A 56,822-nucleotide genomic window follows, 5' to 3' on the forward strand; every position below is an offset into this window, starting at 1 on the left:
GGACGGGGGACGGGGGACGGATAGGGCGCGCGGCCTCTGAAAAGTTCCGGTTGCCCCCACAGGCTGCACCCGATCCGGGGCGGACTCCCTCCGCCTCGGCGCCGAGGCGGAAAGGGGCGAGCGGACACGGCGTCGAACGGGTGTCATCCTGAGCGAGCGGAGCGAGTCGAAGGACCTCCGCCGAGCACACCGCGCGGGAGGGCGTCCGAACGAGGTGTTCGCCAGAATCCTTGGCTGCGCTGACGCTTCGCGGTCGACGCCGCCGTTGCCCGGCTCCGCTCGGGAGGGCACGGGAGCGCGGTGGTGCTCGCCGACGGAACCCGTGCGTCTGACTGGCGGTCGCCGTCCGCCAACTGCAGCTTCTTCCCCGAACCCCGAACTCCGTGGACTCCCTCACCCAGGCCGTACTCGGGGCCGCCGTCGGCGAGGCGGTGGCGGGGGAGCAGCTGGGGCGGCGGGCCGCGCTGTGGGGCGCCGTCGCCGGGACGATCCCGGACCTCGACGTGCTCGCCTACCCGTTCCTGACCGAAGCCGGCGCGCTCCGGGTCCACCGCGGCGTGACGCACGGGCTGCCGTTCGCGTTCGTCGCCGCACCCGTTCTCGGGTGGGCCGTGTGGCGGTGGTATCGGTGGCGAGCCGCGCGGAGCCCGTCTGCCTCGGCGTCGAGGCGGGCGGAGCCGGACGCGCGGTGGGCGTGGACGGCCGTGTTCTTCTGGGGCCTCCTCACCCACCCCGTCCTCGACGTGTTTACGGTCTACGGCACGCAGCTGCTGGCGCCGTTCTCAGACGTCCCGTTCGCGATCGGGAGCGCGTTCATCATCGACCCGCTCTACACGCTCCCCCTGCTCGGCTGCCTGGTCGTCGCGCTCGCGACACGGCGGAGCGGGTGGGCCGCCGCCGGGCTCGTGGTGAGCACGCTCGTGCTCGTGGCCGGCGTCGGGATGCAGATGCGGGCGACGGCGACGGTCGGGGCGGCGCTGGCGGAGCGGGGCGTCGAGCCGGAGCGGGTGCTCGTCGCGGCCGGGCCGTTCACGTCCGTCCTGTGGCGGGGCGTCGCCGAAAAGGGGGACGAGGCGGTCCCGTTCTCGCTCCACGTCGCCGACGCGCCCGAGGAGGTCGCCTTCGAGCCCGCCCTCCCTCTGGCGACGTTCCCGGCCGAGGGGGCCCCGCGGCCGGGCGCGGCGACGCTCGTCTGGTTCTCGCGCGGCTGGCTGACGCCACTCGACGGCCCGCCCGACGACCCCGAGACCGTGGCCGACCTCCGCTTCGGCCGCGCCGGGCTCCGCCCGGAGGCCCCGTTCGTATTTGCTTGGGACGTCCTCGACGATGGCGCGCGCATTCGCCAGCGCTCGCTCGGCATGGCCACCCGGATCGACGACATGACGATTCTGTGGCAACGCGTCTGGCGGACCGATTCGCCCGGACCCCGCCGAGTCCATCGCCGTACCATCCCCACACCTGATCCCGATTCCCCCTCGCCATGAAGTTCTTTATCGACACCGCCGTCCTCGACGAAATCCAGGAGGCCTACGACATGGGCGTCCTCGACGGCGTCACCACGAACCCCTCACTCATGAAGAAGGTGGGCGTGAAGGACTTCCACGGCCACATCGCCAAGATCTGTGAGATCGTCCCGGGCCCGGTCTCGGCGGAGGTCACGGCGACGGACTACCAGGGGATCCTCGACGAGGGCCGCGAGGTCGCCCAGATCGCCGACAACGTCGTGGTCAAGGTGCCGCTCATCCTCGACGGCATCAAGGCCATCAAGACGTTCACGGAGGAGGGCATCGACACGAACTGCACGCTGTGCTTCTCGTCGACGCAGGCGCTCGTGGCCGCGAAGGCCGGCGCGACCTACATCAGCCCGTTCATCGGCCGGCTGGACGACATCTCATCGAACGGGATGGACCTGATCCGCCAGATCGTCCAGATCTACGACACCTACGGGTATGAGACCGAGGTTCTGGCGGCCTCCATCCGCCACCCGATGCACGTGGTCGAGAGCGCGATGGCCGGCGCCGACGTCGGGACGATGCCGCTCGACGTGATCAAGAAGCTGATCGATCACCCGCTGACCGACGCGGGCCTCGCCAAATTTCTCTCGGACTGGGAGGCCCTCCAGGGGGCAGAGGAGCCGGCGAACGGGCAGGTCCACCGCGAGGCCTAGCCCGCCTCGGCGCCGCCCGCCTCGGCGCCGAGGCGGGCGGGACCGGCGGAGCGCCGGATCGGAACTCACCGAAAGCGCAGAACACCTCGTCCGGGGGCTCGGTAGCCTCCGGGGGACTCCTTGTTTCTGTTCGATGCGCTACCTCTCCCTCGGCGATACCGACGACATCGCCGCGTCGTGCCACCACCTCACGTTCGGCGGCACCGGGCTCGTCCTTGATGCGGGCATGGACCCGGACCAGGACGGCTACGCGGCGCTCCCACCGTTCGAGCTTCTCCGCGACCGGCCGGTCGACCACGTCGTGGTCACGCACGCCCACCACGACCACCTCGGCGCGCTGCCGGTCCTCTCGCGCGAGGTGCCGCACGCGCAGATCCACATGTCGCGGCCGACGGCCATGCTGGCCGAGATGCTGCTCCCGTCCTCGGCGCGGCTCCAGAAGCGGCGCGTGCGGGAGGGCTCGACGAGCGCGGCGCCGGTCTTCGACGTCGAGATGGCCGAGGCGCTGAGCTACGTCTACGAGACGCACCTCCTCGACGCGCCGTTCGACATCGCCGGGCTCAAGGCCGAGGGGCCGCTCGCGGGCACGTTCTACCACGCGAGCCACGTGCTCGGCGCGGTCGGCCTGCTCATCGAGGGCTACGAGGGCGGCACCCGGAAGCGCGTGTTCTACACGTCCGACACGAGCCTCCAGCCGCAGACGATCCTGCCCGAGGCCGACTACCCCGATGGCCCCGTCGACGTGCTCCTGCTCGAGTCGACGCTCGGCGCGGACCCCGAGGCGGAGACGACCAGCCGGAAGGCGGAGGAGAAGCGCCTCGGCAAGGCCATGGCCGACGTGCTCGAAGGCGGCGGCGTCGTGCTCCTGCCGGTCTTCGCGCTGGGGCGGAGCCAGGACATGCTCGCGCTCATCGACCGCTACAAGCGGCGCGGCGTCATCGACGAGGACGTCCCGGTGTACACGGCCGGCTCGATGCGCGGCGTGGCCGAGATCTACGACAAGACGCGGGAGTCGACGCCGCGGCTCGACCCCGAGTTCGAGGTCTACGGCGTCGATCAAGAGCGCTATCCGCGGACGAACAAGAAGAAGGCCGAGGCCCTCTCGCGGCCGGGCATCTTCGTCCTCACGTCGGGGATGCTCTTCGAGCGGACGCCGTCGTTCGACCTCGCCCAGCAGATCGTCGGCGACGAGCGGCACGGCATCTTCTTCGTCGGGTTCTCCAAGGAGGGCTCGCCGGGCGACCGGCTCCAGATCGCGGCGGCCTCCGGCGAGAAGATGACGTTCGACCCCGACGAGGGCCCGGTCGAGGTCAAGGCCCGCGTCGAGCGGTTCCGGTTCTCGGGCCACAGCCACCGCCGCGACCTAATCGAGGTCGTCGACCGCGTCAAGCCGCGGACGGTCGTCCTCGTCCACGGGGAGACGGCGGCGAAGGACTGGCTCAAGGACAACATCGAGTTCTTCCACCCGGACGTCCGCGTGATCATCCCGGAGCAGGGCCAGGAGATCGAGCTCTAATGGACCTCGCGCCCGAGCCCGGCTGGACGCCGCTGACGCCCTTCTGGGAGGCCCTCGGCACGCGGTCGTTCGTCTCGTCCGACGCCGACGGCGACCGGCTCCGCGTCCGCTACTTCTCGGACGAGGACGGCGGGACGTGGGCGCGGGCGGTCTTCGGGCCGGGCGCCGAGGGGCCGCCGGGCCACGTCCACGGCGGGGCCCTCGCGGCGCTCCTCGACGAGGCGATGGGGATGGCCGCCCTCTCCACCGGGCGCGTCTGCGTCGCCGGGCGGATCGAGGTCGACTTCCGGTCGATGGTCCGCCTCGGCGAGGTCGTCACCGTCGAGCTGGCGCTCGGCGAGGCGACGCCGAAGAAGGTGCCCGTCACGGCCACGCTCCGCCGGCCCGGCGGCGCGACGGCGTGCGAGGCGACCGGCCTGTTCGTCGACATCGGCACCGACCGCCTCGGGCGGGCCGCCGAGGCGGCCGGACTCTAGCGGCTCGGCTGCACGGAATCGTCGCCAGCGGGGCGGAGCGCCGCGCAGGGTGGGGCGTACAGGGCACCCGGCACACGCCGCGATCTCCCCCCGACCCCACCTCATGACCTCGCACTTCGACCCCGCCTCTGAGACCGCCCACCGTCAGGCCGACTGGGAGCGGGCCGCGCCGTACATCGACTGGCTCGACGCCGCCGACGAACTCGAAGACCTCTGGGCGTCGGCCACGGCTCGCGCCGTCGTCTCGGAGGACCTCGTGGCCCGCGCCGAGGCGGTCCCCGGCGAGTGGAAGCTGATCGTCCTCTCGGAGGACTGGTGCCTCGATGCCACGAGCACGATCCCGCCCGTCGCCGCGCTCGCCGCGGCGGCGTCGAACCTCGACCTCCGCGTGCTCGACCGGGACGACAACCTCGAGCTCATGGACGAGCACCTCACGAACGGCACGGCCCGGTCGATCCCGATCGTGATCGTCCTCGACGGCGGGGGCGTCGAGCGCGCGTGGTGGGGCCCCCGCCCGGCCGATCTCCAGGCGTGGTTCTACGGCGACGGCCAGGAGATGGAGAAGGAGGACCGTTACCGCGAGCTCCGCAAGTGGTACGCCCGCGACCGTGGCCAGACGACCGTCCGCGAGATCGTCGAGCTCTTGGAGGAGGTCAGCGGCGCCGGCGGCGTCGCGTGACGCGTGAGACGGTGCGCGGGGGCGGCCCTCGTCCCGAACCTACTCGACCTCTCGCCGCCTCGATCCCCTCTCCCTCTCCGATGCCCCTCGCCCCGCCCCTCTCCGACGCCGACCACGCCCGCGGCCCGGCCGACGCGCTCGTCACGCTCGTCCAGTACGGCGACTTCGAGTGCCCCTTCTCGAAGGACGTCCACGACCTCGTGCAGGACATCCGCCAGCACCACCCGGACGGCGTCCGGTTCGTGTTCCGACACTTCCCGCTGCGGCCGCACCCGAACGCTCTCGCCGCCGGGGTGGCGGCCGAGGAGGCCGCGCGCCAGGGCGGCTTCTGGGCGTTCCACGACCGGCTCTACGAGCACCAGCTGGCGCTCCGCCCGGCCCAGCTCGCCGAGCACGCCGAGGCCGTCGGGCTCGACGGCGACGCCGTCCGCCGCGCGATCGAGAGCGGGGACGACCAGGCCCAGATCCTCCGGCAAAAGCGGCAGGGCGTGAAGTCCGGCGTCCGCTCGACGCTCGGGCTGTGGATCGACGACGAGTGGGTGGAGGAGGACGCCCTCGAGGACGCCGTGATTGCGCGCGTCATCCGCCCGCTCCAGGCGGCCGAGCGCGCCTGACCCCGCCCGCCTCGGCGCCGAGGCGAGGGCATTCAACGAGAAGCGCCCGGCCCCCCATCGGGAGCCGGGCGCTGAAACCTGCGGCTGGCGGGGCGCCAGCGGGAGCCGAGTTACTCGGCGGCCGGGAGCTCGGCCACGACCGGCGTCTCGGCCGGGACGAGCTCGACCGCGTCGGCCTCGGGCTGCGCGGCGCCGAGGTCGGTCTCCTCGAGCTCGAGCGTCTCGTTGCCCTCGACGTCGAGGGTCGGGTCGCCCGTGCCCGCGATGAGCGGGGCGATGACGAGCGCGACGACCGAGATCAGCTTGACGAGGATGTTGAGCGACGGGCCCGACGTGTCCTTGAGCGGGTCGCCCACGGTGTCGCCGACGACGGCCGCCTTGTGGACGTCCGAGCCCTTCCCGTAGGTCACGCCGTCGAACTCGACGCCGCCCTCGATCCGCTTCTTCGCGTTGTCCCAGGCGCCGCCGGCGTTCGACTGGAAGATGGCCATGAGCACGCCCGTGACCGTCACGCCGACGAGCAGGCCGCCGAGCATGTTCTTGTCGTAGAACCCGATGGCGACGGGCACGGCGACGGCGAGCACGCCCGGGAGGATCATCTCCCGGAGCGCCGCCTTGGTCGAGATGTCGACGCACCGCGCGTGGTCGGCCTTGGCCGTGCCCTCGCGGAGGCCGGGGATCTCGTTGAACTGGCGGCCGACCTCCTTGATCATGTCGCCCGCGGCGCGGCCGACAGCGTTCATGGCCATGGCCGAGAACACGAACGGGAGCATGCCGCCCAGGAGGACGCCGCCGAGCACCGTCGGCTGCGAGACGTCGATCTGGAGGATGTCGGCCTGCTGCATGAACGCCGCGAAGAGCGCGAGCGCCGTGAGCGCCGCCGAGCCGATCGCGAAGCCCTTGCCGATGGCCGCCGTCGTGTTGCCGACCGCGTCGAGCAGGTCGGTCCGCTCGCGGACCTCCGGCGGGAGCTCGGCCATCTCGGCGATGCCGCCGGCGTTGTCCGAGATCGGGCCGTAAGCGTCGACGGCCAGTTGGATCCCCGTCACCGACAGCATGCCGACGGCCGCGATCGCAATGCCGTAGAGGCCCGCGAACGAGAACGCCCCGATGATGGCGAGCACGAGGACGATCGTCGGCAGGCCCGTCGAGTACATCCCGACGCCGAGGCCAGAGATGATGTTCGTGGCCGCGCCGGTCACCGAGGCCCGGGCGATGCCCGTCACCGGCGCCGTGTGCGTCGCCGTGTAGTACTCGGTGATGAGGCCGATGAGCGTCCCGGCCGCGAGCCCGATCAGGACCGCGAAGAAGACGCCCGTGTCGGTGTAGGTCGTGAAGCCGGAGACGTCGCCGCCGTCGAGCGTCCACGTGTCCGGCAGGAGGGCCGTGATGATGAAGTAGCTGAGGACGGCCATGACGCCGGCCGCCCCGAACTCGCCGATGTTGAGCGCCTTCTGCGGGTTGCCGCCCTCCTTCACGCGGACGAAGAACGACCCGAGGATGGAGACCACGATGCCGGCCGCCGCGAGGATGAGCGGGAGGATGATCGCGTTGAGCGCGGCCACGCCGGCCGCCGCGAAGGCGCCCGCGAACGCGGCGCCGAGCACCATCGCGCCGATGATGGCGCCGACGTAGGACTCGAACAGGTCGGCGCCCATGCCGGCCACGTCGCCCACGTTGTCGCCCACGTTGTCGGCGATCGTCGCCGGGTTGCGCGGGTCGTCCTCGGGGATCCCCTCGTAGACCTTGCCGGCGAGGTCGGCGCCGACGTCGGCCGCCTTCGTGTAGATGCCGCCGCCGACGCGCGCGAAGAGCGCGATCGAGCTCGCGCCGAGCGAGAACCCGGCCAGCACATTGAGCGCGCGCGTGACCTCAAGCCCGTCGAGCCCGGCGGTCGTGTTGGTGTCGAACAGGCCGGAGTAGACGAGGAACAGGCCGCCGAGGCCGAGCAGGCCGAGGCCGACGACCGAGAGGCCCATGACGAGGCCGCCGGAGAACGCCACGTTGAGGGCGTCGCCGAGCGAGGTCCGCGCCGCGTTCGTCGTCCGGACGTTGGCCTTCGTCGCGACGCGCATCCCGAAGAAGCCGGCGAGCGCCGAGCACACGGCGCCGACGACGAACGAGACGGCGATGATCGGGCTCGAGTCGGACCGGCCGAGGTTGGCCAGCAGCAGGAGCGCGGCCACGACGACGACGAAGACGGCGAGCACGCGGTATTCGCGGCGGAGGAAGGCGGCGGCGCCGTCCTGGATGTCTTTGGCGATCTCGGCCATCCGGTCCGTGCCGACCGGCTGGGCGTTGACCCAGCGCGTGCGCAAAAAGGCGTATCCCAGCGCGAGGACCCCGGCGATGGGGACGAGCAGGGCGAGAGTGGATTCCATGGTGTGCGGGTGAGCGAGTCGGAAGTCCTGTGGGTGAGAGGCCTCGCGTCGGAGGCGCTAGCGGCGGTTGTGCCGGTTCATGGCGGCGGTCAGCCCGTCCCGGGCGAAGGTCAGCGCGGCGTCGGCCGCCTCGTCGAGGCCGGCGTCGGCCGCCTCGCGCTCCGCGTCGTCGAACGGGGACAGGACGAAGTCGACCTGGCCGCCGGGCGGGAAACTATTCCCGACCCCTACACGCAACCGGGGAAACTCGGTGGAGCCCAGGGCCTCGATCACGCTCTGGACCCCGTTGTGGCCGCCCGCGGAGCCTTTTCCGCGGAGGCGGAGCGTTCCGAGCGGGATCGCGAGGTCGTCGTAGACGACGAGCAGGGCGTCGGGGCCCAGGCCGTAGCGGTCGAGGAGCGCGGCGACGGGCGGCCCGCTCCGGTTCATGAACGCGAGCGGCTTGGCGAGCGCGACGGCGGTCGGGCTTCCGTCGGCTCCGTCCGCCTCGGCGTCGAGGCGGGCGGGGTCGGCGTCCGGGTCGGGCGGGAGGACGGCCTCGCCGCAGAGCGCCCGCGCGGCCTCGGTCTCGAAGCCCACGCCGAGCCGGTCGGCCAGCCGGTCGAGCACCATGAACCCCGCGTTGTGCCGCGTGTCGACGTAGTCGGGCCCGGGGTTGCCGAGCCCGACGATCAGCCGGGACACGGGCCGCGACGGCGGCGGGGGCACGGTGCCGAACAGGCGGGACAGCCAGGACATGGCGGGCGCGGGGAGGGCGGAAACGACGCAGGGGCACGGCGGGTGGGCCGTGCCCCTGCGGGGACTACACGTCGGGCGGGGAGGGCTACGCCTCCTCGGCGGTCGCGGCGGCCTCCTCGTCGCCCTCGAGCGGGACGGCGCCTTCGAGGCCCTCGGCGGGCTCGAGCGCCTCCTCGTCCTCGTCGGCCGCGATGGCCTTCGGCGCGGTGACCGTGGCGATCGTCCGAGCGGGGTCGGTCAGGAGCTGGATCGAGCCGCCAAGGCCGAGCTCGTCGACGTGGAGCGACTCGCCGACCTCGAGGGTCGAGACGTCGATCGAGATGTGGCCCGGGATGTCCTTCGGGAGCGCGCGGATCTCGAGCGACGAGAGCGGCTGCGAGAGGATGCCGCCGGCCTTGACGCCGCGCGGGGTGCCCTCGAGCCGGATCGGGATCGTCATCGTCAGCGTCTCGCCGGCCGTCAGCGCCAGGAAGTCGGCGTGGAGCGGCTGGTCCGTGACCGGGTGGTAGTCGACCTGCTTGAGGATCGCGTCGTGGGTGTCGCCGTCGAGGGACAGCGCGACGCGGTAGGTCTCGGTCGTGAAGATGAGCGGGCGGAGCGCCAGCGTCTCGACGGCGAAGTGGACGGGGTCGGTGTGGACGCCGTAGAGGACGCACGGGACGAGGCCCTCGCGGCGGACGGCCTTCGTGGCGGCCTTGCCGGTCTCGCGCGGCTGGACGTCGAGCGTGATGGACTGCATGGTTCGGTCTGGTTCGGTCGGGGCTGCCAGCGATCGGGGACCCCGGTGGGGCGGCCGTCTCCTGTCGACGGCGTGTGGCGCGGGCCCGGAACCAGAAGCCTACGGACCGGCGGCCCCCTCAGACCGCGACGAATCCGCGAAGAGCCGGCCCACCCGCCGCGGACGGCCCTCTCCCCGCCTCGGCACCGGGAAATCTGAGACGGGAGGAGTCAGAGCAGAGCCCCTCTGCCATGTCGTCCTGAGCGCAGGCCGCAGGCCGGAGTCGACCGCGAAGCGACGGCGCAGCCAAGGATCTCTGGTGCGACTCCACCTCGAGCCGACGCCGAGAGCGCGCATCGAAGCCGTGCTCGCCAGAGATCCTTCGACCGCGCTTCGGTCTTCGCCCTTCACTTCGCTCAGGATGACAGGGTCGGGGCGAGGCCGACCGCCTTTGCCTCGGCGCCGAGGCGGACACAGCCAGTCGGATCCGCTCCTCGGACCCTAATCCACGAACAGCGTCGAGATCGACTCGTCGGAGCCGATCCGGTGGATCGACTCGGCGAAGAGGGGGGCGACCGAGATGACCTCGATCTTGTCGGACGCCCGGCGGAGCGGGACCGAGTCGGTCACGATGACGCGGCTGAGCGGGCTGGCCTCGATCCGGTCGACGGCGGGGCCCGAGAGCAGCGGGTGCGTGCAGAACGCCTGGACGTCGAGCGCGCCCGCGTCCGTGAGCGCCTTCGCGCCCGACGTGAGCGTCCCGGCCGTGTCGCAGAGGTCGTCGATGACGAGGCAGTTCTTCCCCTCGACGTCGCCGATGATGTTCATGACCTCGGCCACGTTCGCCTCCGGCCGCCGCTTGTCGATGAGCGCGAGGCCGGCCTGGAACCGCTTGGCGTAGGCCCGCGCGATCTTCGAGGCGCCGACGTCCGGGGCCACGACCACGAGGTTCCGGCGGAAGTCCTTGGGCGACTGGCCGTTGGAGGTCGCGAGGGCGAGCGTGTGCTCCTCGAGCCATTCCTCGAACACGGCCGAGCCGTAGAGGTGGTCGACCGGGATGTCGAAGAACCCCTGGATCTGGGCCGCGTGGAGGTCCATCGTCAGGACCCGGTCCACGCCGGCGTCCTGGAGCATCTTCGCGATCATCCGCGCCGCGATGCTCACGCGGGGCTGGTCCTTCCGGTCCTGCCGCGCGTAGCCGAAGTACGGGATGACGGCCGTGATCCGCGCCGCCGAGGCCCGCCGCGCGGCGTCGACCATCAGGAACAGCTCCATCCAGTTCTCGGCCGGCGGCGGCGTCGACTGGATGATGAACAGGTCGGTCCCGCGAATGGACTCCTCGTAGCGGACGTAGATCTCGCCGTCGGAGAAGTTCTTGAGCGTGACGGCGCCGAGCTCCTGGCCGTAGGCCTCGGCGATGCTCCGCGCGAGGGCGGGATTCGAGCGGCCGGCGAAGATCGAGACGGGGAGCGCAGGGGTCGACACGGCGGCGCGGGGAAGGAAGAGGCCCCGGCCAGACCGGGGCGGAGGACCACTCGCCTCAAAATAGGCCGGCCCTCGGAGGCGAGCGGATGGAGATCGAGGAAGAGTACGGGACCCTGCCGGCCGATTCAGACAAACCTCGCGGGGATGTGACGCGCCCGTCATCGGACCGGCGTAGCGTGGGGGCTGCGCCGCCCGAGCGTTCCGGGGCGAGCGCGACGCTCTCCGCCCGCCGGTTCGAACGGCCCCCGTCCGTTCCGGTCTTCCCACCACGCCCTTGCGTCACGTTCTCGTCGTCGCGGCTGTCGCCGCGCTGTCCCTCCCGGCCCTCGCCCAGGGCGTGTGCCCCGGCCTCGAAGGGTCCGCCGGGCTCGCGTGCGTCGTCGACGGCTACCGCCCGTCCTCGGTTCTCTCCCTCAACGACTCGAAGGACCGGCTCTACGACACCGTGGACCGAGGCGGTCAGGGCGGCCAGGACGGTGTCTTCGGCCTGTACACCGGCCACTTCGTCCCGTTCGACGGCGCCCCCAACGCCGACCCGTCCCAGGACGTTTACAACAACGACGGCTCAAACGGGATCAACCAGGAGCACGTGTTTCCCCGCTCGCGCGGGACCGACGGGAACGCCGCCGAGCGCGACCTCCACCACCTCTTCCCGACGCGGGGTGCCGTGAACTCGGCCCGCGGGAACGACCCGTTCGGGACGATCGACGACGGCGCCGCATCGAGCTGGTACCGCGGCGGTGAGCGGACGACGGCCCGGCCGTCGGATCCGGACGCGTGGAGCCAGTCGTCGGGCGGGCGGTTCGAGCCCCGGGCCGCCGTCCGCGGCGACGTCGCCCGGGCCATGTTCTACGTCGCCGCCATCTACTCGGGGACCGTTGACGGGGCGTGGTTCGACACCCAGCTCGACGACCTCCTCGCGTGGCACCAGGCCGACCCGGCCTCCGACGGCGAGCAGTTCCGGTCCCGTCGGGTGGCCCAGTTCCAGTCGGGGTGCGGGGTGGGCGAGTGCCTCAACCCGTTTGCCTTCGACCCAACGCTCGCTCAGCGGATCTTCGCGCCGGGGACGGGCGGTCCCGGTGAGCCGCCCGGGAACGGGGCGCCGGCGCTCGTGGCCGACGTGGTCGAGACGGACGAGGACGTGCCGCTCGTCGTCGCCGTTCTCGCCAACGACGGGGACCCCGACGGCGACGCGCTCACCGTCACGGTCGTCACGCGCCCCCAGGGCGGGACGACGACCACCGACGGCACGACCGTGACCTACACGCCGGCCCTCGACTTCTCCGGCACTGACCAGTTCGAGTACTCGGTCTCCGACGGCGAGGCGACCTCGACGGCCTCGGTCCGCGTGACCGTCCGGTCGGTCAACGACGCCCCGACCGCGCCCGAGATCACGGCGCCGGCCGACGGGGCCGTGCTCGTGGTGGAGGGCGACCCGGACACGCCGGTCGCGGTCGCGTGGACGGCGTCGACGGACGCCGAGGGCGACCAGTTCGCGTACCGGTGGGAGCTGGCCGAGACGGCGGTGTTCGACGCCGTCGTGCTTTCGGTGAGCGCCCAGGGGCCGAGCGTTCGCCTCACGGTCGGCGCGCTGGCCGACGCGCTCCCGGATCTCGGAGCCGGCGAGTCGGTCGAGCTCTGGCACCGGGCCGTCGCCGACGACGGCGAGGACGCGGCGGCGGGCCCGGCGTCGCGGGTCGTGGTCGAGCGCGGGGTGGTGACGGCCGGCGAGGGCGGCCCCGGCACGGCGCTGGCAGTCGCCGTGCGGCCGAACCCGGCGCGTAGCGTGGCCATCGTGTCCGTCAACCTCGGCGTGGCGGCCGACGTCCGCGTCGAGGTCGTCGACGCGCTCGGCAGGACGGTGGCCGTCCCGCTCGACGGCTGGCGGGCGGCGGGTGCGGTCCCCGTGACGGTCGACGCGGCTGCGCTCCCAGCGGGCCTCTACCTCGTCCGGGTCGTCACCGAGGCGGAGGTGGCCGTGGCGCGGTTGACCGTCGTCCGCTAGCGGACGAGAACGAGCCGCGCGCGAACGGAAACGGCCGCCTCCCCACGAGGCGGCCGTTCGTTGCCCGAGGAGGATTCGAACCTCCACAACCACTTCCAAAGAGTGGTGTGCTGCCATTACACCATCGGGCAATCGGCACCGGCGGCGGCTGGGCGCGTACCGAAGGCGCGCGGGCCCAGCCGGGCCGGCGTGCCGAGTATAGAGGGCCCGCCCCGAGCCGGTCAACGCGTCGGGCGCCGTTCGCGCCCGTTGTCCTCGTGCTCGGACTGCTCTTGCCCCCCTTTTCACGCCCGTGCCCGACGTCCCGCCGACCCGCCTCGACCCCGCTCTCTCCACCCTGAACGGCGCGCCCTCGCCCGATGAGCGGACCGCCATCGGCGTCCTCGGCGGGCTGGGGCCCTACGCCGGCCTCGACCTCGTCCGCTGCGTGTTCGACGAGACCGACGCGCGCACCGACCAGGAGCACCTGCCGGTCGCGCTCATGTCCTACCCCAACCGGATCCCCGACCGCGCGACGTGGCTGGAGGACGAGACGGCGCCGAGCCCGCTCCCAGGGATGATGGAGGTCCTCCGCCGGCTCGACGACGCGGGCTGCGCCGTCGCCGGCATCCCGTGCAACACGGCCCACGCCGCGCCCATCTACGACCGGCTCCTCGACGGCCTCGAGGCCGACGGCCGCGAACTCCGTCTCCTCCACATCGTGGACGCCATCGTGGAAAACGTCGGGGAGGTGGCCCCGGGTGCCACCCACGTCGGCGTGCTCGCGACCACGTCGTCGATTCGGAACCGGCTCCACCAGGTCGGCCTGGAGGCGGCCGGGTACCAGGCCGTGGTGCCGAGCCGGGAGGTCCAGCAGGCGGTCCAGGAGAGCATCTACGGGCCGTGGGGGCTCAAGGCCCAGAGCGCCCCGCCCGACCCGCGCGCGCGGGAGGTGCTCCTGGCGGCGACCGAGCACCTCGTCGAGCGCGGCGCCGACGCGGTCATCCTCGGTTGCACGGAGCTCCCGCTGGCGGTCCCCGAGCGCCGGCACGAGGGGGTCCCGTTCGTCAACTCGACGCGGGCGCTCGCGCGGGCGCTCATCCGGGCCACGCACCCCGACAAGCTCCGCTTCGCGCGGACGGCCGTCGCCTGATCCCCTCCGCCTCGGTGACGAGGCGGGCGCACTCGGCTAGAACGACGGCTCGCGGAGCGTCGTCCGGACCTCCACGAGCGCGTACGAGCCGAACACGCCGAGCCCGCCCTCCACGTTCGTCACGAGGTTGGGGATCTCGCCCGGCGACAGCGTCGAGCCCCCGCCCTGGACCGCCTGCGACTCGACGAACGCCTCCAGCGCCGCGTCCACCGAGATCAGTCGGACGGCGTACGGCCCGTAGAACGTGAACCCGATAAACGGGACCTGCACCAGGAGCGTCCCGTCGGCCCGCTCGATGTAGCTGGCCTCGTTGATGATGGGCGAGGTCCCGGTCGTGAAGTCGTCGTCGCTCGGGTCCTCGTCGCAGAGGAGCGTCCCGCCGGCCTCCTCCTCGCAGTCGAGGAAGCGGCGGACGATCGGCACCGGGAGGAACGTCTCGGGGTCGGGCACGCTCCGGTACAGCGTGTCGCCGTCGACGCCGACCGGCTCGAAGGCGGCCGGCGCGAGGGCGCGTGTCGAGGCGATGAACGCCGCCCGCCGCTCGGCCGTCGTCGACCGCGTGATGACGACCTCGGGTCCCTGACCGGCGCCGTAGACCACCTCGCCGGGCGGGCCCTGCACGAGCTCCACGGCCGGCGGCGTCGTGGTCGTGGCCGTGAGCCGGTCGCGGGCCTGCACGTCGAGCCGGTACGTCCGCTGCGGGAGGACCGTCACCGTGCCGTCGAGCGGGACGTAGGTGCCCGCCTCGGCCTCGGCGTAGGGGTAGACGGCCTCGTCGGAGCCGTCGGCCGCGAGGAGCGTGACGGTCACGGTCGCGCCCGAGACCGCCATGTCGGCCGGGTCGAACACGTCGAGGAGCGGGGCGACCTCGGAGAGCGCCACCGGTGGGAGCGCCTCGCCGACGCCGAGGGAGGCTGAGACCACGAGCTGCGGGTCGAGGTCGTCGTCGGTGGTCCCGTCGCAGCCGCCGACGAGCACGACCAGCGCGAGGAGGAGCAGGGGGAGGAGCGCGCGCATCAGGCGAGAGCCGAACGGCAAGGAGGTGTCATCCTGAGGGGCGGAGCGAGGAGGGGACTCGCCGGACTCGGCCGGAACGCCCATCGGCACGCCGAGGCGGACGACGCGAGATCCTCGGCTGCGCCGACCTTCCGGTTCGCTGCGCTCAAGATGACGGGGGAGGGAGGTCGTCGCCATCGTCCTAGAAGGCGAGCGAGAGGGACACGTTGGGGAGCACCGGGAGCTGGCGGACCTCCGTGACCTCGACCGGGTTCTCGTCGAAGTCGTACACGAAGAACCACAGGTTCCGGCGGTTGTAGACGTTGACGAGCTGGAGCTGGAGCTCGTAGTCGGCGAACGACCAGCGGCCCCGCTTCGTCGCGCCGATGTCGACGCGGTGGTAGGGCGGCAGGCGCGACGTGTTGAGCCCGTTGACGAACAGCCCGTTGAGCGTGCCGTCGCCGAACGGGAAGCCGGGGATCTCGTAGCGCCCGCTCGGGACGGTGTAGGCCTGGCCGGTCGCGTACGAGCCGGCGGCCGTGGCCTCCCAGCCGCGCCCGAGGTCGTACTGGAGGACGACCGTCAGGTCGTGGAGCCGGTCGTACTTCGGCGGGAAGGTTTCCCGGAACTGCTGGAGGTCCGGGTAGCGCCGCCGCGTCGCGCCGATGGTGTACGACGTGAGGCCCGTCAGCCGGCCCAGCCCTTTTTCCAGGAGGAACTCCGCGCCGTAGGCGTAGCCCTCGCCGAACCGGAACAGCTCGCGGTAGCTCAGCCCGGCCACGTCCTGGTTGTTCGGGTCGATGTCGAACAGGTCGCGGAGCGTCCGGCCGTAGACCTCGACGTCGAGCCGGTACGCCTCGCCCAGGTTCGTCTTGACGCCGAGCACGACCTGCTCGCTCGCCTGCGGCGGCACGCCGACGCCCGTCGTGACCCACGTGTCGAAGCCCGAGAACGACTCGTTCGAGATGAGCGAGAGGAACTGGTGGTAGCGCCCGGCCGCGGCCTGGACCACGACGTTCTCGCCGAACGTCCGCTCGACCTGGAGCTGGGGCGACACGCGGAGGTAGGCCGAGGGCTCCGGGTCAACGGCGTCCGTGAGGTCGTCGGTCACGCTCCGGAAGTACTCGGCCCGGAGGCCGCCGGTCACGATCCACCCACTCCCCGGCCGGAGCTTGCCCTGCACGTAGCCCGAGGCGTAGCGCGACGGGTTCGAGTAGTCGGTCTGGACGCTCTCGTTGAACGAGCTCTGGAGGCCGAGATTCAACACGCCGCCCCAGACGCCGGTCCGCGCCTCGAACGTCTGGTTGGGCAGCCACTCCACGTCGAGCCGGCCCGAGTAGTCGGTGAGCGTGTTGGGCCGCTCGAACTCGGTCTCGGCGAACGACCCGACCGGGTAACTGAAGTAGCGGCTGGCCGTGAGGCGGGCCTGCGCGAAGGCCGTCCCCGACAAGACCCGGTTGTAGGCCAGCGAGGCCGTCCGGTTGCCGTAGTCGAGATCGAACCGCGCGTCGTCGCCGAAGGGCACCACGACCTGGTCGCGGCCGGCGTAGGCCGCCAGCGAGATCCGGTCGTTCGGCCCCAGGTCCACGCCGACCTTGCCGTTGAGGTCGTAGAAGTAGAAGCTCTCCGGGATGCCGTCCTGGTCGAGGTTCTCGCGGAGGACGGCGAGGAGCGGCTCGAGCGTGCTCCGGCGGGCGTTCAGCGAGTACGACCCGTTCACGCCCGGGAGGGGGCCCTCGATGCCCACGCGGCTCGCCAGGAGGCCGGCCGTCAGCGATCCGTGCGTCTCGTTCCGGTTGCCGTCGCGGTTGTAGATGTCGACGACGCTCCCGAGGCGGCCGCCGTACGTGCTCGGGTAGGCCCCCTTGTAGAGGCGGACGTCCTTGATGGCCTCCGTGTTGAACGTCGAGAAGAAGCCGAAAAAGTGGGTCGGGTTGTAGACCGTCGTCCCGTCGAGCAGGATGAGCGTCTGGTCCGGCGAGCCGCCACGGATGTAGAGGGCCGACGAGAAGTCGGACGAGGCCTTGACGCCCGGGAGGAGCTGGATCGAGCGGAAGAGGTCCGCCTCGAAGACGGTCGGGAGGGCCTCGACGAGGTCGATCGACACGTTCTGCGTGCCCGGCGCGCGCTCTTCCTCGATCGGCTCCTCGGCCTCGACCACGACCTCGTCGGACGTGAGCCCCTCGGGCGGGAGATCGAGGTCGAGCCGTCGCGTCGCGCCGGGCGCCAGCGTCACGGTCTGGCGGGCCGTCTCGTAGCCGACGTAGCTGGCGACGACCGTGACCTCACCCGCGTCGAGCCCACCGAGCGTGTAGAACCCCTGGACGTTGGTGGCCGCCCCGCGCGTCGTGCCGTCGACACGGACGGTGGCCTGGATGAGCGTCTCGCCGGAGGCCGCGTCGCGGACGTAGCCGTTGAGCGTGGCCGGTTGGGCGCTGGCGCCGGCCGCGAGGGCGAGGGCCAGCAGCAGGAGCCGGGAAAGCGTCGGAAGGGGCATCCGGTCGGGGGGACGACGGGGAAGGGGGCCGGCCTCGGCAAGCTGGCCGACCGTGCGGCCGCAGCCCGTGGGAAACCAGCGAAATGCGACGGCCTCGCCGCGCAGGCGCCGAACGAAGCCACACGGTGCAGGGTTACGGTTCCGTGAGCCCGTCCCGCCTCGGGACACTCCCCGAGGTGGACGACCTCGCTAGCGGACGCGGTCGAGCCACGGGCGCTCGCCGAGGCAGAACGTCGAGGTGTCGGCCTCGAGGCGGCGCGGGGTGGGGCCGGCCGGGTAGCGCGAGGTGGCGCTGCCGAGGTTCCACCTCAAGAGGAGCGCGCCGTCCTCGACGGCCCACGAGTGGACCGAATCGACGCGGACCGAGTCGGGGTGCTCGTAGCTCCACGCCATGAGCCCGTCGGGGCGGAGACGGACGTAGGCCGTGGCGATCTCGGGGGCGGGGCAGACCTCGCGCCACGTGGTCCCGACGAGGTCGGCGCGGGAGAGGCGGGCGACGCCGGCGCAGGCGGCGAGCGCGAGGGCGGCGAGGAGGAGAGAGCAGCGCATGGGAGTCGAATCTACGATTCGAATAGTAGTCCGTCATCCCCTGGCGCGTGCCTCGCCGAATTGCGCGGGCGGGTCTAGCTTGGGCGGCCCATGCGCACCGCCGTCCTCGCCGCCCTTCTGGTTCTCGTCGCCGCGCCCGGTGTGGCCCAACCCGACGTGGTCCTGATCGTGGCCGACGACCTCGGCTTCGGCGACGTCGGGTACAACGGGTCCGACATCCAGACCCCGCACCTCGACCAGCTCGCGGCCGAGGGGCTCGTGCTCGACCGGTTCTACGTGTCGCCGCTGTGCTCGCCGTCGCGCGCCGGCCTCCTCACGGGCCGCTACGGCGTCCGCATGGGGATCAACGAGCCCGTCTCCCACTCCGACACGCTCGGGCTCCCACCGGCGGAGGTCACGCTCGCCGAGTACCTCGACGACGCGGGCTACGAGACGGCCATGGTCGGCAAGTGGCACCTCGGCGACGACTGCCCCTTCCACCCGCTCCAGCAGGGGTTCGACTCGTTCGTCGGCCTCCTCAGCGGCGGCGCGAGCTACTTCGACCGGCGCAACGTCGTCGGGCTCGACTGGTGGCGCGACGCGGCGCCGGTCGACACGGGGGGGTACACGACGGACCTCATCGCGGCCGAGGCCGTCGAGGTCCTGTCGAGGCCGCGCGACGGGCCTCTTTTCCTGTACCTCCCGTTCACGGCGCCCCACACGCCGCTCCACGCGCTTGAGGAGGACCTCGTGCTCTACCCCGGCGTCGCCGAACCGCATCGGACGTTCGCCGCCATGACCACGGCGCTCGACCGTGCGGTCGGGCGCGTCATGGCGTCCGTCCGCGCCTCGGGCCGCCCGACGCTCGTGTGGTTCCTGTCCGACAACGGGGCCGTCGAAGACTTCGGCGGGAGCAACGGGGGGCTCCGTGGCGGCAAGGGCCAGCATTGGGAGGGCGCCATCCGCGTGCCCTCCGTGGTGTGGTACCCCGAGTGGGGCGCGGGCGAGGTCTCGCACCCCGTGTGGTACCTCGACGTCCTCCCGACCGTCCTCGGGCTCCTCCCCCAGCCGCCCACCCCCGTGAACCCGCTCGATGGGACCGACCAGGGCGCGTTTCTCGCGGGCGCCCCGCCCGATGCCTCCGTGCTCGAACGGACGCTCTTCTCATACCGCCGGACGGGCACCGATGGCTACTGGCTCGCCGCCCAGAGCGCTCTCTGGAAGTACGCCGAGCACCGGACGCCCGACCGGACCGCGGTCGATCTGTTCCGCATCGACCTCGACCCGTACGAGCAGGCCGATAGCAGTCGGTCGTATCGAGGCCAGGTGGCCGCGATGCGCCAAGCCGCCATCGCCTTCACCGAGCTGACGCTCCCGGGTGCGGCCCACGACGAGACGCTTACGATCGACCGGCCGCCGGACCTCGCCGAGTGCTCCGGGATCCTCACGACGCCCCCCGGGCCGCCCCCTGGCGGGCTCTCGCTCCGCGTCGGGCCGAACCCGCTCCGCGACGACAGCGCGGTCCGCATCGAAACGGACCGGTACCGAGAGGTCCGGGTGGACCTGTTCGACCTGCTGGGCCGCCGCGTGCGGACCCTCTTCACAGGGACGGTCGAGGCCGGCGGGCGGCGAGCGGTTCCGCTCCGGCCGGGCGGCCTCCCGAGCGGCGTGTACATCGTCCGCGTGACGGCCTCGGGCGCCTCGATGTCGGCGCGGGTCGTGGTGGCGCGGTAGGGGCGTAGGGAGTCGCCCCCCGTCTTGATGGGTATCTAGGGAGGCGAGTCCACTTCGTTTGCGTGTCGACCGTTCGGACCGTCCTGCTCTGCCTGGTGGCCGCGGTGGCGGCCCGTGCCCAGCCGTTGAGCGGCGTCCTGCCGGACGTCGTGATCATCGTGGCCGACGACGTCGGGTTCGGTGACGTGGGGTACAACGGGTCCGACATCCGAACGCCCAACTGGGATCGGCTGGCGGCCGAGGGCGTCGTGCTCGACCGGTTCTACGCCGCCTCGCAGTGCTCGCCGTCGCGGGCCGCGCTCCTGACGGGCCGCTACGGGCTCCGCATGGGGATCAACGACCCGGTGAGTCCGGCCGACACGATCGGGATTCCGCTGTCGGAGGTCACCCTCGCTGAGGCGCTCGGGGCGGCCGGATACGAGACGGCGGCGGTGGGGAAGTGGCATCTCGGCGACGAGTGCCACCAGCACCCGACGCGCCACGGGTTCGACTCGTACGTCGGCGTTCTGGGTAGCGGGGCGCACTACTTCGACCGGAGCACGTACTGGGGCACGGACTGGTGGCGGAACCACGAGGTCGAACAGGTCGAGGGGTACACGACCGACCTCCTCGCCGTCGAGGCCGTCGAGGTCCTGTCGCGCCCTCGCGACGGCCCGGTCTTCCTGTACCTCCCATTCACGGCGTCGCACGGCCCCTTCGAAGCGCGCCCCGAGGACCTCGCCGACTACGCCCACCTCGGCGAGCCGCGCCGGACGTTCGCCGCCATGACGGCCCGCCTCGACTGGGCCATCGGCGAGGTCATGGACGCCATCCGGCGGACCGGCCGACCGACGCTCGTGTGGGTCCTCTCCGACAACGGCGGTCACGACCGCCAGGGCGCGAGCAACGGCCCGCTCCGCGGCCGGAAGGGCCTCACGCTTGAGGGGGGCATCCGCGTCCCGTCGGTGGTGTGGTACGCCCCGCTGGGAGCGGGCCGCGTCGAGCACCCGGTCTGGATCGCCGACGTGCTCCCGACGCTCCTGAGCCTGGTCGAGGTGGAGCGCCCGGCCGGCCCGCCGCTCGACGGCGCCGACCAGTCGGCGCAGCTGGCAGGCGCGCCGCCGACCGACGCGCTCCTCGACCGCGTCCTGTTCTCGTACCGCCGCGTCGACGCCGACACGCTGTACTGGCTCTCGGCCCAGACGGCCCGGTGGAAGTTCGTCCGCGAGCCGTCGCGCCGCGCGCCGCGCGAGGCGCTCTACCGGATCGACCTCGACCCGTTCGAGGCGGCCGACAGCCTCGACGTCTACCCGGAGCGGGCGGCGTGGCTCCGCGACCAGGCCCTCGCCTTCCGCGATCAGACGTGGCCGGGCGCCTCCCACGACCTGTCGCTCACCGACCTCGCCGTGCCCGACCTGTCCGCGTGCCCGCAGGCCCTCCCGAGTACGCCGAGGCCAACCGACTTCGACGTCTGGGTGGGCCCGAACCCGTTCGCCTCGCAGACCACGGTCCGGCTGCGGATGCCGGCGTCGGCGGCGGTCCGCGTCGACGTGCTCGACGCGCTGGGGCGCCGCGTGCGGACCCTCTTCGAGGGGGCGGTCACGGACCCCGAGGTGGCTGTGCCGTTCCGGGCCGGAGGGCTCCCGAGTGGGGTCTACCTCGTCCGCGTGTCGCGTGGCGGCCCGGCCGTCTCGGTCCCCGTCGTGCTCACGCGGTAGCCTCGGCCGCCTCGGGCGTCTCCATCGGGATCGCGCGGTCGGGCCCCTCGCCGGTCTCGAGGTAGCGCCGGACCTCGAGGAGCGCGACCTCCTTCTGCTTGGCCTCCAGCATCAGGTCGTACGGCGCGTCGGGCTCGCCGACGCCGGCCATCACCTCCACCAACTCGTCGACGTCGTCCATGTGGAGGTAGTCGGCGTGGCCGGTGCGGGTGCCGGGCTTGTGGGACGACAGGTGGAGCTTGGGCGCCCGCCCGACCCACGTCGCGACGGCCCGCTCCAGGAGCTCCCCGAGGCCGGCGTCCCACGTGTCACCGGACGGGTTGAGCTTGTGGTGGAACAGGTCAACGATGACGGGAAGGCCCGTCCGCTCCGCCAGCCCGACGGTTTCCTCGAGCGTGTACGTCGTGTCGTCGTTCTCGATCGCGAGCCGCCCGCGGGCCTCGTCGCCCAGCCGGTCCAGGTTGTGCGCGAACCGGTCCATCGCCGCCTCCTTGTCGCCGTAGGCCCCGCCGACGTGGAGCGTCATGGTGTCGCCGCCCATGAGCTTGAGGACCTGCGCCTGGAAGTCGAGCTCGTCGACTGAGTTCTGGACGACCTCCTCGCGCGGGCTGTTGAGGACGGTGTACTGCCCGGGGTGGCTCGTGAGGCGGATCCCCTCGGCCTTGACGAGCCGGCGGATGTCGCGGAACAGCCAGTCGAACGCCTCGGCCCAGTCGAACGGGAACGCCGGGAGCGGGCCGAAGGGGATCAGGTCCGACGAGATCCGGAAGAAGCGGAGGTCGTGCTCAGCGTTCCACCGGAGCGCGTCGCGGACGTCCTCCAGGTTCTGCGTGATGACGGGGATGACCGCCTCGGTGCGGAGGTTGGCGAGGCGGACGGTCCGGGACTTCGTGCCCAGCGTCGTGTTGATGCAGGCGTAGCCGAGGTGGCGGAGGCGCATGGCGCGGCGCGGGGAAGGAGGGTGGGCGTACGCGGGCGGCCCGGCGAGTGTCCCATACGTGCCGGGCGGTCGGGGGCTACGCGGTATCGTTCGGCGCTGCGCCCCGGTCCCATGATCATCCATACCACGCCGGCACCTCCCGAGCCGCCGCCCGAGCCCGCTCGAGACGCAGCGGGGCTCCTCCCGCCCGGCGCCGTTCCGCACGCCGAGCGGTACCAGACGCTCGGGCCGCTCGCGGTCGACCTCGCCCTCGCCGCGTATTGGAAACCCGGCCCGCTCCGCGCGGCGCTCGAGGCGGCCGGGGCCACCGACGTCCTCACGGTCCGGTCGGGGAGCCAGTTCGCCGTCGCGTGCCGAATCGGTCGCCGGGCCTGGGTCGCCTTCCGCGGGTCCGACGACCTCGACGACTGGATCGTCAACGTGACGTTGCGCGGGTCCGTGCCCGAGGCGCCGTGGGTCAAGCCCGATCCGGCGCTCACGGGGTGCCATCCCGGCTTTGGAACGGCGTGGAGCGGTCTCCGCCACGACCTCGCCGACTGGTTCGACCGGGTCGAGCCGGAGGCCGTCGTGCTCGCGGGCCACTCGTTGGGCGGGGCCCTCGCGACGCTGTCCGCGGCCTCACTCGCGCGGGCCGGCCGGTGGGTCGAGGCCGTGATCACGATCGGCGCCCCGCGGGTCGGACGTCCGGCGTTCGCGGCCGCCTACGCTGCGCTGACCACGGGGCCCGAAGCGATCTCCCTCCGCGCGGTCACCTGGCGGGTCGTCAACCCCGGCGACGCTGTGCCGGCCGTCCCCCCCACGCTCCTCGGGTTCGATCACGTGGGAGAGGAGGTCCTCCTCGAGCCTCGACACCCGCTGCTGGGAACGGGGGGGCCGACGCTCCAGACCTCGCCGCTCGGGGCGTTCTTCCAGTTTGTCGAGTCGGTCTGGATCGGCACGCCTGCTTGGGCGCTGTCCGCCGCGGGACGCTGGGGCGCGCGCCGGAAGGCCGATCATGCCAAGGGGCTCTATGGGGCCATCTTCCGTGCATCGGAGGCGCCGCTCGCGCCCCTCCGGGTCTCCGCCGAGGAGCATGCGGCGAACACGGACGACCCCACGCCGCCGAGCCCAGCCGCTCGGCGCCTCCGCCTGGGGGTGGTCGTCGCCCTCGTCGCCGTCGTGGCGGGCGCGCTGTGGGGGACGTACGTGCTGGCCCCGGAGCTGACCGCGGCGCTGGCGGTCGGCCTGGTGCTGTTCGGTTTCCTGGAGTGGGTCGTTCGGGCGGACGTCCTGTGACTCCGCCGGGTGTCCCCGCCTCGGCGCCGAGGCGGGAGGAGCCTCAGAGCCCGCCGAGCAGTCCCGAGAGCGCCTCGTCGTCGGCGGTGCCCGAGCGCGGACGGGCCGACGGCGGGGCGAAGGCCCCGCCCGACCGGATCGAGACGTCGACGGCCCGGAGCAGGTCGGACAGCGCGGCCTCCCCCTTCCGGAGCCCCGACGCGTAGGCGGCCCGGTAGCCGGCGTAGGTCAGCGCGCCCGTCCCGGTCGACCCGAGCCCGGCGCCCGTCGCCGCGATGAGGCCGCCGTCGCCGAGGGCGATTCCGAGAGCGAGCCCGAAGGCCCCGCCGAGGGCCGCGACCAGCCCCGTGAGCCAGCCGCCGACGGTGAAGTTGCGGGCCTTGCCGTGGCGGAGGTCGACGGTCACCGTCGCCTCGGTGCGCCCGTCGCCGAGCGGGTGGAGCGTGACGACGGCCCGCGTGAGGTCGGCGATCGTCATGGCATACGAGAACGGCGTGTAGCCGCCGGTCTGCGCGGCCATCGCCCCGACCTGCGGGACGTCGAAGATGAGGACGGAGTCGGTGAGGGCGTCGCTCTCGCCGACGACCTCGGCCAGCGTCAGGCGGTAGGGGTCGGCGGGGAAGACGCGCTCCATGGCGGCGAGGACCGCGTCGGGCGCGGCCCGGAAGGTCCGCGTGACGCTCAGCCGCTCGACGTCGGTGCCGAGGAACGCCGAGGCCCGGGCGTGCCGCGCGTCCGAGACCGGGGTCGTGGCCAGCCCCTCCGCGGCGACCTCGCGCCAGGCCAGCTCCAAGAAGCCGGAGTCGATCCCGGCGGCCTCGGCGATCTCGATCACCTCCGCTCGCGTGAACGCGGCCCGGTCGGGCTCATTCGGCGCGTGCGTTCGGGCGAGCGTCTCGGAGCGGGCGTCGAGCCGGCGGGCGGCCTCGGCCTGAAGCCGGGCCGCGGCCCGCCACACGCGCCGGGCGTCGGCCTCGGCGACGGTGTCTTCGGTCGGCGGCTCGGGGGGGCGGACGGCGTGGCGAGGCCGGCGGCGTCGGGCCAATCGACGGCGTCGTCCGACTCGGCGGAGACGTCCTCGGCGGAGCGGGCGGGACGGGGGCGTTCCATGAGGGTGGGCCGGCCTGGAGGGGGGGCAGCTTGGCAAGAGCAGCGCAAACGTCCGCCGGGTGTCCCCGCCTCGGCGCCGAGGCGGGGACACCCGGCTAATTCGAGGCCGACGTACCGTGCGGGAGCCGCTCCGGCATCTCGGCGGCGACGTAGATCAGGATCGCCGTCGCGGCCACGGCGCGCTGGACGTGCGCCGGGTCCAGCTTGTCGATCGTGTCGGCCGGCGTGTGGTGGTAGACGAAGTAGTCGCCGTTGTCGGTCCGCAGGCTGAGGCCGGGCACGCCGTCGCGCATCATCGGGCCGATGTCGGCACCGCCGCCGCCCTCGGTGATCCCCGCCGGGCCGGCGTCCGCGTCCGTCTTGAGGAGGCCCTCCAGGAGCGGCTCGACGCGCGCCGCCAGGAGCTCGCGTCCCCCCTCGCCGCCGGAGTAGCCGAACCCGACGGGGTCGAACAGGCCGCTGTCGCTCTCCAACGCGAGCTGGATGTGGGAGACGCGGTCGCCCAGCGAGTCGCGGAACGCCTGGGCCCCGCGGAGCCCGTTCTCCTCGTTCGTCCACAGCGCCACCTGGACGGTCCGGCGCGGGCGGAGGCCGAGATCGTGGAGCAGGCGGACGGCCTCCCACGTCACGACGCAGCCCGCGAGGTCGTCGTGGACGCCCTGCCCGACGTCCCACGAGTCGATGTGGCCGCCGAGGATCACCAGCTCGTCCGGACTCTCCCGGCCCGTGACCTGCGCGATCGCGTTGCGCGACATCCGGTCGGCCCGCGTCTCGGCGCCCATCGTGAGGCGGACGACCGGGCGCTCGCCTCGGGCCTGGATCCGGTGGAGCCACTCGGCGCCCTCGATCGTGAGCGCGGCGTGCGGGATTTCGGGGATACCCTCGCCGTAGCGCATCGTCCCGGTGTGCGGCGTGCTCAGGCCGCTCGGCCCGACCGACCGGACGAGGCTGGCGACGGCCCCGGCCTCGGCCGCCGCGGCGGCCCCCGCGGTCCGGTACTGGACCGTTTGCCCGTACGTCGTGAACGGCACGTCGAACAGGACGATGCGCCCGGCGGCCTCGTCGGCGCGCTCCGTCAGCTCCTCGAACGACGTCACGACGAGGACCTCGGCCTCGATGCCCTCGGGCGGCGTCGCGACGCTCCCGCCGAGGCCGAGCATCGGCAGGTCGAACTCGCCGTGCGGCGTCACGAGCGTGGCCGACTCCTCGCCGCGGACCCACGTCGGGACGAGCGCCGGCTGGCCGCGGACGCCCTCGAGCCCGTCGGCGCGCATGGCGTCGAGGATCCAGTCGAGGGCCGCCTCGAGCGCGTCGGAGCCCGAGAGGCGCGGGCCGAACGTCGTGGCGATGTGGGCGACGCGGTCGTAGGCCGCGCTGTCGGCCAGGGCCGCCTCGGTGATTCGGGCGGCGGCCTCGGCGTAGGGCGCCGACGGGTCGGGCTGGGCGTGGGCCCCGGGGGCGAGGGCCGACAGGCCGACGAGCGCGAGGAGGGCGGCGAGGCGCATGGTGCAATCGGACGGGGACGCCAAGCTAGCCCGCATCTAGCTTCGGGCCGTGCGCGTGCTCCGCTTCCTCCTCACGGCCCTGTTCGTCCTCGTCGCCCTGTGGGCCGCGGCGGAGACAAATGACGAGTCGGTTGCCGTGCTGGCGCTCGCCGTCGGCGTGCTCGTGGCGCTGCGGCTGGTCGACGGCGCTCGGCTCCGTGCGCTCCGGCAGCGCGTCGAGGCACTGGAGCGGGGCGCGGCCTCGGCCCCACTCGCCGCCTCGGCCCCGCCTGCCGCCGACGTGCCCGTTCTCGACGTGCCCGACGTCGGCACGCCTCCCGAGCCGGCGCGGCGGGTGCGCCCCCCGACCGACCGACCGAGGCGGGCGCGGCCGTCGCTCCCGTCGCTCTCGCTCGACGACCTCCCACCGCCGCTCCGCCGGGCGTGGGACTTCGCGACGGGCGGCAACCTGTTCGCGCGGATGGGCCTGCTCATCCTGTTCGTCGGCCTCGGGCTTTTGATCCGCTACGCCGTGGCGCAGGGCGTGATCTCGGTCGAGGTCCGGCTCGCGTTCGTGGCCGCGGTCGGGCTCGGGTTCGTCGCACTCGGCTGGCGGCTCCGAAGGGGCACGCCCGGGTTCGGCCTCACGCTCCAGGGCGGCGGCGTGGCGACGCTCTACCTCACGGTCTACGCTGCGTACGCGCTCTACGGGCTGCTCCCGTCGCTCCTGGCGATCGTGCTGATGGGCGTCGTGGCCGTCGCGTGCGGCGCGCTGGCGGTCGTCCAGAACGCGCCCGGGCTGGCGGTCCTCGGCGTGACCGGCGGGTTCGCGGCGCCGGTGCTGGCGGGGACGGCCGAGGGCAACCACGTCCTGCTCCTCAGCTACTACGCGCTCCTCAACCTCGGCGTGCTCGGCGCGGCGTGGGCGAAGGGCTGGCGGTCGGTCGCCGTCGTCGGGTTCCTGTCGACGTTCGTGACGGGGGGGCTGTGGGGCGGGCTGAGCTATCGGCCCGAGTGGTTCGCGTCGGTCCAGCCGTTCGTGGTCCTCAACTTCGCAATCTACCTCGCCCTGGCGGTTCGCTTCGCGCTGCGGACGGCGAAGACGGGCGCGACGCCGGAGCGGGCGCTCGCGGTCGACGGCGCGCTCGTGTTCGGCCTCCCGGCGGCGACGTTCGTGCTCCAGGCGGGCCTCGTCGAGGGCGTCGTCCCGTTCGGGCGGGCGTGGAGCGCGGCGGTGCTGGCCGTCGTGTACCTCGTCGGCGCCGGCCTCCTGCGCCAGCGCGCCGGCGTGCGGCTCCTCGCCGACGCGTTCCTCGCCATCGGCCTCGCGTTCGCGACGCTGGCGCTTCCGCTGGCCTTCCAGCGCGTCGTGTTCGGGGCGATGTGGGTGCTGGAGGGCGCCGGGCTCGTGTGGGTCGGCGGCCGGCAGGGCAAGCGGTGGATGCGCCTCGGCGGGCTCGCGCTCCAGGCCGTCGCCGCGACGTTCCTGTTCGTCGAGGGCGTCCTCGCGCCGTCCGGCACGTTCTTGCCCGAGACGCTCACCGGCTGGATCGTCGCCCTCGGCCTCGGCCTCTCGGCCTACGTGCTCCGCCCCCGGCCCGAGGCTGGGTCCGCCGACCTCGACGCCGAGGCGGAGGGGGGCGAGCCCGAGCACACCGCCGTCCTCGCCGGTCCGCGGTGGGACCGCGTCGAGCGCTTCGCCGCGCGCGCGTTCCTCGGCTTCGCCCTGTTCTGGTGGACCACGACGGCCGCGGTCCACGTGCTCGACCTCGCGGCCGAGCGGCACCAGCTGGCGGCGATGCTCGGCGCGGCGGCCCTCTCGGCGGCCCTCTTCCTCGGCCTCGGGCGCGCGCTCGGGTGGGCCGCGCTTCGGGCGTCGTCGTTCGGGCTCGTCGGCGCGGGGTGGGCGCTCTGGGGCGTCGCGCTCGTCACCGAGGCGGACGCGGTCGCCCAGTGGCGAGGCCTCGCGTGGCTCGCCGTGTTCGCCGTGGCGTGGCTCGCGCTCCGCGTCGAGCGGGCGCACCGGCTCCGAGCGCCGGCCTTCATGGGGACCGTCTGGCTGGCCGTCGCCGTCCTCGCCTGGGCGCTCGCCGACACCGTCGGCGCCGCGACCGCGGGCGGGTGGGCAACGGGCGCGGCCGGCGCCGTGATCGCGGTCGGGCTCCTCCTGGCCGTCCGGATCCCGGCCACGGCCGCCGCGGCGCGCACGTGGGAGTGGAGCGTCGCCGGGCTCGTGCTGGCGGCGACGCTATGGACGCTCGGGTCGTGGTCCAGCGCCGGCGCCGCCGATCCGCTCCCGACGCTCCCCGCCCTCAACCCGCTCGGCCTGCCGACGATCGCGATCCTCCTCGGGCTCCGGGCCGCGTGGCGTGTGCTCCCCGACTGGCGGCGCGCGCTGGACGTCCTCGTCGGCGCCCTCGGCTTCGGCGCTCTCACCGTCGAGGTGTTCCGCGGGGCTCACGCCCTCGGCGCCGCGCCGTGGACCGCCGACGGCCTGTACACGTCGTCGACGGCGCAGGCGGCGCTGGCCGTCACGTGGACCGTGCTGGCCCTCGTGCTGGCCGTCGCCGCCGTCCGCCGCGAGAGCCGCGGGCTGTGGTTCTTCGGCGCCGCGGTGTTCGGGGCCGTCGTCCTCAAGCTGTTCCTCGTGGACCTCTCGCAGGCCGAGGCGCTCGTCCGCATCGTCGCGTTCATCGCGGTCGGCGCGATCGGGCTGCTGATCGGATACCGCGCCCCGCTGCCGCCGCGCCGCGCCGAGGCCGTACGTTCCGAGGAGACCTCGTCACCACCGCCATGATCCGCCTCTTCGCCGCCGTCCTCCTCCTCACGGCGTCCGTCAGCGCCCAGACGCTCGAGCTCATCGGGACCGTCGACCTCCCCGCCATCGTCACCGACTCGCTCGAGACGGGCGGCTCCGACGTGTGGGGCTACGTCGCGCCCGACGGCGCCGAGTACGCCATCATGGGCGACATCGAGGGCGTCTCGGTCGTCGCCGTGCCCTCGCTCGAGGTCGTCGCCCGTGTGCCCGGTCCCACGAACGACGCCCGCTGGTACTGGCGCGACATCAAGACGTACGGGCGCTACGCCTACGTCGTGACCGAGGCCTACGGGCCGAGCGAGGGCCTCCAGATCCTCGACCTCAGCGGGCTCCCGGAGCGCGTCGAGGAGGTCGCCGTCGTCCGCGGCCCCGACGACGCGTTCGTCTCGTCGCACAACCTGTCGATCGACACGGCCACGGGCCACGCCTACGTGCTCGACTCCGACGGCGAGTCGGTCTACGTCCTCAGCCTGGCGGACCCCGTCGCTCCCGAGGTCGTCGCCCGGCTCGACGTCGGCGACGTCCACGACGTGTACGCCCACGAAGACCGGGCCTACGTCGCCGAGGGGCGGAACCCGACGTACTCGATCTGGGACCTGAGTGACAAGAGCGCGCCCCAGCTGGTCAGCCGCGTGACGGTCCCGAACGCCGGCTACGTCCACAACATCTGGCCGACCGACGACGGCCGGCACGTCCTCACGACGGAGGAGACGGCCGAGAAGACGGTCAAGGTGTGGAACGTGGAGGCCCCCGAGAACCCGGAGCTCGTGGGCGAGTGGCTCGGGGCGAACCGGATCGCCCACAACGTGCTCGTCCGCGGGCGCTACGCGTTCCTGTCGCACTACTCGGCCGGCGTCTACGTGCTGGATCTGGCCGACCTCGCGAACCCGGCCGTCGTCGCCCACCACGACACGTACCCGAAGAACGACGACGTGGCGATGGACGGCAACTGGGGCGCGACGCTGCCGTCGCCGGGCGGCTACGTCTACGGCAGCGACGGGACCGGCCAGCTCACCGTCCTCCGCTGGACGCCGCCAGCGGACTCGTAGGGGAAAGGCGAGGGGGACGAGGCAAGAGGCAGGGAGCCTCGGCCCGGCCTCCTCCGCCGCGGCGCCGAGGCGAGCAGGGAGGGCTTGTCATCCCGAACGCAGTGAAGGATCTCGCGCCGGCCGCCGTGGCGCTCCGAGGAGCGTGGCGGTCGCGTTCGATGAGATCCTTCGCATTCGCTCAGGATGAACGCATTCCTTGAGGGGACCGAATCTGGCTGGGCCCTCTCGGACCGTCGGCTTCGCCACGAGAGCCGCCGAGGCGGGCAGGGTCAGGAGAACCCGTGCCGCCAGCGGTGGCGTACCCCGCGGCCCCGGCCGTCCCCCCATGCCCCTCGCCCGCTCGAGCCGACGCTACCTGCTCCGGCACCCGCTGCTGACGGCGCTGTCCGTCCTCGGCGTGGCGCTCGGTGTGGCCGTGAGCGTGGCCGTCGACCTCGCCAACACGAGCGCGCTGCGAGCCTTCGAGCTGTCGGGCGAGGCCGTGACCGGGACGGCGACGCACCAGGTCGTCGGCGGGCCGGGCGGCGTGGACGGGGCGCTCGTGGCGCGGCTCGTGACCGAGGCCGGCGTGGCGCAGGTCGCGCCGGTCGTCGAGGGCGCCGCGCGCGTGGCCCGCCAGCCAGAGCGTGTCGTGTCGGTGCTGGGCGTCGACCCGTTCGCCGAGGCCGCGTTCCGGCCGTTCGTCGGCGGGCCGGGCAGCGGCCTCGACGCCGGCACGTTCCTGACCGTCCCCGGCGCCGTGCTCCTCTCCGAGGCGACGGCCGCCGAGCTCGGCGTCGCCGTCGGCGACACGCTGGGGCTCGCCGTCGACGGCCGCCCCGAGGTCGCCCACGTCGTCGGCCTCCTCCAGCCCGACGACGACCGCTCCGAGAGCGCGCTCCAGAACCTCCTTGTCGCCGACGTCGCGACGGCGCAGGAGTGGTTCGGGATGACGACGCGTGCAGAGGCCCCGTCAGGGTCCGCGCTGGACGCCGACCCTCGAGCTCCGAACGCGGGCACGCTCACCCGCATCGACCTGATCCTCCCGGCCGACGACCCCGCCCGCCTCGACGCCGAGGTGGACCGGGTCGCGGCGCTCCTGCCGGAGGGGACCGAGGTCCGCCCGGCGTCGACGCAGGCCGACGCCCTCGCGACGATGACGGCCGCGTTCCGCCTCAACCTGACCGCGCTGTCGCTGCTGGCGCTCGTCGTCGGCGTCTTCCTGATCTACAACACGGTCACGTTCGCCGTGGTGCAGCGGCGGCGCGTGCTCGGGACGTACCGCGCGCTCGGCGTCACGCGGGCCGAGGTGTTCCGCGCCATCCTCGGCGAGGCGCTCGTGATCGGCGCCGTGGGGACCGCGATCGGGCTCGCCCTCGGCGTGCTGCTCGGGACCGGCCTCGTCCGGCTCGTGACGCAGACGATCGGCGACCTGTACTTCGTGGTCCGCGTGCGGGAGCTGGCGCTGTCGCCCGTCGCGCTCCTGAAGGGCGTCGCGCTCGGGCTGGGGGCGACGGTGGTGGGCGCGCTCCGGCCCGGGTGGGAGGCCGCCTCGACCGCGCCCGCCTCGGCGCTGCGGCGGTCGACCCAGGAAGATCGGTTCGCCGAGGGCGCCGGACGGCTCGCGGTGTGGGGTCTCGGCGTGCTCGCGCTCGGGGGTCTGGTGCTCCTGGTCCCGGCCGGCGTGCCCGGCGCGTACGCCGGGATGCTCGGGATCCTGGCCGGGACCGCGCTCCTCGTCCCCTACCTCACGCGGGCCTGGGCCGCGCTCGCCCGGCCGGTCCTCGGGGCGCTGCTGGGGCCCGTCGGGCGGATGGCCGCGCGCGGCGTCTCGGCGTCCCTCAGTCGGACCTCCGTGGCCGTCGCCGCGCTCGCCGTGGCGGTCGCCGCGACGGTCGGCGTGGCGACGATGGTCTCGTCGTTCCGCACGACCGTGGCCGACTGGCTCGGGGCCGTCCTCCAGTCCGACGTCTACGTCCAGCCGCCGGCGACCGTCTTCCGCCGCGGCGGCGCCGTCCTCGACGACTCGCTCGCCCAAGCCCTCGCCGCGCTCCCCGGCGTCGCCCGCGCCGACGCCATCCGCGTGCGGACGATCGAGGACGACAGCGGCCCCTTCGACCTCGTCGTGGCGCGGCTCGATGAGGTCCGCGCCGGCGTAAACCGCTACAAGGAGGGCTCGGCCGAGGCCGTTGCCCAGAGCGCCGCCGCGGGAGCGGTCGCCGTCAGCGAGCCGTTCGCGTTCCGCTTCGGCGTCGGCGTCGGCGACACGCTCCGCCTCCCGACCGATCGGGGGACGCGGACCTACCCGATCGCCGGCGTCTACTACGACTACGGCAACGACCTCGGCGTCGTGCTCATGGACGAGCGGCCGTTCCTCGCCGCCTTCCGCGACCCCGGCTACACCGGCATCGCCCTTACCGCCGCGTCCGGCGTCGACCCCCCCGACCTCGTCCAGCGCGCCCGGCGGCTCGCCGAGGCCTCCGCCCAGGACGTCACGGTCCGCTCCAACCGGGACCTCCGGGAGGCGAGCCTCGAGATCTTCGATCAGACGTTCGTCGTGACGAGCGTGCTCCGGCTTCTGGCCGTCGCCGTCGCGTTCGTCGGCGTCCTGTCGGCGCTGATGGCGCTCCAGCTCGAGCGGCGTCGCGAGCTGGCGATGCTCCGAGCGCAGGGCATGACGCCGGGCGAGGTCCGCAAGATGGTGTTCGCCGAGACCGGGCTGATGGGGCTCTGGGCCGGGCTGCTGGCGGTCCCGCTGGGGCTGGCGCTGGCGGCCGTCCTCGTGTTCGTCGTCAACGTCCGGTCGTTCGGGTGGACGCTGGCGTTCACGGTCTCATCGGGCGTGCTGGTCCAGGCCGTGGCGCTGGCGGTCGGTGCGGCGCTCCTGGCCGGCGTGTACCCCGCGTGGCGGATGGCGCGGACGAGCCCGGCGCTCGCGATGCGGGAGGCGTAGCCCCGCCCGCCTCGGCGCCGAGGTGGGGGAGGCGGGTGCGAGAAGGGGCCATTTGCGCGGTGAGAAGAGACGCCGGATTGCCCCGGCTCGGGGCTCTGCCGAGGGGTCAATGTGGATATGATCCCCACATGACCCGATCGATCGGTTTCTTCGCCGCCCTCTGGTTGGCCGTCGCAGCGGCCCACGCGCAGGGGTTCTACCTCGAGCCGCTCACGGAGGACGGCGCGTTCCTCTTCCCGACCGACGTCGCCGTCCGCCCCGACGGCGGCTACTACGTGGTCGACAAGCGCGGTTACGTGTTCGGCGTCGAGCCCGACGGGACGGTCCGCAGTGAGGTCGTCCTCGACCTGCACACGGAGGTCGTCTCGAGCGGCGACCGGGGGCTTCTCGGGATCGCGCTCCATCCCGACTTCCCGGAGCGGCCCGACGTCTACCTCTACTACACGGCGTACGACCGGACGACGCTCGATCGCGAGACGCCGTTCGGGGTCGGGCGCGTGACGCGCTACACGATGGCGGGGCCGGGACTCTGGCAGGCCGACTCCGCGAGTCGGACGATCCTCCTCGGTGAGAGCTACGACGACGGGGTCCCGGTCTGCCTCCCGTTCCACGCGGGCGGGACGATTCTCTTCGCGCCCGACCGCTCGCTCGTCCTCAGCTTCGGCGACGCGGGCCACGCCGCCTATGCCGACGTCGGCGGCAACGAGCCCGACTGCTTCGCCGAGGGCCGGGCGGACCCGGCCGTCGACGTCGGGGCCTTCCGGTCCCAGATGCTCTCGAGCCCGAACGGGAAGATCGTCCGGATCGACCCCGAGACCGGCCTCGGCCTGCCCGACAACCCGTTCTACACGGGCGACCCGGCAGACTGGGCCTCGCGGGTGTGGGCGCTCGGGCTCCGCAACCCGTTCCGGTTCGCCATCGACCCCGAGGCGGACGGCCTCCGCCTGGTCATCGGCGACGTGGGGTGGGGGACGTGGGAGGAAGTCGACGTTTCGGAGGGGGGCGAGAACTACGGGTGGCCGTGCTACGAAGGGGCGGCCCTGGTCCCTGCCTTCGCCGCCACCGCGCCCGCCGGCTTCGACTGCGAGGGGCCGTGGACGGGCGCGTTCACGCTCCCGGCGGCCGTCTGGAACCACTACTACCCAGAGCGCTCGGCGCCCCCCGGCGTCACGGCCAACTCCATCACGGGCGGCGCGTTCTACACCGGGGCGGCCTACCCAGAGGCGTACCGCGGCGCCTTCGTCTTCGCCGACTTCGCCATCGGCTGGCTGTCGGCAGGCCGGTTCGCCGAGGGCCAGCTCGAGGGGGCCGAGCGGATCATCGAGGGCGCGGCGGGGATCGTCGACGTCGAAATGGATCCGGCCCAGGACGCGCTGGTCCTCGCCGACCTCTACAACGGCCGGCTCCTGCACCTCCGCCACGCCGGCGGCGGCCCGACGGCCCCGGTCGCCCGCGCGACGGCCGACGCCCGGACGGGCGCGGCGCCCTTCGCCGTCCAGTTCCGCGGCGCCGACTCGCTCGATCCGGAGGGCGGGGCGCTGAGCTATGGCTGGAGCTTCGGCGATGGCGCTGTCTCGAGCGACCCCGACCCCGTGCACGTCTACGAGGAGCCCGGTGCCTACGTGGCCACGCTGACCGTGACGTCCGAGGCGGGCCGCGAGTCGCAGGCCACAGTGCCGGTCCGTGTGGGCCGCGCGGCGCCGACGCTCACGGTCGTCGAGCCCTCCGCGCGCGTCGTGTACGGCAACGAGCTCGTCCCGCTGCACGCCGAGGTGACGGACCCCTATGAGCCCGCCGAGGCGCTCGAGGTCGAGTGGGAGGTCCGGCTGGTCCACAACGTCCACGAGCACCCAGGCTTCTTCCGGGCCGAGGGCGCACGGGCCTCGTTCGTCGCGCTCCCGCACGGGGAAGATGGGGAGGTCGCGTTCTATGAGGCGACGGCCCGCGTGACCGATGGCGAGGGGATTCGGGTGTCGACGTCGGTCGCGCTTCTGCTGGCGGCGCCCGGGGCCGTCCTCGCTGCGACCACGCCGATCTGGACCGACGGGGTCGCCCGGTTTGGCCGGCGGCTCCGCGTGCGGAGCGTTCTCCTCCCCGGCCTCGACGCCATCCCGGAGGGAGTCACGGTCGAGGTCTTGATCGACGGCGTGTGGCAGCCGGTCGTCTACCCCCGCGTGCTCATGGAGCCGGGCGGCGTCCGCGTCGTGTTCGTGGCCGTCGAGGCCGACGGGCTCCGGGTGACGAACGGCCTCGTCGAGCCGCAGGTCCGCGTGGACCTCGGGACCACCGCCGGCTCCCCCGAAGGCACGGTCGCGGGCCGGATCGGCGACGGCCCCGAGTTCGACCCCGCGACGTCGAGAGACGGCGCGCTCGTGCTCTATGGACCGGCCTCGCTCGGCGACGTCGACGCGGCCCCGTTCGTCTACGGCCCGCTGGCGGAGGGCGGCGCCGTCTCGGCCACGGTCGACGGCACCATCGACGCGACGGCGGGCGTGATGGTCCGCACGTCGCTCGACCCCGCCGCGCCGGCCGCCGCGCTCCTCGTGGCCCCCGACGGTCAGGTCACGCTCCGCGTGCGCACCGAGGCCGGCATTCGCCTCGACTCCCTCGGCAGGGCGGAGCTCCCGACGCGGCTGCAGCTCTACGCCGGGCCGGTCGGCCTTCAGGCCGCCGTCGCGAAGGAGGACGCGTGGACGGTGCGGGCCACGGTCGCCGGGTGGCCCCGGACGGGCCAGCTCGCCGGCCTCGTGCTCGGGTCGGGCGGGTTCGCCTGGACGCGCGACCTCCGCCTCGACACCGAAGACGAAGTCCGCGGGATGACGCCGCCGGGGACGCTCGGCATCGCCTCCATCGCTCCGAACCCGACCTCGGGTACGACCACCGTCGTCGTCGAGACGGGGCGCGAGGGGCGCCACACGGTAGACGTGTTCGACGTGCTCGGCCGCCTCGTCTCCACGCGCGAGCTCACGGCCGACCGGCCGGGGCTGCTTCCCGTCCGGCTGGACCTCTCGGGCCAGGGGCCGGGCGTGTATGCCGTGCGCGTCCGGCACCCGGACAGCGGGACCGCCGTCACGCAGACGCTGACGGTGGCCCGCTAGCCCAGTCCACCGGAAACCGGTCCGCCGGAGGGGCTTCGAAGGGGCATGCCCCCCGGTGCCCTCTCGCCGTTCGACGCCGCCGTGGCTCGCTGGGTCGGCCTTGGGCCGGCCCCGCGCGCGGCGTTGCGCTCCGCGTTGCGCTCCGCGTTCGAGCGGCGCAGCGCCGTATCACCTGGCCAGCTACCTGGGCGTGACCGACGTCCACCTCTCAAGGATCCGCCGCCGGGCCGCCGTTTCTGAATCAAGGTTCAGGCGCGAGCGCCGGCCTCCTCCCGACCCTCGGGTCTCACTCACGACCCCTCCCATGCAGATCGCCTTTCTCGGCCTCGGCGCCATGGGCGCCCGGATGGCCGCCCACCTCCTCGACGACCACGACCTCACCGTCTGGAACCGATCCGACGGCCCGGCCGACGCCTTCCGCGAGCGCGCCGCCGTCGCCGCGACGCCCCGCGAGGCGGCCGAGGCGGCCGACCTCGTGATCGCGATGGTCACTGACGACCGGGCGAGCCGCGACGTCTGGACCGGCCCCGACGGGGCGCTCGCCGGAATGAAGAGCGGCGCCGTGGCGGCCGAGATGAGCACGGTGTCGCCGGGCTGGGTCCGCGAGTGGGCCGGCCTCGTGACCGAGGCGGGCGGGCGGCCGCTCGACGCGCCGGTCTCGGGGTCCCGCCCGCAGGCCGAGGGCGCCACGCTCGTCGTCCTCGTCGGCGGCGCCGCCGACGCGCTGGAGACGGCGCGGCCGGCGTTCGAGGCGATGGGCAAGAGCGTCCAGCACGTCGGGGGGACCGGGACCGGCGCGCTCGTCAAGCTGGCCGTCAACGCACTGATGGGCGTCGGCGTGGCGGCGGCGGCCGAGCTGCTCGCCGTCCTCCGGCGCTCGGGGGTCGACGAGGCCACCGCCGCCGAGGTCCTCGGCGCGACGCCCGCCGCCGCGCCCGTCGTGGCGACGGCGATGCGGCTGATGGCGGACGGCCGGCACGACCCGCTCTTCCCGGTCGACCTCCTCGACAAGGACCTCCGCTACGCGCTCCACGTCGCCGCCGAGGCCGAGTCGGCTGCCCCGCTGGTATCGGCCGCGCGCGCCCAGTTCGAGCGGGCCGCCGAGGCCGGTCTCGGCGGGAAGAACATGACGGCCGTCGCGATGCTCTACGACGACTGACCCCGCCTCGGCGCCGAGGCGGACGGGGCTACTGCTCGGGCGGGTACGGCACGCCGATCCGCCGTGCGTACTCGCGGATCGGGTCGAGCCCGACCGCCGCGCGCCGCGCGTCCACTGCGGCCGGGTCTTCGATCGGGTAGAACGCCCGCTGGCCGGTGTCGGGGTCGGTCCGCTGCTCGGAGCCGTAGCGCTGCGGGAGGCCCTGGCGCACGAGGATCCGGTCGGTGAGGTAGGCCAGCCAGACGGGCTCGGCCTCGCCGGCCTCGACGGCGTCGGCGATCGTGGGTTCGTAGCGCAACTGGACGTCGAGCGGCGCGTGCTGGACGACGAGCCACGCGGCCCCGGCCGCCCACGTCCCGACCTCGCTCGCGAGCGGCCACCCGCGCTCGTCGACGAGCGCCTCCAGCCGGATCAGATTGACGGAGTCGGCCGCCTGGACCTCGCGGGCGAGCGGGCGGTAGAGCGAGTCGGGCGGCGCGCGGTCGTACCGCTCCAGGAGATCGACGAGGCGGGTCCGGGGGGCCTGGTCGGCCTCGCGGAGGTCGAGGAGCGCGGCCCGGTAGGCGGCGGCCTCGGGCGTCGCCGGGGCGAAGGCCGACGAGCCCCCGCACGCGGCGAGCCCGAGCGAGAGGGTGAGGAGGACGAACGGGCGCATCGGCGGACGGGGTGGACCCGTCAAAGGTCGCGCGTGCCGCCTCTCCGGTCACGCGCCTACCCCGTAGAGGCGCTGGACCTTCTCCCGTGCGTAGGTCAGCCACGGCCCGGCGTCGAGGTCGCTTCCGGTCGCGTCACGGAGGATCTGCCCGGCGGTCTTCGCGCGGCCCCAGCGGTGGACGTGCTCGCGGAGCCACCCGAGGAGCGGATCGAACTCGCCTCGCTCCATCTGTGCGTCGAGGCCGCCGAGGTCGGCGTCGGCGGCCGTCCAGAGTTGGGCGCTCATGAGCGTGCCGAGCGTGTAGGTCGGGAAGTAGCCGACGGCGCCGAGCGACCAGTGGATGTCCTGGAGGCACCCGTCGGCGTCGGTCGGTGGGGCGATCCCGAAGGACTCGGTCATCCGCTCGTTCCAGGCGCCGGGAAGGTCGCTCACGGCGAGGTCGCCCGAGAGCATCGCCCGCTCCAATTCGAACCGGAGGAGCACGTGGAGGTGGTACGTCAGCTCGTCGGCCTCGACGCGGATGAGCGACGGCTCGACGCGGTTGACGGCGCGGACGAAGGCGTCGCGCGGCACGTCCTGGAGATGCGGGAATCGAGCCTCCAGCATGGGATAGGCCCACGTCCAGAACGGCGCGCTCCGGGCGACGAGGTTCTCGTACAGCCGCGACTGGCTCTCGTGGACGCCGAGCGACGCGCCGTCCGCCAGCGGCGTGCCGGCCAACTCCGGCGCGAAGCCCTGCTCGTAGATCCCGTGCCCGGCCTCGTGGATCGTGCTGAAGAACGCCGTCGGGAAGAAATCGGGGTCGACGCGCGTGGTGATCCGGACGTCGGTGGCGCCGAAGGCGGTCGTGAACGGGTGGGCCGAGCGGTCCTGGCGGCCGTGGTCGAGGCTGTAGCCGAGCTGTTGGGCCACGTCGAGCCCGAAGGCCCACTGGGCGTCGGCGTCGAACGGCTGGCGGAGACACGCGTCGTCGGGTGGCTCGGTCCCGGCGACGGCGGCCACGAGCGGCACGAGGCCCTCGCGGAGCTCGGCGAACACAGCGGCCACTCCCGAGGCGGAGGCCCCGGGCTCGAAGGCGTCGAGCAGCGCGTCGTAGCGAGCGTCAGCACCGGACGGCGCGTAGCCCGGCCCCCGCTCCTCGGCCACGAGCGGGCGGACGAGGTCGGCCTCCTCCCGCGCCAACGCCAGGATCCGCTCGAGGTGCGGCGCGAAGAGTTCGAAGGAATCGGCCTCGCGGGCCGCCTTCCACGCCCCCTTCGCCCGGGCCGACGCCTCGGCCTTCTCCGACACGAGCCGCGACGGCAGGAGCGTCGCCCGCCGCCAGTCGCGCGCCGTCACGCGCAGGAGCGCCGCGTCGAGGTCGCTCTCGGCCGTGCCCGCCTCGATCCACTCGCCGACCCGCTCGTCGACGAACCGCTCGTGGGCGAACCGCCGGAGCGTGGCGACCTGCCGGCCCCGGGCCTCGGCGCCTCCCGGGGGCATGTACGTCTCCTGGTCCCACTCGAGGACGGCGGCGGCGTGGGCGAGGTCGGCCACCTCGGCGAGGCGCTGGAGGAGGGCGTCAGGGACGGGCATGGGGGAAGGGGGAGGGGGCGATCTGGAATGGTCCCGCCGACGGATTGAGTTCCCTTCCGTCGCCTCTCGCTGTCATCGCCCGGGAGCGGGCGCGCCCTAGAGCCGGAGGCCCCTCGGAATCAGGACCCGGCCGAGGAGCGAGAATAGGCCTTGGGCGAGGAGCGCGAGGACGGCGGCCGGGACGGCCCCTTCCAGAATCAGCCCGAGGTCGTCGAGGCGGATGCCCGTGAGGATCGGCTGGCCGTAGCCGCCGGCGCCGACGAGCGCGCCCAGCGTCGCCGTCCCGATGTTGATGACGGCGCTCGTCTGGATGCCGGCTAGGATCGACGGGGCCGCGAGCGGAAGTTCGATCCTCCACAGGCGCACCGAGGCGGGCAGGCCCAGCGCCGCCGCGCTCTCCTGCAGACCGGGCGCGATCCCCGTGAGCCCCGCGTGCGTGTTGCGGACGATGGGGAGGAGGCTGTACAGGAACAGCGCCGCGAGGGCCGGCGCCGCACCGATGCCCACGAGCGGGAGCATGAACACGAGGAGCGCCAGCGACGGGATCGTGTACGCCACGCCGACGGCCCCGAGCACGGGCGCCTCCAGCCCCCGCACCTTCGCCGCCGCGATGCCCAGCGGGACGGCGACAAGGATCGCCGCCAGCAGGGAGAGGCCGACGAGCGCGAGGTGCTCCTTCGTCCGCCGCCAGACGCGCTCGGCCCGGCCGGCCACCTCCACCTCGGCGTCGAGGCCGACGGACCCGCGGAGGAAGTCGGCGGCGACGACGGCCTCCGGCTGGCCGTCGAGCTTGACGCGGGCGTTGAGCGCGGCCATCGAGTCGGCGGAGAGGGTGCCGGCCAGACGCTGCCAGGCGGCGACGGCGTCGGGCGCGCGGTCCTCGAGATCGGCGCGGTAGAGGAGGACGGCGTCGTAGCGTGGGAAGAATGCGCGGTCGTCGTCCAGGACGCGGAGGCCGTAGTACGGGATCTCGGCGTCGGTCGAGTAGAGGTCGACGGCGTCGAGGTCGCCGGCCGCGAGGGCGCGGTAGGCGAGGTCGTGGTCGAGCCCGCGGACGTCGCGCTGGGGGAGGCCGTAGGCGTCGCGGAGGCCGGGCCAGCCGTCGGCGCGGTCGAGGAACTCGTTCGAGAAGCCCAGCCGGAGGTCGGGGTGCGTGCGGAGGTCGGAGACCGCCTCGATGCCGAGCGCCTCGGCCCGGTCCTCAGCCATCCCGATCGCGTACGTGTTGTTGAATCCGAGCGGCGGCGTCATCCGGATCCCCTCGCGGGCGAGCGCCTCCGCCAGCGCGTCGTCGGTCGCCACGTCCTCCCCCGAGAAGATCTCCTGGGCGAGCGTACCGGTGTACTCGGGGTAGGCGTCGAGGTCGCCGCGGAGCAGCGCGCTCCACAGCACGCGCGTTCCGCCGACCTCCCGTCGGTGCGTCGCCTCGACGCCCGCGCCCCGCGCCGCCTGTGCCGCGACCTCGCCCAGCACGACGCCCTCGGTGAACGTCTTTGACCCGACGACGACCTCGGTGTCCTGGGCCCCCGCGACGCCGGTGATCAGCAGAGAGAGAAGGACGGCCCGGATCACGGCAGCGCGTACCGCTGGGCCTCGACGAACGCCTCCACGAACGGCGTCGCGGGCGCGTCTGCGATCTCGGACAGCGTCCCGCGCTGGACGATCCGCCCGCCGTCCATGACCCCCACGCGGTCGGCGAGGACGGCGGCCTCGCGGAGGTCGTGGGTGACCAAAAGAACCGTCGCGCCGAGGTCGGTGATGAGGCGCCGGAGGTCGGATTGGAGCGCCTCGCGGGTGACGGGGTCGAGCGCGCCAAGCGGCTCGTCGAGCAAGAGCAGGTCGGGCCCGAGGACGAGCGCGCGGAGGAGCGCGACCCGCTGGCGCTGGCCGCCCGAGAGCTCGGCGGGGAAGCGGTCGAGGAGGGCCCGGTCGAGACGGACGAGCTCGGCGAGCTCCTCCAGCCGGCCGCCGAGGCGGGCGGCGTCCCAGCCGAGGTGGCGCGGGACGAGCGCGGCGTTCTCGCGGCCCGTGAGGTGCGGGAACAGGCCGCCGCCCTGGATCACGTAGCCCGCCCGCCGACGGACCGCCCCGACCGTCGCCGCCGTCACTTCGGTCCCGTCGACCGTGACGGTCCCGGCGTCGGGGACGATGAGGCGCAGCACCGACCGCACCAGCGTCGACTTCCCGCCGCCGCTCGTGCCAAGGAGGGCGACCGTCTCGCCCCGCGCCACGTCGAGGTCGGTGGGGTGGAGCGCGACGGCGGCCCCGTACCGTTTGGCGACGCCGCGGAGCCGGATCACGAGGGGAGAGGGGGACGAGAGAGCGAAGGTACGCGGGCCGTCGCGGGGACCCGACGGCCGCGTCGGACGTTTGCCTGTCGGAACAACCAATTGCACGATGGAGCTCGGCCTCTTCTCTTTTGCGGAGGTGCCGCCCGACGGCACCGACACGACCCGCCTCCGCGACCTCCTCGAGGAGATCGCCCTCGCCGATCAGGTCGGCCTCGACGTGTTCGGGGTCGGGGAGCACCACCGGAAGGACTACGCGGCGTCGGCCCCGGCCGTGGTCCTCGCCGCCGCCGCGGCCCGCACGGAGCGGATACGCCTGACGAGCGCCGTGACGGTCCTCTCGTCCGACGACCCGGTCCGCGTGTTCCAGGACTTCGCGACGCTCGACCAGCTCTCGAACGGGCGCGCCGAGATCCTCGTCGGCCGCGGGTCCTTTACCGAGTCGTTCCCGCTCTTCGGCTACGACCTCCGCGACTACGACACCCTCTTCTCCGAGAAGCTCGACCTGCTCCTCAAGCTCCGCGAGTCGGAGCGCGTGACGTGGAAGGGCCGGCTCCGCGCGCCGCTGAACGACCAGGCCGTGTACCCGCGGCCGGTCCAGACCCCGCTGCCCGTGTGGATCGCCGTCGGCGGCACGCCCGCCTCGGTGGCGCGCGCGGGGCGGCTGGGGCTGAACCTCGCCATCGCCATCATCGGCGGGCAGCCGGCCCGGTTCCGCCAACTCGTCGACCTCTACCGCCAGTCGGCCGCCGAGGCGGGGCACGACGCGGACGCGCTGAAGGTGTCGATCAACGGCCACGGCTTCATCGGCGAGACGGCCGGCGAGGCGGCCGAGGTCGCGCTCGGCCCGTTCACGGAGCGGATGGCCCAGATCGGCCGCGAGCGCGGGTGGCCCCCGCCGTCGGCCGCGCAGATGGCGGCGGAGCTCCGCCTCGAAGGCGCGCTCGTGCTGGGGAGCCCGCAGGAGGTGATCGACAAGATCCTGTACCAGCACGAGATCTTCGGACACGACCGGCACCTGCTCCAGCTGACGGTCGGCCCGCTGCACCACAAGGACGTGCTGCGGGCGATCGAGCGGTTCGGGACCGAGGTGGCCCCGGTCGTTCGGAAGGAGGTCGGGGTCCCGGCGTAGCGGACGAGGGCGGTCGGTCGGAACGCTCCGCTAGATTCGGGGCCGACCTGCCGTCCTCCCCGACCGACTCGCCATGCTCCGTCTCGCTTCTTCGGCCGTCCTCGCGCTCGTCCTCCTGACGGCTGCGCCCGCCTCGGCGCAGCACTTCCCCACCGACGACCCGGTGATCCGCGAGATCTGGACGGAGGGGATGGAGCGCTCGCAGACCGAGGCTCTCGCTCACCACCTCGTCGACGTGATCGGGCCGCGGCTGGCCGGCTCGCCCGGGCTGGTGCAGGCGCAGGACTGGCTCGTCGAGACCTACGAGGCGTGGGGCGTCCCGGTCCGGAAGGAAGAGTACGGGACGTGGAACGCGTGGCAGCCCGGCGCCCTCCACGTCGAGATGATCGCGCCCCGCGTGCAGCCGCTCGTGGCCGAGCTCCTGGCGTGGAGCCCGGGGACCGACGGCCCGGTCGAGGGCCCGGTGGTGATGCCGCCCGCGGACCTCACTGAGGAGACGGTGGAGGCGTGGCTCGCGACGGTCGAGGGCGCGTTCGTGCTCCTCGACGCGCCGGAGCCGATGTGCCGGGCCCCCCAGGAGCTCGAGGCGAACGCCCGCCCCGAGACGGTCGCTCGCCTCGACTCGCTCCGCGACGCCGCCCGGGCCGACTGGGCCGGGCGATACGCCGCGCTCGGCGGGGCCCAGGAGCGGACCCAGGCGCTCGAAGACGCGGGCATCGCCGGCACGCTGAGCTCGCGCTGGTCGGGCGGATGGGGCGCCAACAAGGTGTTCAGCACGGACAACCAGCGCGCCGTGGGCCTCGACGTGTCGTGCGAGGACTACGGGCTGCTCGCCCGGCTCGCGTCCTCGGGCCACGCCCCGCACCTCCGCGTCGACGCCGAGGCCGAGGACCTGGGCGTCGTCCCCCAGTTCAACGTGATCGCCGAGGTGCGCGGGACCGAGCTCCCCGACGAGTACGTGCTCCTCAGCGCGCACCTCGACTCGTGGCACGCCGCGACGGGCGCGACCGACAACGGGACCGGCACCATCACCATGCTCGAGGCCATGCGCATCCTCCGGGAGACGTACCCCGCCCCGCGGCGGACCATCCTCGTCGGCCACTGGGGCGCCGAGGAGATGGGGCTGATCGGGTCCGGCGCGTTCCGGGAGGACCACCCGGAGGTCGTGGCGGGGCTCCAGGTCGGGTTCAACCAGGACAACGGGACGTGGCGGTTCGAGCGGATCGAGGGCCAGGGGTTCCTCGACACGGCGAAGCACCTCCCGGCGTGGATGGCCGCCGTCCCGACCGAGATCCAGGCCCAGGTGACCGTCGAGGTGCCGGGCGAGCAGAACAACCGGGGCAGCGACCACACGTCGTTCGTGTGCACCGGGGCGCCCGTCCTCCGCCTCCAGTCGCCGTACGACGAGTACCGCCAGTACACCTGGCACACGAACCTCGACACCTACGACAAGATCGTGTTCGACGACCTGAAGCAGAACGCGACGCTCGCGGCCATGCTGGTGTACCAGGCGTCCGAGGACCCCGAGCGGATGACGCGCGAGATGGCCCTCCTCCCGGACGACCCGCGGACCGGCGAGCCGCGGACGTCCGGCCCCTGCGTTCCGCCCCGCCGCGAGCCGCGCGACTAGGGCGGGGAGACGCGGTGAGGACGGCGCCGCGCCGCGCCGCCGTCGGTGGGGGAGGGCTAGCATCGGGCGTCCCTCCACCCCCTCCATGTCCGACGACTCGGCGGCGCCCCTCGGGGCGGTCCTCGCGGCCTTCGCCGCGCTCTACGTCATCTGGGGCTCGACGTACCTCGGCATCCGGTTCGCCATCGAGACGATGCCGCCGTTCACGATGGCCGGCGTCCGGTTCCTCTGCGCGGGCACGCTGATCTACGGGTGGGCGCGGGCCCGCGGCGCCGGGCCGGGGACGCGGCCCCAGTGGCAGACGGCCGCCATCGTCGGGGCGCTGCTGCTCCTGGGGGGCAACGGCGGCGTGACGTGGGCGGAGCAGCGGATCCCGTCCGGGATCGCGGCGCTCCTCGTGGCCTCGACGCCGATGTGGATGGTGGTCCTCGACGCGCTCCGGCCCGGCGGCGAGCGCCCCGGCCCGTCCGTGGTCGCCGGTCTGGCGGTCGGGGTGGCGGGGATCGTCCTGCTCGTGGGGCCGAGCGACCTGGGCGGGGAGCCGGTCGACACGGTGGGCGCGCTGGCGGTCGCGGCGGCGGCGTTCTGCTGGGCCGTCGGCTCGGTCTATCAGCGGGGCGCCCCGAAGGCCGACTCAACGCTCCTCAACGTGGGGATGCAGATGCTGGCCGGGGGCACGCTGCTGCTGCTCGTCGGGGTCGGGCTGGGCGAGCGGCTGGACGTGAGCGCCGTCTCGGCCCGGTCGGCGCTCGCGCTGGCGTACCTCGTCCTCGTCGGCGCGATCGTGGGCTACTCGGCGTACGTGTGGCTCTTGAAGGTGTCCTCGCCGGCGAAGGTCTCGACCTACGCCTACGTCAACCCGGTCGTGGCGGTCCTGCTCGGGTGGGCGCTGGCCGACGAGCCGATGGGGCCACGTGTGATCGCCGCGGGCGCGGCCGTCGTGGCCGCCGTCGCGCTCATCACGACCGCCCGGACGGCCCCGGCGCGGCCGCCGTCGGCCGACGGGACGGTCCGCTAGGCCCGCTCGGCGAGCTCGGCCCAGCGGTCGACGTCGGCCTCGAGCTGGCGGCCCAGCTCGGCGAGCTCTTTCGAGAGGGCGACGACCGTGTCCGCCTCGGTCGCGTGCTCGGCCAGCTCGGCCTCGAGCTCCGGCTGGCGGGCCTCGGCCGCGGCGATCCGTTCTTCGAGCATCGCCAGCTCGCGCTTCTCGTTGTACGAGAGCTTCTTTTTGGCAGGCCCGGGCGTCGACTCCTCCCGCGGAGGGGCCGAGGCGGGCGCCGGCGCCGGGGTGCGGGCGGCCGCCTTCGCCTCGCGCGCGACCGCCTCGCGCGTCTGGATCTCGGCCCACGCCGAGTAGTCGCCCGGGATCTCGCGGACGCCGCCGTCCCCGTCCAGCCGCAGCAGGTGCCCGACGGTGCGATCCAAAAAGTAGCGGTCGTGCGAGACCGTGACGACGGCGCCGGCGAACGTGTCGAGGTAGTCCTCGAGCGCCTGGAGCGTCGGGATGTCGAGGTCGTTCGTCGGCTCGTCGAGGAGGAGCACGTTCGGCGCGCCGAGGAGGACGCGGAGGAGGTACAGCCGCCGCCGCTCGCCGCCGGAGAGGAGGCCGACGGGCGTGTAGTGCTGGCTGCGCGGGAAGAGGAACCGCTCCAGCATCTGCGCCGCCGTGATCACCGCCCCGTCCGAGAGCCGGACGTTGTCGGCGATCTCCTCGACGTAGTCGATCATCCGCTGGTCGCCGCCCTCGCTCTGGGCCGCCGCGAGCGCGCGGCTCTCCTGGTCGTAGTAGCCGACCGACACCGTCGGGCCGACCTCGACGGTGCCGGCGTCGGGCGCCAGCCGCCCGGCGAGGATCTCGAGGAGCGTCGTCTTGCCCGACCCGTTGGGGCCGATCAGCCCGAGCCGGTCGTCGCGGGCGACCTCGTAGGTCAGGCCCGAGAAGAGCGGCTCGCCGTCCCAGCCCTTCGCCACGCCCTTGAGCTGGATGACCTTCTTGCCGAGCCGCGTGGCGACCGAGTCGATCTCGATGTCGCCCGGCCCCGCCTCGGGCTTGGCGTCGAGGAGCGCGTGGGCCCGGTCGATCCGCGCCTTCGACTTCGAGGTGCGGGCCTTGGCGCCGCGCCTCAGCCACGCGAGCTCGCGCGTGGCGAGGTTCTGGCGCTTGGCCTCCTCCGCCGCCTCGACCTCGGCCTGCGCCTCCTTCTGCTCGAGGTAGTCGGAGTAGGAGCCGACGTACCGCGCGACGTCGCCGCCGCCGACCTCCAGCATCCGGTTCGTGACGCGGTCGAGGAAGTACCGGTCGTGCGTGACGAGGAGGAGCGCGCCGGTCCACGACCGGAGGAGGCCCTCCAGCCACTCGATGGTCTCGGTGTCGAGGTGGTTCGTCGGCTCGTCGAGGACGAGGAGGTCGGGCCGCTCGACGATCGCCCGCGCCAGGGCCACGCGCTTCTTCTGCCCGCCGCTCAGGGTGTCGACGACGGCGTCGGGGTCTTCGAGGCCGAGGCGGTCGAGCGTGGCGCGGGCCTGCGCCTCGAGGTCCCACCCGCCGACGGCGTCGAGGCGGGCGGAGAGGCGCGTGACCGCCGCGACGGCGTCGGCGTCGTCCGGCTGGCGGTCGAGGCGGGCGAGCGCGTGCTCGTAGTCCCGGACGGCCTGCGCCGCGGGCCCGTCGCCGGCCACGACGGCGTCGAGGACGGTCGCCCCCGGCGCGAGGTCCGGCCGCTGCTCCAGCACGCCGATGCGGGCCCCCGGCGTCACGATCACGCGCCCGGCGTCCGGAGGCTCGGCGCCCGTCGCCAGCCGCAGCAGCGTCGACTTGCCGGCCCCGTTCGCGCCGATCACGCCGACCTTCTCGTCGGCCTCGACGACGAACGAGACGTCGTCGAGGAGCGGCTTGGTGCCGTAGTCCTTGCGGACGCGGTCGAAGGAGAGGAGGGCCATCGGTCAGAGCGGGGTCGGGTCAAGATCCCGCCGGCCGGGGCGCTCGGCAGCGAAGAGCGAGCGGAACCGGTGGCCGGGTCGCCCGCCTCGGCGCCGAGGCGGGCGGGGCTAGAAGCCGGTGGGGGAGGGCCGCCAGTCGCGGGCGACCTCGGCGTAGAACCGCTGGAGCACGCCGAACGCCAGCTTCCGCTCGCCGCGCTCGGACAGCAGGCCCTTCCGGTTCCAGAACTCCTGGATCGTCGGGAGCGGACGGCGCGGGCTCCGGAAGTCCATGAGGATCCACGGGCTCAGGCCGCGCAGGAACGGGACGTCCCGGAGCATGGCGAGCTGCTCCTCGTAGAGGTAGGCCTGGTAGTCCTCGCTCCAGCGCGTGAGCGAGTCGCCGCGGAGGCCGTAGAGCGCGCCGGCCCCGAACTCCGAGAGCACGAGCGGCTTCCCGACCGTGTCCTCCCAGCGGATCGTCCCGATCTTGTCGGGCAGCCCGTCGTACCACCCCACGTACTCGTTCACGCCGACGACGTCGAGGTGCTCGGCCAGCGGGTCCTCGACGCGGAAGACGGTCGAGCCGTCGGGCTGGCGCTCGTGGTCGGCGAAGACGGCGGCCGTGATGAGGCGGGTGGGGTCGAGGGCGCGCGCGGTCTCCGTGAGGCGCGTGAGGAAGTCGGTGCGGGCGGGCGAGACGGGCGTCTCGTTGGCCACCGACCACAGGACGACGGCCGCCCGGTTCTTGTCGCGCGTGATCATCTCGCGGAGCTGCTGGTCGGCGCTGGCGAACGTGGCCGGGTCGTCCCAGGCGAGGGCCCAGTAGGCCGGGATCTCGCTCCACACAAGGAGCCCCATCTCGTCGGCCGCGCGGACCATGGCCTCGTTGTGCGGGTAGTGCGCGAGGCGGACGTAGTTGCACCCGAGCTCCGTCGCCCACTCCAAGAGCTGGCGGTCCTCGTCGGGCGTGAGCCCACGTCCGCCCCGAAACGGCGCCTCCTCGTGGATCGAGATGCCGCGCAGAAACACGGGCTCGCCGTTGACGAGCACGTCGACCCCGTCGACCTCGACCGTCCGGAACCCGATCCGGTCCTCGACGCGGTCGGTCTCGGCTTCGACCACGACGTCGTAGAGGCGCGGGTCGAGGGGCGCCCACCGCTCGCCGCGGAACGGGAGGCGGAGGCGCGCGACGCCGTCGGCGTCGGTCTGCGCGCTCGCCTCGGCGCCGAGTTCGGGGATGGCCACCCTCACGCGCTGCCCGAGGCGGGCACCGTCGAGGGCGACCCAGGCGACGATCTCCTCCGGCGCCTCGGGGTCGAGCTGGACGCTGTAGTCGCGGACGTAGGTCGCGGGCAGGCGGAGGAGCCGCACCGAGCGCGTGATGCCGCCGTAGTTCCACCAGTCCATGTTGTCCATCGGCACGCCCGCCTTGCTCCGCGTGTCGTTGGCCATGACGACGAGGGAATGGTCCTCCGCCTCGGCGCCGACGTGGTCGGTGATCTCGACGTCGAACGGCGTGTAGCCGCCCTCGTGCTCGGCGAGGAGGTCGCCGTCGAAAAACACACGGGCGCGGGCGTTGACGGCGCCGAACCGGAGGATCAGCCGTTCGTCCTCGGCACGGGCCAGCCGGACGCGGCGGCGGTACCAGACCGTCCCCTCGTAGAGGAAGAGCTCGGGCCGCTGGCTGTTCCAGTCGCCCGGGACGTGGAGCGCGTCGGCCGCGTCGAAGTCGTACTCGAGGCGGTCCCACCGTTCGGTCTCCTGGGCGTCGTGAGCGAACCAGCTGGTGGTCAGCGGCTCGTCGAAGATGTTGCGGTAGCCGACGTCGTACGGGTCGACGACGACGCGCCAGGCGCCGTCGAGGACCTCGTGGGCACGGCCGTCGGCGTGCTGGACGAGCGGGACGTGGCCGGTCTGCGTGGCGGCGGGGAGGGCGGCCGTCACAAGGAGGGCGAGGGCGATCGAGCGGGGGGACATGGGCGGCGGTTCACGGTGTTTTCGGCCAGGGGCGGGTTGGCGGGCCCGGCGGGGCGTCGTAGGTTTCGCACCCGCTGGCGCCCGCCGCCGGCCACGCCAACGTAGCTCAGGGGTAGAGCAGCTCACTCGTAATGAGCAGGTCGTCGGTTCAAATCCGACCGTTGGCTCCCGAGACCGGCCTCCAGACCCCTGGAAAGCCGGTCTCTTCGCTTCGGGCTCCCACGCCGACCGCCGTCCCGGCCACCGCCGGGCCCCCGAACGGTCAACATGTGGTCAACGGCCGCCGCCGGTCGCACGGGGTTCCAAGCGCTGCGACAGCCCCGCAGCCCCATGGCACGGCTCCACCGCTCGAAGGGCAGCTACTACGCCCGGTTCCACGACAAGACGAAGTCGCCCGCCCGGAAGACGGTCCCTCTCCGGACCCGCGACGAGGCCGCCGCCCGCGCGGCGCTCCGCCGGCTCGAGGTCCACTACGCCGAGGGCCGGTTCGACCCCTGGGCCCCTCCCGAGGCCCCGCCCACCCGCCTGTCCGAGGCCGTCGCGGTCTTCTTCGAGGCCAAGGCCCACCGGGCCCCGGCGACGCTCCGGCTCTACCACACGGTCCTCGACGGGCTCGTCGCGCACGTCGGCGACCCGCTCCTGAGGGACGTCCGGCCCCGCGACGTCCTCGCCTTCCTCGGCGCCCGCGACCTCAACGACACGGGCCGCGACGCGTACTTCACCCGGCTCAAGGCGTTCTTCCGGTGGTGCCGCCGGCAGGGCCTCGCCGACGACGTGGTGACCGACCGGGTCGACGTCCCGCGCGGCCCGCAGGTGTTCCCGCACTGGCTGACTCGGGACGAGTTCGGCCGGCTCGTCGGCGCGATCCGGTCGGCGGCCGGCGAGGCCAACGAGGGCGAGGTCGCGTGGCTCATCCCGTTCGTCACCGTCGCCGTGTACACCGGGCTCCGGCTCGGGGAGCTCGTCGGGCTCCGCTGGGCCGACGTGGACCTCGAGTCCCGGCGCCTCGTCGTCCGGAACCGGGCGGCGGCCCGGACCAAGAGCAGGAGGGACCGGTCGGTCCCGCTCGCGGGCCCGGCCGTCCGGGCGTTCGAGTCGGTGGGGAGAGGGGACCGCGAGGCGCTCGTGTTCGTCGGCGCTGGCGGGGGGCGGGTCAACAAGGAGTACGCGTCGAAGGCGTTCCTCCGGTACCGCCGGGCGGCCGGCCTCGCCGAGGAGATCCACTTCCACTCGCTCCGCCACACGTGTGCCTCGTGGCTCGTCCAGGGGGGCGTCTCGCTCGTCCGGGTCAAGGAGGTCCTCGGGCACGCGTCGATCCAGACGGTCATGCGCTACGCCCACCTCGCGCCGAGCACCGCGCTCGACGAGGTGGAGCGGGCGCTCGGGTGAGCCCGCGCGGCCCGTGTACTACAGGACGTCGGGGTGGAGGACGACGAAGGCGACCCGGTCGGTGGCCACGACGTTCCTCTCCCCGTCGTCGTCGGTGAACGCGAAGAACGGGGCGAAGAGGAAGCCCTCGGGGACCGTGTCCGGCAACGTATCGGCGGTCTCGCGTGTCTGGTCGTGGAGGTCGAGCACGCCGACGCCCTCGATCCCGATCGTCACGACGGGCGGGGCCCACTCGTGCTCCTCGGCGACCCGCTCCGGGACGGCGACCCCGTAGACGCCGGGCGGGGGAGGCCCCTCGGCCAGCCCGTACTCGTACGAGTGGGTGACGAGCGTGAGGTGCTCGCGGTCGAGGAGGGCGAGGGAGCCGTCGGCGAGCGGGACGCGGACCCAGAGCGGGGGCTCGTCCGCCGGCTCCCCGTCGTCGTCGACGGGGAACGTGAGCGCGGCGAGCGTCGCCTCGGCCGCGGCGGCGGACACGCCGAAGGTGACGGGCTCCGGCAGTCCCTCGAACGTGACGAGGAGGTAGTTCTCGGCGAGCGAGTACGGCCGGAACTCCATGGGTCGGGCGGGGCGATGGGTGTTGGGACGGCAGAGCGTTACTCCCGGCGGGCTCCACGGGCGCTCGTCTTGGCCGCCGCGGCCTGGAGACACGCGTGGCGCATGAACTCCGCGTACCACTCGGGCTCGTCGTCGTGGGTCCGGCCGTCTAGCTCACGGCCGGCCCGCTTGGTCCCGACGAGGTCGCCCTCGGCGTCGTGTGCGCCCCACTGCTTGAAGTGGAACGCGACGCCCTGCTCGGCGCACGCGTCGCGGATCTCGCGGGCCCACTCCGGCCGCATGGGCCGGGCGCCCGCCTCGCCCGGCGTGTGCGAGTCGCTCTCGCCGCCCACGATGGCGTAGTCGATGCCGGTGAGGTCGACGTGGCCGTCGGCGTCGAGGACCGAGCCGAGGAGGGGCTCGAAGCTCACGAACGTCCGGCGGGCCCCGCATTCGCGGAGCGCGTCGAGGCGGTACGAGCGCTCGGCGTCCTCGACCGACACGCCGGCCATGACGTGGTCGCCCCATGGGAGGTGGGGCCCGAGTTCGGCCAGCCGGCGCTCCCGTTTCGTCAGGACCATGTAGAGGTGCCAGGGCGCCCGGCCCATCGCCTCGAACACCTCGTACACGAACTCGTCCGGGATCGCCTCGTGGAGGAGGTCGCTCATCGAGTTGACGAACACCTTCGAGGGAGTGAGCACGCTGGCCGTCGCGTCGAGCGTCCGGGGGTGGAGCGTGACGGCCGTCCCCGCTGCGTACTTGCCGGGGACGTTGTACTGGAGCCGGCTCTCGACCTCCGAGAACATGTAGCACCGGTCGCAGCCGGGAGAGACCCGCGTGCACCCGGTCGTCGGGTTCCACGTCTCCTCGGCCCACTCAATCTTCGTCGCGGCCATCCCGACGGCCGCCACGAGCGCGGCGGCGAGTGCGAGCGGGAGGGGGGCGGCGGTGACGACGGTGACGAGGACGATCATTGACGGGAGGACGGGCGGGGGAGGTCGGCTGTGACCGGCGCGGGGGCCCGCTCTGGGGTCTGTTCTGGATCATCGGCGACGCCTGACAGGCCGTCCCACGGGCGGTGCGGGACGTCGGCCGCCGCGACGAACGCGAGGCCGCGCGGTCTCATCCCGAGGAAGGAGTCGTAGGCCCCGCGGCTCGTCCTCTTGCCGCGGAGGATGACGGCCGACGCTGAGGCGGGGAGACGGCCGAGCAACTCGTCGGGCAGGGGAGAGGGCCAGCTATCGAGCACCAAGATGCCACGGACCCCCGCTCTGTCGAACGCGTCGAGCGCGCGACGGGCGGCCTCCACTCCGTCGTCGTCCGCGCCGTCGATGCCGATGGCCGGGTGGACATTGGGTGGCCACGCGACCGCGTCGAGCCGGTCGGCGTGCCGTGTGGCGGCGAGGAACGCGAGGTGTTCTCCGGCCCCCGCACGTCGTAAGATCTCGGAGACGACCTCGTCGGGGAGGTCGGACCGGAGAAGGTCGACGCCCGGGGCTAGGAGGACCGCTCGGGCAGTCGGGAGTCTGAGGTCGAGGGCGTGCGGCCGCGTGTTCGCCGGTTGTGTGAGCCGCGCCGGGACGTAGCACGGCGGGGCGGCGTCGGAGGCGGGGAACCACGAGGTCGCGCTCCGGAACGGGCCGGGGAGGAGGACGGGCCACGTCCAGGCGGCCACCTCGGGCTCGAGTCGGCAGCGGGCCATCGACCGTCGTCCCCTGACGTCGCGTCTCTCGATCGGGTCGAGGTCGTCGGTGTCGTCCTCGTCCAGCGCCCCGACGAGCGGCGAGACGAGGCCGCTCGTCGGCGCGTACGCTGCGAGGTACGAGCCGCCGACCACGCTGAGCGCGGCCGTGGCGTCCGGGCTGGTGTCCGACCGGTCGAGGAGGTGCCTCTCCAGCAGGACCGTGAGGCCTCCGGGGACGTCGGTGCGTCGTGGAGCCGGTGCGCCCCGTTCGGTGGCGAGCGCTCGGACGGCCCCGCGGAGCGCGGCTCGGTCGACCGACTTGAGCCGTCCCTCCGCGTCGTACGACGTGTCCGCGTCGGCCTCGTGGGTCGCCCGTCGCCAGACCTCCGCTTCGTCGCCCGGGTCGAGCAGCCCGAGGGCCCACCTCGTCTCCCGGTGGAGGTCGTCGGACGGGGCCGGGTTCCCGTCGAGCTCGCGTTCGAGCGCGGCCAAGCCGAGCCGTGAGGGGAGCGGCTCGGCCCCCGTGCCGAGGACCCCCGCCACGGCGTTGGCGGCGAGCTCGACATCCTCCTGTGTGAGCCGCGCCTCGTCGCCTCCCGTCGTCTCTAACGCTCGCTCCCATGCCCGGCGGCGGTCGGCGGCTTTGTCGAGCCCCGTGAGCGGCCGGAGCTGGGCCTCGCTGCGCGGGAGGGGGGCGACGCCCGCCTCCTCGAACTCGGCGTACACGCGGCCCGCCTTCGCGAGCTGGTAAGCTCGTCGGCGCCGGATCCCGAACGTCGCGAGGGCGAACTCGGCGAACGTGCCGGTCTCTACGTAGAGCTCATCGTCCATGATCGCAGCGAGGGCCCTCGCTGCTTCCACGCTCTTGGCCTGGTACTCCCGCACGGTGGCGACGTGGGCGTCGAGGGCGATCCGGTCGGCGTCTGCCAGGCGGCGTTGGACACGGACCTCCGCCGTGGGTATGGGATCGGGCATGGGCGGCCGGTGGGTGGACGTGGGCGTAGACGAGCACACGGATGCTACGGAAGCTGATGCGATCTCGGGCTCGTACCATCGGCCTGCTTCACGATGTCCTCTATGCCGGCTCTGCTCCGGCGCGAACGGCGGCTCCGCTCGGCCGGCCCATGCCGACCGGTTCCGGGGCCGCGCTTTGGCGCCGGGAGTTACGGCCGTGGTTAGGGAGGCGCTCATGTAGCGGGTTCGATCTCGCGATGCGAGTACTCAAACCCGTGAGTACATTGTCGGTATCCAGTCGCGGTGATCACTCAGTTCTGCGCGGCGTCCACACGCACGGCGGTCTGCCGGCGACGCTGGCTGAACCGCTCGCCTCGTCCCACGCCGCGATCATCCATGATCGCCGTGCTAAACGAGCCGCGGCCCCGCCAGCGTCGCCCCAAGGTCCCGTGGAGCTTGTCCAGATCGTGAGGAGTGGAGGCGCGGCGCGGTGCGACGACGTGGTCCTTCGTGAGACCTCGACGACCCGCCTCGTCTTCCGGGCCGTCCTCGTCGACAACGCCAAGGACGCCGCGCAGCCCGTCCGGGGTTGGATCGTCTCGCAACGGAAGCGGAAGGGCGACGAGTGGGAGGACCACAACGAGGTCGCGCTCTCGAACATGAGGGCCGGGGAGTGGGTCAAGACGGAGCTCCGCGCCGAGGAGGTCGACAAGCTCGTGCGCCACGTCGGAGGCCTCTACCGGCTGTACCGGTCGGGCGGGCTCCCGTCGGGGAAGACCCACTTCCTGAAGCTAGATCTCCAGGCTGGAGAGTCCCCCGAGGATCTCGAGGGCACGGTCAGGACGCTCCTCGCCCTCGGCCGCCGGTCTGGCCTCGACACTTTCGGGAAGGTCGTCGACCTCACGCTCCGCGACGAGGACTCTGCCGAGGTCGTCCGCCAGCTCGAGCGCCTCGAGGTTTCGACGGTCCAGAAGCTCCAGAGCCTCGCCGGCGTCGCCGCCCTCCGGGCCGCGCTCGACACCTGGGAGGCGAACGAGGGCAACACGAGCGAGGAGTTCTGGCAGCAGACGTTCAAGGACAACGCGTTCATCCTCTCGCAGGCCTTCAGCGTCCCGGTCCTTCTCATCCAAGACAAGGCCTACGTCGGCGGGCGTGAGCTCTCGCGCGAGGGGGCGACCGAGCTCGACTTCCTCTACGCCAACCCGATCACAGCGAACGCGGCGTGCGTCGAGATCAAGACGCCGGCCACGCCGCTCCTCGGCACGCCCTACCGGGGGAAGTCGGGCGGGCGAGTGTACGGTGCGTCCGTCGAGCTCTCGGGCGCCCTGGCCCAGGTCCGCAACTACCGGTACCGTCTGACGACGGGGTACTCCCACCTCCGGATTGAACGCGAGGGGGAGTTCGAGGTGGCCGCGCCCCGCTGCCTCATCGTGGCAGGCCATGCCGGCTGCAGCCTAGGCGATGACGACGCGAAGAAGCGCTCCTTCGAGGCCCTCCGTGGCGGACTCGCCGACATCGACGTGATCACGTACGACGAGTTGTTCGAGCGCGTACGGTCCCTCTGCTGCCTCCTCGAGGGTACATAGACCGGGAGGGGCCTGCCGCAGTATCGGGAGCCGTTAGACGGTCTCGTGGCCGACCCGTGGGCCGGGCGACGTAGTGGTTCCGCAGGCCCGAGCGCATGAGCCCTTGCTGGCCGTCTTGACAGCCGAGGGCGACAGCATCGAACTCGCCGACCGGCACCCGGCCACCGACGGGCCAGCGCTCTGAACGTCCACCTGCGTCGAGCTGAGAGTCTGGGCGCATGGCTTAGCTTCAGCGCATGGCCATCCTCGGAACAGCGTACCACGAAGCCGGCCACGCCGTCGTCGACTTCGACCACGGCAACCTCGCCGGCACCGTCACCATCGTCCCTGACGCCGACCGCCACTCGGCGGGGTCGTCCCAGGCCGAGGAGTGGGACAGCGGCCTGGGCGAGGGGAGCACCGGCGACGACGGGGTCGCGGCGATCGAGGCGAAGGTCGTGGCGCTCTACGCCGGTCTCGAGGCGGAGCGGCTGGTCGACCCTGGGGCCGTCGTCGGGGCCGGCGATGATTACGAGAAGGTCCAGTGGCACGCGGACCTCGCGGGGCTCGACGACGTGGCCTTAGACGCGCTCCGCCACCGGGCCGCCGAGCACGTCGCCCGACGGCGGGACGTCATCGCCCGGCTCGCCCGCGTGCTCGTCGACCTCCAGACGCTCGACCAGTTCCAGGTGGAGTGCGTCATCGAGGGCGAGCCATTCCGGACGGGCAACTCGCTCCGGAGCCCGCTCTACACAGCCCACCTCAGCGAGGGCGCTCAGCGGCGGTATGAGGAGGCGCGGTCCCGACCCAAACAGCGGGTCCACATCCCGCCGTTCGACCCCGACGACCCGACAGAGGCAACGCTTTAGCCGAGAGGGCGTCCGCACGTCGCCGTCTCGACCAAGCCGCTGCCTCACGAACGCGCCGGCTCCTCTGGCACCGAGCGCGTGGTCTGTCCGAGGGCGCTACCGCCTGTAGACGTTCCACGACTGGCCCGACGACGACGCCGTTAGACGGCCGGTGAACCCGAGGTGCTCGCGAGCGAGCTCGACGACGCGCTCCATCCCGGCGGCCGTACACCCCGGGTCGACGTATGGCGTGTGGTCGTCGGCGTCGAAGAGGGCGGCGACCTCGTCGGGCTTGACGTGGAACATGGGCCGCCGCTCCGGATCCTCGCTCCGCGCGAACGAGACGGCCCGGCACTCGGCGAGCCCGCAGCGCTCGAAGCGCCCGTCGTCGCCGAACCTCCAAGCGTGTGCCCCGAACCGACCGTCCTCGGGTTTGCC

Annotated in this window: 42 protein-coding genes and 2 tRNA genes (1 of these 44 only partly in view); 23 read left to right on the forward strand and 21 right to left on the reverse strand. The window is 73.3% G+C overall.

The window, feature by feature from the left end; genetic code table 11:
• Window positions 1-383 precede the first annotated feature (383 nt).
• The 6 genes from BSZ37_RS22365 (at window position 384) to BSZ37_RS07465 (ending at window position 5,452) form a co-directional block, all read left to right on the forward strand.
• Window positions 384-1,484: a metal-dependent hydrolase gene (locus BSZ37_RS22365; RefSeq protein WP_095509945.1), complete on the forward strand. Its 1,101-nt coding sequence runs from the start codon at window positions 384-386 to the stop codon at window positions 1,482-1,484.
• On the forward strand, window positions 1,481-2,167 hold the full coding sequence (gene fsa / locus BSZ37_RS07445; protein ID WP_095509946.1) for a fructose-6-phosphate aldolase: 687 nt from the start codon (window positions 1,481-1,483) through the stop codon (window positions 2,165-2,167). Before BSZ37_RS22365 ends, fsa begins: the two co-directional genes overlap by 4 nt.
• 133 nt (window positions 2,168-2,300) lie before the next feature.
• Window positions 2,301-3,683, forward strand: a complete 1,383-nt coding sequence (locus tag BSZ37_RS07450; RefSeq protein WP_095509947.1) for an MBL fold metallo-hydrolase — start codon at window positions 2,301-2,303, stop codon at window positions 3,681-3,683.
• Complete coding sequence (locus BSZ37_RS07455) at window positions 3,683-4,159, forward strand: PaaI family thioesterase (protein WP_095509948.1); 477 nt, start codon at window positions 3,683-3,685, stop codon at window positions 4,157-4,159. The genes BSZ37_RS07450 and BSZ37_RS07455 overlap by 1 nt, the downstream gene beginning before the upstream one ends.
• A 103-nt stretch (window positions 4,160-4,262) precedes the next feature.
• Entirely contained in the window at window positions 4,263-4,838 is a 576-nt protein-coding gene (locus BSZ37_RS07460) for a thioredoxin family protein (protein ID WP_095509949.1), read from the forward strand.
• An 80-nt stretch (window positions 4,839-4,918) separates the two neighbouring features.
• Window positions 4,919-5,452: a DsbA family protein gene (locus BSZ37_RS07465; protein ID WP_095509950.1), complete on the forward strand. Its 534-nt coding sequence runs from the start codon at window positions 4,919-4,921 to the stop codon at window positions 5,450-5,452.
• A gap of 110 nt (window positions 5,453-5,562) precedes the next feature.
• On the opposite strand, the gene BSZ37_RS07470 is transcribed toward BSZ37_RS07465, so the two are convergent.
• The 4 genes from BSZ37_RS07470 to BSZ37_RS07485 all read right to left on the reverse strand — a co-directional run bounded on the left by BSZ37_RS07470 (window position 5,563) and on the right by BSZ37_RS07485 (window position 10,774).
• Window positions 5,563-7,833 carry a sodium-translocating pyrophosphatase gene (locus tag BSZ37_RS07470; RefSeq protein ID WP_095509951.1) on the reverse strand — a complete coding sequence of 757 codons (2,271 nt, stop codon included), beginning with the start codon at window positions 7,831-7,833 and terminating at the stop codon, window positions 5,563-5,565.
• A gap of 57 nt (window positions 7,834-7,890) precedes the next feature.
• Window positions 7,891-8,571 carry an aminoacyl-tRNA hydrolase gene (gene pth, locus BSZ37_RS07475; protein WP_095509952.1) on the reverse strand — a complete coding sequence of 227 codons (681 nt, stop codon included), beginning with the start codon at window positions 8,569-8,571 and terminating at the stop codon, window positions 7,891-7,893.
• A gap of 85 nt (window positions 8,572-8,656) precedes the next feature.
• Window positions 8,657-9,310, reverse strand: coding sequence for a 50S ribosomal protein L25 (locus tag BSZ37_RS07480; protein ID WP_095509953.1), 654 nt, complete (start codon window positions 9,308-9,310; stop codon window positions 8,657-8,659).
• A gap of 480 nt (window positions 9,311-9,790) precedes the next feature.
• Window positions 9,791-10,774 carry a ribose-phosphate diphosphokinase gene (locus tag BSZ37_RS07485; protein WP_245838614.1) on the reverse strand — a complete coding sequence of 328 codons (984 nt, stop codon included), beginning with the start codon at window positions 10,772-10,774 and terminating at the stop codon, window positions 9,791-9,793.
• Window positions 10,775-11,048: 274 nt separating this feature from the next.
• Here BSZ37_RS07485 and BSZ37_RS07490 point away from each other — a divergent pair, with 274 nt between their 5' ends.
• Entirely contained in the window at window positions 11,049-12,779 is a 1,731-nt protein-coding gene (locus BSZ37_RS07490) for an endonuclease (RefSeq protein ID WP_095509955.1), read from the forward strand.
• A gap of 60 nt (window positions 12,780-12,839) precedes the next feature.
• On the opposite strand, the gene BSZ37_RS07495 is transcribed toward BSZ37_RS07490, so the two are convergent.
• Window positions 12,840-12,910, reverse strand: a tRNA-Gln gene (locus BSZ37_RS07495).
• Between the two features lie 161 nt (window positions 12,911-13,071).
• Here BSZ37_RS07495 and BSZ37_RS07500 point away from each other — a divergent pair.
• On the forward strand, window positions 13,072-13,911 hold the full coding sequence (locus BSZ37_RS07500) for an aspartate/glutamate racemase family protein (RefSeq protein ID WP_095509956.1): 840 nt from the start codon (window positions 13,072-13,074) through the stop codon (window positions 13,909-13,911).
• A 36-nt stretch (window positions 13,912-13,947) separates the two neighbouring features.
• Here BSZ37_RS07500 and BSZ37_RS07505 read toward each other — a convergent pair whose 3' ends face one another.
• The 3 genes from BSZ37_RS07505 to BSZ37_RS07515 all read right to left on the reverse strand — a co-directional run bounded on the left by BSZ37_RS07505 (window position 13,948) and on the right by BSZ37_RS07515 (window position 17,953).
• On the reverse strand, window positions 13,948-14,928 hold the full coding sequence (locus BSZ37_RS07505) for a DUF4249 family protein (protein WP_179299515.1): 981 nt from the start codon (window positions 14,926-14,928) through the stop codon (window positions 13,948-13,950).
• A gap of 181 nt (window positions 14,929-15,109) precedes the next feature.
• Window positions 15,110-17,404: a TonB-dependent receptor gene (locus tag BSZ37_RS07510; protein ID WP_095509958.1), complete on the reverse strand. Its 2,295-nt coding sequence runs from the start codon at window positions 17,402-17,404 to the stop codon at window positions 15,110-15,112.
• A gap of 189 nt (window positions 17,405-17,593) precedes the next feature.
• Window positions 17,594-17,953 carry a hypothetical protein gene (locus BSZ37_RS07515; protein ID WP_095509959.1) on the reverse strand — a complete coding sequence of 120 codons (360 nt, stop codon included), beginning with the start codon at window positions 17,951-17,953 and terminating at the stop codon, window positions 17,594-17,596.
• A 90-nt stretch (window positions 17,954-18,043) separates the two neighbouring features.
• On the opposite strand from BSZ37_RS07515, the gene BSZ37_RS07520 reads away from it, so the two are divergent.
• Both BSZ37_RS07520 and BSZ37_RS07525 read left to right on the forward strand, forming a co-directional pair.
• A complete protein-coding gene (locus tag BSZ37_RS07520; RefSeq protein WP_095509960.1) occupies window positions 18,044-19,666 on the forward strand; it encodes a sulfatase-like hydrolase/transferase in 1,623 nt (540 codons plus the stop codon).
• Window positions 19,667-19,728: 62 nt separating this feature from the next.
• Window positions 19,729-21,363 carry a sulfatase-like hydrolase/transferase gene (locus tag BSZ37_RS07525; protein ID WP_095509961.1) on the forward strand — a complete coding sequence of 545 codons (1,635 nt, stop codon included), beginning with the start codon at window positions 19,729-19,731 and terminating at the stop codon, window positions 21,361-21,363.
• Here the strand turns inward: BSZ37_RS07525 and uvsE are convergent.
• Window positions 21,353-22,303, reverse strand: a complete 951-nt coding sequence (gene uvsE, locus BSZ37_RS07530; RefSeq protein ID WP_179299516.1) for a UV DNA damage repair endonuclease UvsE — start codon at window positions 22,301-22,303, stop codon at window positions 21,353-21,355. The genes BSZ37_RS07525 and uvsE overlap by 11 nt on opposite strands.
• Before the next feature lie 111 nt (window positions 22,304-22,414).
• On the opposite strand from uvsE, the gene BSZ37_RS21460 reads away from it, so the two are divergent.
• Window positions 22,415-23,578 (forward strand): lipase family protein, encoded by a 1,164-nt coding sequence (locus tag BSZ37_RS21460; RefSeq protein ID WP_143537586.1) that lies wholly within the window; start codon window positions 22,415-22,417, stop codon window positions 23,576-23,578.
• 43 nt (window positions 23,579-23,621) lie between these two features.
• Here the strand turns inward: BSZ37_RS21460 and BSZ37_RS07540 are convergent, their stop codons facing one another.
• Window positions 23,622-24,623, reverse strand: a complete 1,002-nt coding sequence (locus BSZ37_RS07540) for a hypothetical protein (RefSeq protein WP_095509963.1) — start codon at window positions 24,621-24,623, stop codon at window positions 23,622-23,624.
• 160 nt (window positions 24,624-24,783) lie between these two features.
• Window positions 24,784-26,193 carry a M20/M25/M40 family metallo-hydrolase gene (locus tag BSZ37_RS07545; RefSeq protein WP_095509964.1) on the reverse strand — a complete coding sequence of 470 codons (1,410 nt, stop codon included), beginning with the start codon at window positions 26,191-26,193 and terminating at the stop codon, window positions 24,784-24,786.
• Between the two features lie 55 nt (window positions 26,194-26,248).
• On the opposite strand from BSZ37_RS07545, the gene BSZ37_RS07550 reads away from it, so the two are divergent.
• The 5 genes from BSZ37_RS07550 (at window position 26,249) to BSZ37_RS07570 (ending at window position 37,228) form a co-directional block, all read left to right on the forward strand.
• Window positions 26,249-28,969, forward strand: coding sequence for a DUF2339 domain-containing protein (locus BSZ37_RS07550; protein WP_143537587.1), 2,721 nt, complete (start codon window positions 26,249-26,251; stop codon window positions 28,967-28,969).
• The gene (locus tag BSZ37_RS07555) at window positions 28,966-30,039 is read left to right on the forward strand and encodes a choice-of-anchor B family protein (protein ID WP_095509966.1); all 1,074 of its coding nucleotides are present in this window, start codon (window positions 28,966-28,968) and stop codon (window positions 30,037-30,039) included. Before BSZ37_RS07550 ends, BSZ37_RS07555 begins: the two co-directional genes overlap by 4 nt.
• A gap of 325 nt (window positions 30,040-30,364) precedes the next feature.
• On the forward strand, window positions 30,365-32,971 hold the full coding sequence (locus BSZ37_RS07560; RefSeq protein WP_095509967.1) for an ABC transporter permease: 2,607 nt from the start codon (window positions 30,365-30,367) through the stop codon (window positions 32,969-32,971).
• A gap of 128 nt (window positions 32,972-33,099) precedes the next feature.
• Window positions 33,100-36,069, forward strand: coding sequence for a PQQ-dependent sugar dehydrogenase (locus BSZ37_RS07565; protein WP_095509968.1), 2,970 nt, complete (start codon window positions 33,100-33,102; stop codon window positions 36,067-36,069).
• Window positions 36,070-36,373: 304 nt separating this feature from the next.
• Entirely contained in the window at window positions 36,374-37,228 is an 855-nt protein-coding gene (locus tag BSZ37_RS07570) for an NAD(P)-dependent oxidoreductase (RefSeq protein WP_095509969.1), read from the forward strand.
• Between the two features lie 28 nt (window positions 37,229-37,256).
• Here BSZ37_RS07570 and BSZ37_RS07575 read toward each other — a convergent pair whose 3' ends face one another.
• From BSZ37_RS07575 to BSZ37_RS07590, 4 genes are all read right to left on the reverse strand, one after another.
• A complete protein-coding gene (locus BSZ37_RS07575) occupies window positions 37,257-37,883 on the reverse strand; it encodes a DUF6624 domain-containing protein (protein WP_095509970.1) in 627 nt (208 codons plus the stop codon).
• A 48-nt stretch (window positions 37,884-37,931) separates the two neighbouring features.
• Window positions 37,932-39,458, reverse strand: a complete 1,527-nt coding sequence (locus BSZ37_RS07580) for a carboxypeptidase M32 (RefSeq protein WP_095509971.1) — start codon at window positions 39,456-39,458, stop codon at window positions 37,932-37,934.
• 96 nt (window positions 39,459-39,554) lie between these two features.
• Window positions 39,555-41,027, reverse strand: coding sequence for an ABC transporter permease/substrate-binding protein (locus BSZ37_RS07585; protein WP_179299787.1), 1,473 nt, complete (start codon window positions 41,025-41,027; stop codon window positions 39,555-39,557).
• Complete coding sequence (locus tag BSZ37_RS07590) at window positions 41,027-41,758, reverse strand: ATP-binding cassette domain-containing protein (protein WP_095509973.1); 732 nt, start codon at window positions 41,756-41,758, stop codon at window positions 41,027-41,029. The genes BSZ37_RS07585 and BSZ37_RS07590 overlap by 1 nt, the downstream gene beginning before the upstream one ends.
• A 97-nt stretch (window positions 41,759-41,855) precedes the next feature.
• Between BSZ37_RS07590 and BSZ37_RS07595 the strand changes: the two genes are divergently transcribed.
• From BSZ37_RS07595 to BSZ37_RS07605, 3 genes are all read left to right on the forward strand, one after another.
• Window positions 41,856-42,878 carry an Atu2307/SP_0267 family LLM class monooxygenase gene (locus BSZ37_RS07595; RefSeq protein WP_095509974.1) on the forward strand — a complete coding sequence of 341 codons (1,023 nt, stop codon included), beginning with the start codon at window positions 41,856-41,858 and terminating at the stop codon, window positions 42,876-42,878.
• A gap of 73 nt (window positions 42,879-42,951) precedes the next feature.
• On the forward strand, window positions 42,952-44,508 hold the full coding sequence (locus tag BSZ37_RS07600; protein WP_095509975.1) for a M20/M25/M40 family metallo-hydrolase: 1,557 nt from the start codon (window positions 42,952-42,954) through the stop codon (window positions 44,506-44,508).
• 85 nt (window positions 44,509-44,593) lie between these two features.
• Entirely contained in the window at window positions 44,594-45,526 is a 933-nt protein-coding gene (locus tag BSZ37_RS07605; protein ID WP_095509976.1) for an EamA family transporter, read from the forward strand.
• On the opposite strand, the gene BSZ37_RS07610 is transcribed toward BSZ37_RS07605, so the two are convergent.
• Entirely contained in the window at window positions 45,523-47,448 is a 1,926-nt protein-coding gene (locus BSZ37_RS07610) for an ABC-F family ATP-binding cassette domain-containing protein (RefSeq protein ID WP_095509977.1), read from the reverse strand. The two genes, BSZ37_RS07605 and BSZ37_RS07610, sit on opposite strands and share 4 nt — an antisense overlap.
• A 108-nt stretch (window positions 47,449-47,556) precedes the next feature.
• A complete protein-coding gene (locus tag BSZ37_RS07615; RefSeq protein WP_095509978.1) occupies window positions 47,557-49,407 on the reverse strand; it encodes a glycoside hydrolase family 2 protein in 1,851 nt (616 codons plus the stop codon).
• 95 nt (window positions 49,408-49,502) lie between these two features.
• On the opposite strand from BSZ37_RS07615, the gene BSZ37_RS07620 reads away from it, so the two are divergent.
• Window positions 49,503-49,574: transfer RNA gene (locus tag BSZ37_RS07620), tRNA-Thr, on the forward strand.
• Window positions 49,575-49,737: 163 nt separating this feature from the next.
• A complete protein-coding gene (locus tag BSZ37_RS07625) occupies window positions 49,738-50,796 on the forward strand; it encodes a tyrosine-type recombinase/integrase (RefSeq protein ID WP_179299517.1) in 1,059 nt (352 codons plus the stop codon).
• 18 nt (window positions 50,797-50,814) lie between these two features.
• On the opposite strand, the gene BSZ37_RS07630 is transcribed toward BSZ37_RS07625, so the two are convergent.
• From BSZ37_RS07630 to BSZ37_RS07640, 3 genes are read right to left on the reverse strand one after another with little or no spacing between them, the layout of a single operon-like run.
• Entirely contained in the window at window positions 50,815-51,354 is a 540-nt protein-coding gene (locus BSZ37_RS07630) for a hypothetical protein (protein WP_095509980.1), read from the reverse strand.
• 38 nt (window positions 51,355-51,392) lie between these two features.
• Complete coding sequence (locus BSZ37_RS07635; RefSeq protein ID WP_218830432.1) at window positions 51,393-52,307, reverse strand: DUF5131 family protein; 915 nt, start codon at window positions 52,305-52,307, stop codon at window positions 51,393-51,395.
• Window positions 52,304-53,992: a hypothetical protein gene (locus BSZ37_RS07640; RefSeq protein ID WP_095509981.1), complete on the reverse strand. Its 1,689-nt coding sequence runs from the start codon at window positions 53,990-53,992 to the stop codon at window positions 52,304-52,306. Before BSZ37_RS07640 ends, BSZ37_RS07635 begins: the two co-directional genes overlap by 4 nt.
• 236 nt (window positions 53,993-54,228) lie before the next feature.
• On the opposite strand from BSZ37_RS07640, the gene BSZ37_RS07645 reads away from it, so the two are divergent.
• Together BSZ37_RS07645 and BSZ37_RS07650 are read left to right on the forward strand one after the other, a co-directional pair.
• On the forward strand, window positions 54,229-55,557 hold the full coding sequence (locus BSZ37_RS07645) for a Shedu immune nuclease family protein (protein ID WP_342761183.1): 1,329 nt from the start codon (window positions 54,229-54,231) through the stop codon (window positions 55,555-55,557).
• Window positions 55,558-55,793: 236 nt separating this feature from the next.
• On the forward strand, window positions 55,794-56,405 hold the full coding sequence (locus tag BSZ37_RS07650) for a hypothetical protein (RefSeq protein WP_095509983.1): 612 nt from the start codon (window positions 55,794-55,796) through the stop codon (window positions 56,403-56,405).
• Window positions 56,406-56,501: 96 nt separating this feature from the next.
• Here BSZ37_RS07650 and BSZ37_RS07655 read toward each other — a convergent pair whose 3' ends face one another.
• Window positions 56,502-56,822, reverse strand: partial view of a hypothetical protein gene (locus tag BSZ37_RS07655; protein WP_095509984.1) — the 3' portion only. The gene runs 33 nt beyond the window's last position; 321 of the gene's 354 nt are visible here — the last part of the coding sequence; its start codon lies off the right edge, out of view — the gene reads right to left on this strand; the stop codon is at window positions 56,502-56,504.

Origin of the sequence: Rubrivirga marina (assembly GCF_002283365.1) — a bacterium.
In the GTDB taxonomy this organism is placed as follows: Bacteria; Bacteroidota; Rhodothermia; order Rhodothermales; family Rubricoccaceae; genus Rubrivirga; species Rubrivirga marina.

What these genes read in the sequence shown, in the direction of transcription:
- fsa (WP_095509946.1), top strand. Translation starts at nt 1,481, where the DNA reads ATGAAGTTCTTTATCGACACCGCCGTCCTCGACGAAATCCAGGAGGCC.
- BSZ37_RS07450 (WP_095509947.1), top strand. Translation starts at nt 2,301, where the DNA reads ATGCGCTACCTCTCCCTCGGCGATACCGACGACATCGCCGCGTCGTGC.
- BSZ37_RS07455 (WP_095509948.1), top strand. Translation starts at nt 3,683, where the DNA reads ATGGACCTCGCGCCCGAGCCCGGCTGGACGCCGCTGACGCCCTTCTGG.
- BSZ37_RS07460 (WP_095509949.1), top strand. Translation starts at nt 4,263, where the DNA reads ATGACCTCGCACTTCGACCCCGCCTCTGAGACCGCCCACCGTCAGGCC.
- BSZ37_RS07465 (WP_095509950.1), top strand. Translation starts at nt 4,919, where the DNA reads ATGCCCCTCGCCCCGCCCCTCTCCGACGCCGACCACGCCCGCGGCCCG.
- BSZ37_RS07470 (WP_095509951.1), bottom strand. Translation starts at nt 7,833, where the DNA reads ATGGAATCCACTCTCGCCCTGCTCGTCCCCATCGCCGGGGTCCTCGCG.
- pth (WP_095509952.1), bottom strand. Translation starts at nt 8,571, where the DNA reads ATGTCCTGGCTGTCCCGCCTGTTCGGCACCGTGCCCCCGCCGCCGTCG.
- BSZ37_RS07480 (WP_095509953.1), bottom strand. Translation starts at nt 9,310, where the DNA reads ATGCAGTCCATCACGCTCGACGTCCAGCCGCGCGAGACCGGCAAGGCC.
- BSZ37_RS07505 (WP_179299515.1), bottom strand. Translation starts at nt 14,928, where the DNA reads ATGCGCGCGCTCCTCCCCCTGCTCCTCCTCGCGCTGGTCGTGCTCGTC.
- BSZ37_RS07510 (WP_095509958.1), bottom strand. Translation starts at nt 17,404, where the DNA reads ATGCCCCTTCCGACGCTTTCCCGGCTCCTGCTGCTGGCCCTCGCCCTC.
- BSZ37_RS07515 (WP_095509959.1), bottom strand. Translation starts at nt 17,953, where the DNA reads ATGCGCTGCTCTCTCCTCCTCGCCGCCCTCGCGCTCGCCGCCTGCGCC.
- BSZ37_RS07520 (WP_095509960.1), top strand. Translation starts at nt 18,044, where the DNA reads ATGCGCACCGCCGTCCTCGCCGCCCTTCTGGTTCTCGTCGCCGCGCCC.
- uvsE (WP_179299516.1), bottom strand. Translation starts at nt 22,303, where the DNA reads ATGCGCCTCCGCCACCTCGGCTACGCCTGCATCAACACGACGCTGGGC.
- BSZ37_RS21460 (WP_143537586.1), top strand. Translation starts at nt 22,415, where the DNA reads ATGATCATCCATACCACGCCGGCACCTCCCGAGCCGCCGCCCGAGCCC.
- BSZ37_RS07545 (WP_095509964.1), bottom strand. Translation starts at nt 26,193, where the DNA reads ATGCGCCTCGCCGCCCTCCTCGCGCTCGTCGGCCTGTCGGCCCTCGCC.
- BSZ37_RS07555 (WP_095509966.1), top strand. Translation starts at nt 28,966, where the DNA reads ATGATCCGCCTCTTCGCCGCCGTCCTCCTCCTCACGGCGTCCGTCAGC.
- BSZ37_RS07560 (WP_095509967.1), top strand. Translation starts at nt 30,365, where the DNA reads ATGCCCCTCGCCCGCTCGAGCCGACGCTACCTGCTCCGGCACCCGCTG.
- BSZ37_RS07565 (WP_095509968.1), top strand. Translation starts at nt 33,100, where the DNA reads ATGACCCGATCGATCGGTTTCTTCGCCGCCCTCTGGTTGGCCGTCGCA.
- BSZ37_RS07570 (WP_095509969.1), top strand. Translation starts at nt 36,374, where the DNA reads ATGCAGATCGCCTTTCTCGGCCTCGGCGCCATGGGCGCCCGGATGGCC.
- BSZ37_RS07575 (WP_095509970.1), bottom strand. Translation starts at nt 37,883, where the DNA reads ATGCGCCCGTTCGTCCTCCTCACCCTCTCGCTCGGGCTCGCCGCGTGC.
- BSZ37_RS07580 (WP_095509971.1), bottom strand. Translation starts at nt 39,458, where the DNA reads ATGCCCGTCCCTGACGCCCTCCTCCAGCGCCTCGCCGAGGTGGCCGAC.
- BSZ37_RS07595 (WP_095509974.1), top strand. Translation starts at nt 41,856, where the DNA reads ATGGAGCTCGGCCTCTTCTCTTTTGCGGAGGTGCCGCCCGACGGCACC.
- BSZ37_RS07600 (WP_095509975.1), top strand. Translation starts at nt 42,952, where the DNA reads ATGCTCCGTCTCGCTTCTTCGGCCGTCCTCGCGCTCGTCCTCCTGACG.
- BSZ37_RS07605 (WP_095509976.1), top strand. Translation starts at nt 44,594, where the DNA reads ATGTCCGACGACTCGGCGGCGCCCCTCGGGGCGGTCCTCGCGGCCTTC.
- BSZ37_RS07610 (WP_095509977.1), bottom strand. Translation starts at nt 47,448, where the DNA reads ATGGCCCTCCTCTCCTTCGACCGCGTCCGCAAGGACTACGGCACCAAG.
- BSZ37_RS07615 (WP_095509978.1), bottom strand. Translation starts at nt 49,407, where the DNA reads ATGTCCCCCCGCTCGATCGCCCTCGCCCTCCTTGTGACGGCCGCCCTC.
- BSZ37_RS07625 (WP_179299517.1), top strand. Translation starts at nt 49,738, where the DNA reads ATGGCACGGCTCCACCGCTCGAAGGGCAGCTACTACGCCCGGTTCCAC.
- BSZ37_RS07630 (WP_095509980.1), bottom strand. Translation starts at nt 51,354, where the DNA reads ATGGAGTTCCGGCCGTACTCGCTCGCCGAGAACTACCTCCTCGTCACG.
- BSZ37_RS07635 (WP_218830432.1), bottom strand. Translation starts at nt 52,307, where the DNA reads ATGATCGTCCTCGTCACCGTCGTCACCGCCGCCCCCCTCCCGCTCGCA.
- BSZ37_RS07640 (WP_095509981.1), bottom strand. Translation starts at nt 53,992, where the DNA reads ATGCCCGATCCCATACCCACGGCGGAGGTCCGTGTCCAACGCCGCCTG.
- BSZ37_RS07645 (WP_342761183.1), top strand. Translation starts at nt 54,229, where the DNA reads ATGCGAGTACTCAAACCCGTGAGTACATTGTCGGTATCCAGTCGCGGT.
- BSZ37_RS07650 (WP_095509983.1), top strand. Translation starts at nt 55,794, where the DNA reads ATGGCCATCCTCGGAACAGCGTACCACGAAGCCGGCCACGCCGTCGTC.